Here is a 49,619-nt window from a genome sequence, read left to right on the forward strand (position 1 = left end):
TATCCACCCACACACTCAGTTCGAATCTGAAGTGTATATCCTGAGCAAAGATGAAGGTGGTCGTCATACGCCATTCTTCAAAGGTTACCGTCCACAGTTCTACTTCCGTACGACTGACGTAACCGGTACTATCGAACTGCCAGAAGGCGTAGAGATGGTAATGCCAGGTGACAACATCAACATGAAAGTGACTCTGATTGCGCCAATCGCAATGGACGACGGTCTGCGTTTCGCCATCCGTGAAGGCGGCCGTACTGTAGGCGCTGGTGTTGTTGCTAAAGTGATCGCATAATTTTTTTAATGTGTTCATTTTGGAAGGGCATCGATAGATGCCCTTTTTATACGTTGTCTTAAGAAGAACCTATCTCATCAATAGTTGTTCATTATTGGCCAATTAAGGCAGATAAATTGCTATTTGATTGCTATTCTTAATTATTGGTGAGATAGGCTCTGATACAACGGATAGGCTTAAATATCATTAAGATATAAAAGTCCTGCTGAATTAAGGTGCCGAGTCAGATACAATTACAATTATCTTTGGGTTCGGTCTGATTTGTTTTGCTCTTGCGAGGCAAGCTGGCTATCTATTTACATCATAGTTACTTACATATAGTTACAGGTTGGTTTATGAGTGCGAATAGCGATGCTCAAGAAAGCGGGCGTGGTCTTGATATAGCAAAATGGCTATTAGTGGCAGTGCTACTGGTGGTTGCTATTGTGGGTAATTACTATTACCGAGAGTATAACCTGCCTCTGCGCGCGATAGCCGTGGTTGCTATTGTTGCCCTTGCAGGAGCAGTTGCATTGTGGACTGTAAAAGGTAAAGCTGCATTAGCCTTTGCCCGTGAAGCCCGCATTGAAATGCGTAAAGTCATTTGGCCAACTCGCCAGGAAGCACTGCATACGACTTTAATTGTTGCAGCTGTGACGGCTGTCATGTCTCTTATTTTGTGGGGGCTTGATGGTATTCTGGTGCGTTTAGTTTCATTTATTACAGGCCTGAGGTTTTAAAAAATGTCTGAGTCCCCAAAAAAGCGTTGGTATGTCATCCAGGCATTTTCTGGGTTTGAAGGTCGCGTCGCTCAATCTCTGCGTGAACATATCAAATTACAAGAGATGGAAGATTTTTTTGGCGAAGTGATGGTGCCGACAGAAGAAGTTGTTGAGATCCGCAGTGGTCAGCGCCGTAAAAGCGAGCGTAAATTCTTCCCTGGCTATGTCTTGGTACAGATGGTAATGAACGATGCGACTTGGCATTTGGTTCGTAGTGTACCTCGCGTAATGGGTTTTATCGGTGGCACCTCTGACCGCCCAGCACCAATCAGCGATAAAGAAGTTGATGCGATCATGAATCGTCTTCAACAGGTTGGTGATAAACCACGGCCAAAAACTCTGTTCGAACCAGGCGAAATGGTTCGAGTCAGCGATGGCCCGTTTGCAGACTTCAATGGTGTGGTAGAAGAAGTCGATTACGAGAAGAGCCGCTTGAAAGTATCGGTTTCTATCTTTGGTCGTGCTACGCCTGTTGAGCTGGATTTCAGCCAGGTAGAGAAAGTCTAATCTGGTGATTAAGTAAGCGTTTATGCTTGCAAAGGGTGTGAAATTAGCATACAATTTCGCGCCTTTTGTTTTTTATCCAAGCATCATTTTTAGATGATACTTAGATAATTATTAGGTTAGTTAAAGTTTTTAGTGACCTGGTCTTTAATAGACGGGGTTCGAATCGTCAGGGGAGCCTCATTTTGAGGCGATAAGACCCGCATAGAGGAAAAATAAATGGCTAAGAAAGTACAAGCCTACGTTAAGCTGCAAGTTGCAGCGGGTATGGCTAACCCAAGCCCACCAGTTGGTCCAGCTCTGGGTCAGCAGGGTGTTAACATCATGGAATTCTGTAAAGCATTCAATGCTAAAACTGAAAGCATTGAGAAAGGCTTGCCAATTCCAGTTGTTATTACTGTTTACGCAGACCGTTCTTTCACTTTCGTTACCAAAACCCCACCAGCGGCTGTTCTGCTGAAAAAAGCAGCAGGCATTAAATCTGGTTCTGGCAAACCGAACAAAGATAAAGTTGGTAAAGTAACCAGCGCTCAGATTCGTGAAATTGCTGAAACTAAAGCTGCGGACATGACTGGTGCTGACGTTGACGCGATGATGCGTTCAATCGAAGGTACTGCTCGTTCCATGGGCCTGGTAGTGGAGGGTTAATCAATGGCTAAACTGACCAAGCGCATGCGCACTATCCGTGAAAAAGTTGATGCAACTAAACAATATGACATCAACGAAGCTGTTACTCTGCTGAAAGAACTGGCGACTGCCAAATTCGTAGAAAGCGTTGACGTAGCTGTTAATCTTGGCATTGATGCTCGTAAATCTGACCAGAACGTTCGTGGTGCAACTGTACTGCCACACGGTACTGGCCGTTCAGTACGTGTTGCTGTATTTACTCAGGGTGCAAACGCTGAAGCGGCTAAAGCTGCTGGCGCAGAACTGGTAGGTATGGAAGATCTGGCTGAACTGGTTAAGAAAGGCGAGATGGACTTCGACGTTGTTATCGCATCTCCAGATGCAATGCGCGTTGTTGGCCAACTGGGTCAAATCCTGGGCCCACGCGGTCTGATGCCAAACCCGAAAGTAGGTACTGTAACTCCTAACGTTGCTGAAGCTGTACAGAACGCTAAAGCGGGTCAGGTTCGTTACCGTAACGACAAGAACGGTATCATCCACACCACTATCGGTAAAGTTGACTTCGACGCTGACAAACTGAAAGAAAACCTGGAAGCTCTGCTGGTTGCGCTGAAAAAAGCAAAACCATCTTCTGCTAAAGGCGTTTACGTTAAGAAAGTTAGCCTGTCTACTACCATGGGTGCAGGTGTTGCGATCGACCAGTCTAGTCTGAACGCATCAGCAGCTTAATGATTTAAGCTGAGAATAACGCTTTACCTTAGCGTCAGATTTGTCTAAAATCTGACGCTTCAAATTTGCCTGATCAGTGTGTTTTATAACACACAGCTTTCGAAAAATAAGGCAGTATCGGCAAATAACAAGTTTTCGGTTGGAGCTTGGCCTCATCCAAGCCCCGTCCAAGACCGCAGGCGTAAGTAATTACTTAATATCCTGCGTAGACGGTGACAGAGCCAAATGAAATTTATTTTCTGGATTCTGCTCACCGTGTTTCAGCGCTCAGGCACATTTGGTGTTTTGAGTGAAGTGAGTCCCGGGTTTGCCCGGTTAATCCAGGAGCAAGAAGCTAATGGCACTAAATCTTCAAGACAAACAAGCGATTGTTGCTGAAGTCAGCGAAGTAGCCAAAGGCGCGCTGTCTGCGGTTGTTGCGGATTCTCGCGGCGTTACCGTAGATAAAATGACTGAACTGCGTAAAGCAGGTCGCGAAGCTGGCGTTTATATGCGTGTTGTTCGTAACACTCTGATGCGCCGTGCTGTTGAAGGTACTGAGTTTGAGTGCCTGAAAGAAGCGTTTGTTGGTCCAACCTTGATTGCTTTTTCTAACGAACATCCGGGCGCAGCTGCTCGTCTGTTCAAAGATTTCGCGAAAGCGAACCCAGCATTCGAGATTAAAGCAGCAGCCTTTGAAGGTGAGTTTATCCCAGCGAGCAACATCGATCGCCTGGCAACACTCCCAACTTACGAAGAAGCAATCGCACGCCTGATGTCAACCATGAAAGAAGCCGCTGCAGGCAAACTGGTTCGCACTCTGGCTGCGCTACGCGATCAGAAAGAAGCTGCTTAATTGCTTATTTCCTTCGTTGCTTTTTAACGTATAAATTTTTTCTGAATTTTAGGAACACTTGTTATGTCTATCACTAAAGAACAAATTCTGGACGCAGTTGCAGAAATGTCTGTAATGGACGTTGTTGAACTGATCAGCATGATGGAAGAAAAATTCGGCGTTTCTGCTGCTGCAGCTGTAGCTGTAGTTGGTGGTGCTGCTGAAGCCGTTGAAGAAAAAACTGAATTCGACGTAATCCTGACTGGCGCTGGCGCTAACAAAGTTGCTGTAATCAAAGCAGTACGTGGCGCAACTGGCCTGGGTCTGAAAGAAGCGAAAGACCTGGTTGAAAGCGCACCAGCAGCTCTGAAAGAAGGCATCAGCAAAGAAGACGCTGAAGCTCTGAAAAAATCTCTGGAAGAAGCAGGTGCTTCTGTTGAGATCAAGTAAGATCTGTTTGAAGTTCGCAGCCTGATTTTTTAAGGCTGGCGGCTGGCGGTTTTTTAATCGCCAGCCTTTTTGCGCTGTAAGGGCATTATCTGAAAACCAGATTTGCCTGAAAGGCATTAATAGGGAGTTAGTAGCATTTCACACTGTTTGGCTGCTAATAAACCCAAGATACTTCTTCCTATTGACGACTTAATATACTGCGTTCTCAGCTACGATCCACTCGGGTAGCTCGGTAGTAAAGGTAACGCAATGAAATGATTTAAGAGTAATAGTAATGGGTATTACGGAAAATATTCTGTTTTCTGTTCGAAAAAATAGTGTTGCAGAGTGCTGTCCTTAAGGGCGGACAGAGTGGGTCACTTATCAGCGAGCTGAGGAACCCTATGGTTTACTCCTATACCGAGAAAAAACGTATTCGTAAGGATTTTGGTAAACGTCCACAAGTTTTGGATGTTCCATACCTTCTTTCTATCCAACTTGACTCGTTCCAGAAGTTTATCGAGCAAGATCCTGAAGGCCAAAATGGACTGGAAGCGGCCTTCCGTTCAGTGTTTCCAATTCAGAGCTACAGCGGCAATTCAGAGCTGCAATATGTAAGCTATCGTCTTGGCGAACCTGTCTTTGATGTCAAAGAGTGTCAGATCCGTGGCGTGACTTTTTCCGCACCTCTGCGTGTTAAGTTGCGTCTGGTGATCTATGAGCGCGAAGCGCCAGAAGGCACAGTTAAGGACATCAAAGAACAAGAAGTCTACATGGGTGAAATTCCACTCATGACTGATAACGGGACTTTCGTTATCAACGGTACTGAGCGCGTTATCGTATCTCAGTTGCATCGTAGCCCAGGCGTTTTCTTTGACAGCGATAAGGGTAAAACCCATTCATCCGGTAAGGTACTGTATAATGCACGTATCATTCCTTACCGCGGTTCGTGGTTAGATTTCGAATTTGATCCAAAAGATAACCTGTTTGTGCGTATCGACCGCCGCCGTAAGTTGCCGGCTTCGATTATTCTGCGTGCGATGGATTATTCTTCTGAAGACATCCTGAATCTGTTCTTCAAAAAAACCGTTTTCGAAATTCGCGACAATAAATTGCAGATGATCCTGATTCCAGAACGTCTGCGTGGCGAGACAGCTTCATTTGATATTGAAGCAAACGGCAAGGTTTATGTTGAAAAAGGCCGCCGTATCACCGCTCGTCATATCCGCCAGTTAGAAAAAGAGCAGGTAGACCGTATTGAGGTGCCTGTTGAATATATCGCGGGTAAAGTTGTAGCAAAAGATTACATCGACCAGAACACAGGTGAAATCATCTGTGCGGCTAACATGGAACTCTCTTTGGATCTGCTGGCGCGTTTAAGCCAGGCTGGTTACAAATCTATCGAGACCCTGTTCACCAATGATCTGGACCACGGTGCTTATATTTCCGAAACTCTGCGTGTTGACCCAACCAATGATCGCCTGAGCGCACTGGTTGAAATCTATCGCATGATGCGTCCGGGTGAACCACCAACACGTGAAGCCGCAGAAAACCTGTTTGAGAACTTGTTCTTCTCTGAAGATCGTTATGATCTGTCTGCGGTTGGTCGTATGAAGTTCAACCGTTCACTGGATCGTGAAGAGGTTGAAGGTTCCGGTATCCTGAGCAAAGAAGACATCATTGACGTGATGAAGAAGCTCATCGATATCCGTAACGGTAAAGGTGAAGTCGACGATATCGACCACTTGGGCAACCGTCGTATCCGTTCCGTTGGTGAAATGGCTGAAAACCAGTTCCGTGTCGGCTTGGTTCGTGTAGAACGTGCAGTGAAAGAGCGTTTGTCTCTGGGCGATCTGGATACCCTGATGCCACAGGACATGATCAACGCCAAACCAATTTCTGCGGCGGTGAAAGAGTTCTTTGGTTCGAGCCAGTTATCTCAGTTCATGGACCAGAACAACCCACTGTCTGAAATCACCCATAAACGCCGTATTTCTGCGTTGGGTCCAGGCGGTTTGACCCGTGAGCGTGCAGGCTTTGAAGTTCGAGACGTACACCCAACTCACTACGGCCGTGTATGTCCAATCGAAACACCTGAAGGTCCAAACATCGGTTTGATTAACTCATTGTCCGTTTATGCGCGTACCAATGAGTATGGTTTCCTGGAAACACCTTACCGCTTAGTTCGTGACGGCGTGGTGACTGATGAAATTCACTACCTGTCTGCAATCGAAGAAGGTAACTACGTTATTGCTCAGGCGAACACCGTATTGGATGAAGGAGGCCATTTCGTTGAAGAATTGGTTACTTGCCGTCATTACGATGAATCCAGCTTGTTCAACCGTGATCAGGTTCAGTACATGGACGTTTCGACACAACAGATCGTGTCCGTCGGTGCTTCTCTGATCCCATTCCTTGAACACGATGACGCCAACCGTGCATTGATGGGTGCGAACATGCAACGTCAGGCGGTTCCAACTCTGCGCGCTGATAAGCCGCTGGTCGGAACAGGTATGGAGCGTGCGGTAGCGGTTGACTCCGGTGTAACCTCTGTGGCTAAACGCGGCGGTGTGGTTCAATACGTTGACGCATCTCGTATCGTTATCAAGGTTAACGAAGATGAAATGTACGCGGGTGAAGCGGGCATTGATATCTATAACCTGACCAAGTATACCCGTTCAAACCAAAACACCTGTATCAACCAGACACCATGTGTTTCTTTGGGTGAACTGGTAGAACGCGGTGACGTGCTGGCTGATGGTCCATCCACTGACTTGGGTGAACTGGCTCTGGGCCAGAACATGCGTGTGGCGTTCATGCCGTGGAATGGTTATAACTTCGAGGACTCCATCCTCGTCTCTGAGCGTGTTGTTCAGGAAGACCGTTTCACCACTATTCACATTCAAGAACTGGCTTGTGTGTCTCGTGACACTAAACTGGGGCCTGAAGAGATTACGGCTGACATCCCTAACGTAGGTGAAGCTGCGCTGTCTAAACTGGACGAATCCGGTATCGTTTATATCGGTGCGGAAGTGAAAGGTGGCGACATTCTGGTTGGTAAAGTGACACCGAAAGGTGAAACTCAGCTGACTCCAGAAGAAAAACTGTTGCGTGCGATCTTCGGTGAGAAAGCGTCTGATGTGAAAGATTCCTCACTGCGCGTACCAAACGGTGTTTCTGGTACTGTTATCGACGTACAAGTCTTTACCCGTGATGGCGTAGAAAAAGACAAGCGTGCGTTGGAAATCGAAGAGATGCAGTTGCGTGAGGCTAAGAAAGACCTGACCGAAGAACTGCAAATTTTCGAAGCTGGCCTGTTTGCGCGTATTCACTCTGTATTGGTTGCCGGTGGTGTTGAAGCGGAAAAACTCAGCAAACTTCCTCGTGCGCGTTGGTTGGAGCTGGGCCTGGCTGATGAAGAAAAACAAAATCAGCTGGAGCAGTTGGCAGAACAGTATGACGAACTGAAAGTAGAGTTCGAGAAAAAACTGGATGCTAAACGCCGTAAGATCACTCAGGGTGACGATCTGGCACCAGGTGTGCTGAAAATTGTCAAAGTGTATCTGGCGGTGAAACGTCAGATCCAGCCTGGTGACAAGATGGCAGGTCGTCACGGTAACAAAGGTGTTATCTCCAAGATTAACCCGATCGAAGACATGCCTTACGATGAAAACGGCACACCAGTGGACATCGTCTTGAACCCGCTGGGCGTACCATCACGTATGAACATCGGTCAGATTCTGGAAACTCACTTAGGTATGGCGGCGAAAGGCATTGGTGACAAGATCAATGCAATGCTGAAACAGCAACAAGAAGTTGCCAAGCTGCGTGAATTTATCCAGAAAGCGTATGATCTGGGTGATGATACCCGTCAGAAAGTTGACTTGAGTACCTTCACCGATGAAGAAGTGATGCGTCTGGCAGAAAACTTGAGAAAGGGTATGCCGATCGCAACACCTGTCTTTGACGGTGCAAAAGAGACCGAAATCAAAGAGTTGTTGAAACTGGGTGGCTTGCCGACTTCCGGTCAGATCACGCTGTTCGATGGCCGTACAGGTGAACAATTCGAGCGTCAGGTAACCGTTGGTTACATGTACATGCTGAAATTGAACCACTTGGTTGATGACAAGATGCACGCCCGTTCTACCGGCTCTTACAGCCTGGTGACTCAGCAACCGCTGGGTGGTAAGGCACAGTTCGGTGGACAGCGTTTCGGTGAGATGGAAGTGTGGGCATTGGAAGCATACGGTGCGGCGTACACCCTGCAAGAAATGCTCACCGTTAAATCCGACGATGTTAACGGTCGAACCAAGATGTATAAAAACATCGTGGATGGTAACCACCAGATGGAACCTGGCATGCCGGAATCTTTCAACGTATTGCTGAAAGAAATCCGTTCGTTGGGTATCAACATCGAGCTGGAAGACGAATAAATTCGTTTTTCCGCTGGTACTGCCCGATATAAGAATGTCGGGTGGCTTACCAGCCAGTGGTTATACTGGTTATAGAGGGGAGTGGCATGGGCCACTCACCTAACAGGTCTAACTCCGACAGGAGCCATTTCGTGAAAGACTTATTGAAGTTTCTGAAAGCGCAAACCAAGACCGAAGAGTTTGATGCGATCAAAATTGCTCTGGCCTCTCCAGATATGATCCGTTCGTGGTCATTCGGGGAAGTAAAAAAGCCGGAAACTATTAACTACCGTACGTTCAAGCCTGAGCGTGACGGTCTTTTCTGTGCGCGTATTTTCGGGCCAGTAAAAGATTACGAATGCTTGTGTGGTAAATACAAGCGTTTGAAACACCGTGGTGTGATTTGTGAGAAATGTGGCGTTGAAGTAACCCAGACTAAAGTTCGTCGTGATCGTATGGGTCACATTGAACTGGCATCTCCAACCGCTCACATTTGGTTCCTGAAATCTCTGCCATCCCGCATCGGCTTATTGCTGGATATGCCTCTGCGCGATATTGAACGCGTACTGTACTTCGAATCCTATGTGGTTGTTGAAGGGGGTATGACCAGCCTTGAGCGTGGACAAATCCTGACTGAAGAACAGTATCTGGATGCACTGGAAGAGTTCGGTGATGAATTTGACGCAAAAATGGGTGCAGAAGCAATCCAGGCTTTGCTGAAAAGCATCGATCTGGAAAACGAATGTGAAACCTTGCGCGAAGAACTGAACGAAACCAACTCTGAAACCAAGCGTAAGAAGCTGACCAAGCGTATTAAACTGCTGGAAGCGTTCATTCAGTCTGGCAACAAACCAGAGTGGATGGTTCTGACCGTTCTGCCAGTTCTGCCACCGGATTTGCGTCCACTGGTTCCACTGGATGGCGGCCGTTTCGCAACTTCAGACCTGAACGATCTGTATCGTCGCGTTATTAACCGTAACAACCGTTTGAAGCGCCTGTTGGATCTGGCAGCACCAGATATCATCGTACGTAACGAAAAACGTATGTTGCAGGAAGCGGTTGATGCGCTGCTGGACAACGGCCGTCGCGGTCGGGCAATTACCGGTTCCAATAAGCGCCCTCTGAAATCCCTGGCAGACATGATCAAGGGTAAACAGGGGCGTTTCCGTCAGAACTTGCTGGGTAAACGTGTTGACTACTCAGGTCGTTCTGTTATTACCGTAGGTCCATACCTGCGCCTGCATCAGTGTGGTCTGCCTAAGAAGATGGCACTGGAGCTGTTTAAGCCATTTATTTACGGCAAACTGGAACTGCGTGGCCTGGCGACGACTATTAAAGCCGCCAAGAAAATGGTTGAGCGTGAAGAAGCGGTGGTATGGGATATCCTGGATGAAGTCATCCGTGAGCACCCTGTTCTGCTGAACCGTGCACCTACCCTCCACCGTTTGGGTATTCAGGCATTTGAACCCGTTCTGATCGAGGGTAAAGCTATTCAGTTGCACCCACTCGTGTGTGCGGCATATAACGCCGACTTCGACGGTGACCAGATGGCTGTTCACGTACCGTTGACACTGGAAGCTCAGTTGGAAGCGCGTGCGTTGATGATGTCTACCAACAACATCCTGTCTCCAGCGAGCGGTGAACCTATCATCGTTCCATCTCAGGACGTTGTATTGGGTTTGTACTACATGACCCGTGACTGTGTTAACGCGAAAGGCGAAGGCATGGTTCTGACTGGTCCTAAAGAAGCAGAACGCGTATACCGCGCAGGTCTGGCTTCTCTGCACGCCCGTGTCAAAGTTCGTATCACAGAAGAAGTGAAAGACGGTGAAGGTAATGTCACTGTCAATACGGGATTGGTTGATACGACCATTGGCCGTGCCATCCTGTGGATGATTGTACCGCGTGGCTTGCCATACTCATTGATTAACCAGCCACTGGGTAAAAAAGCTATCTCCAAGATGCTAAATACCTGTTACCGCATACTGGGTTTGAAGCCAACCGTTATTTTGGCTGACCAGACCATGTATACCGGTTTTGCTTACGCTGCTCGTTCAGGGGTATCCGTAGGTATTGACGACATGGTTATTCCTGAGAAGAAAGAAGGCATCATCGCTGAAGCTGAAGCGGAAGTGGCCGAAATTCAGGAACAGTTCCAGTCAGGTCTGGTAACTGCTGGCGAACGTTATAACAAAGTTATCGATATCTGGGCTGCGGCGAACGAACGTGTTGCTAAGGCGATGATGGAAAACCTGTCTTCTGAAACAGTGATTAACCGTAACGGTGAAGAAGAACAACAGGTTTCCTTCAACAACATCTTTATGATGGCCGACTCCGGTGCGCGTGGTTCTGCTGCTCAGATCCGTCAGTTGGCGGGTATGCGTGGTCTGATGGCAACGCCAGATGGCTCCATTATCGAAACCCCAATTACCGCGAACTTCCGTGAAGGTCTGAACGTACTCCAGTACTTCATCTCAACCCACGGTGCTCGTAAAGGTCTTGCTGATACCGCATTGAAAACGGCGAACTCCGGTTACCTGACCCGTCGTCTGGTTGACGTTGCCCAAGACTTGGTTGTAACTGAAGATGACTGTGGTACTCACGACGGTATCCTGATGACCCCAGTTATCGAAGGTGGTGATGTTAAAGAACCACTGCGTGAACGTGTATTGGGACGTGTAGCGGCGGAAGACATCCTGAAGCCAGGCACAGCGGACATTCTGGTTCCACGTAACACGTTGCTGAACGAAAAATGGTGTGATCTGTTAGAAGAGAACTCTGTTGACAGCGTGAAAGTACGCTCCGTAGTAAGTTGTGAAACTGACTTTGGTGTTTGTGCGAACTGTTACGGCCGTGACCTTGCTCGTGGTCACCTGATCAACAAAGGTGAAGCGATCGGTGTTATCGCAGCACAGTCAATCGGTGAACCAGGTACACAGTTGACGATGCGTACGTTCCACATCGGTGGTGCGGCATCTCGTGCGGCAGCAGAATCCAGCATTCAGGTACGTAACAAAGGTCATTTGAAACTGATCAACGCGAAATTCGTTACGAACTCAGCAAGCAAACTGGTTATTACCTCTCGTAATACCGAATTGCGCCTGATCGACGATTTCGGTCGTACCAAAGAGAGCTATAAAGTTCCTTACGGCTCGGTATTGACGAAAGGTGATGGTGAGACAGTAGCTGGCGGTGAAACCGTTGCAAACTGGGATCCACACACCATGCCAATCGTGAGTGAAGTATCCGGTATTATCCAGTTCTACGACATGGTTGATGGTCAAACCATTACCCGTCAGACGGATGAACTGACCGGCCTGTCTTCACTGGTGGTTCTGGATAGTGCAGAGCGTACTGGTAGTGGTAAAGACCTGCGTCCGGCACTGAAAATCGTAGACGCTCAGGGTAACGACGTTCTGATCCCAGGTACAGATATGCCTGCTCAGTACTTCCTGCCGGGTAAAGCGATTGTTCAGCTGGAAGATGGTATGTCCATCTCTGCGGGTGATACATTGGCGCGTATTCCTCAGGAATCTGGCGGTACTAAAGATATCACCGGTGGTCTGCCACGCGTTGCGGACTTGTTCGAAGCTCGTCGTCCGAAAGAGCCTGCTATCCTGGCAGAAATCAGCGGTATTGTTTCCTTCGGTAAAGAAACCAAAGGCAAGCGCCGTCTGGTCATTACTCCGCTGGATGGTGGTGAACCTTACGAAGAGATGATCCCTAAATGGCGTCAGCTCAACGTGTTCGAAGGTGAGGTTGTTGAACGTGGTGACGTGATCTCCGATGGTCCAGAATCTCCACATGACATTCTGCGCCTGCGTGGTGTTCATGCTGTTGCTCGTTATATCACTAACGAAGTACAGGAAGTTTACCGTCTGCAAGGCGTTAAGATTAACGATAAACACATTGAAGTTATCGTTCGTCAGATGCTGCGTAAAGCAACCATTGCGAATGCGGGTAGTTCCGAATTCCTTGAGGGCGAGCAGGTTGAATACGCCCGCGTTAAGGTTTCGAACCGCAAACTGGAGCAGGATGGCAAAGTACCAGCTCTTTTCCAGCGTGACCTGTTGGGTATCACCAAGGCATCACTGGCAACAGAATCCTTCATCTCTGCGGCATCGTTCCAGGAAACAACCCGCGTTCTGACTGAAGCTGCTGTTGCTGGTAAACGTGATGAACTGCGTGGCCTGAAAGAGAACGTCATCGTTGGTCGCTTGATCCCTGCGGGTACAGGTTATGCTTACCATCAGGATCGCATTCGTCGTCGTCAAGAAAATGAAGTGGTTGAAGCGCCACAGTTTAGCGTTGACGAAGCCACTGCAAACCTTGCTGAATTGTTGAATGCAGGTTTTGGTAGCAGCAGCGATAACGAGTAATCGTGATGCATAGCATACCTTATATAGTATAGCTAATCGTGAAATGCCCTCTCCTGGTAGAGGGCATTTTTTATTGGATGGAAAATTAAAATGAGACGAATTATTTATGTTCTTACAAAGAGTTTCTTAGCACTTTTGATATGTTTTTCTAATCCGGCTTTATCGCAATACCACGATTTCCCACATTATCATTACATGGAAGTGACTAAAGAGAGTGAAATCTATTCTTGGGTAGGTGAGCATATCATTAAGGTTGGTTTATTCAAGAAAGGGCAAGTCCTTAAAGTTGCTGAAGAAGAAGGGGAAGAAAATGGTCACTATGTGCTTCATTTCGGAAATGGAAGCGGTTATATAGATAAAGAAAATTTAAAGGAAATTAAGCAATCTGCATTCCCCAGTGATCCCTTTAGCATTGATCCCTTTCACAAAAAAGCAGCCCAAAACTTGATGATAATTAAGGCAGCTCAAGTTTATAGCACACCTGATACGGATAGCCAACCAATTGCCGTTTTGCGGGAAAATCTCCGCTATCCGGTTTTAGATAAATTACAAGATCCTTTCCATCATACTTGGTACGAAATTAATTTGGGTGATCGATTAGGTTACATAAGTGATCGGGATGCTAAACTGGATAATGGTATTCCTTTATTAACCTATCATCATATTCTTAAAGATGTTAAACGTTTTTTACATAGCTCAACAACAACATCCTTGACTGCTTTTCGTGAGCAGATGGCGTATTTGAAGCGAGCGGGTTATATCACAATTTCATTATATGAATTAGAAGGTTACCTAAATGGCTCTATTAACTTGCCAGCAAAAGTGGTTGGCTTAACCTTTGATGATGGGTTGAAATCCGTTTATCGTTATGCCTATCCCATTTTGAAAGAAAATGGTCAGAAAGCTACACTCTTTATTATTTCATCCAGAATTAAACGCCACCCGCAGAAATGGGAGCCGGATACCCTGCAATTCTTGAGTCTTCCAGAATTGTATGCCATGCAAGATGTATTTGATTTTCAATCTCATACCCATTTCTTGCATCGTTTTAGCAAGAAGAATCAACAACCCATACTATTAAGTCGGTCGTATCATAATATCCTGTATGATTTCAAACGTTCCAAACGGGTATTATCGCAATTAAATCCGCATGTGTTTTATCTCTCTTATCCTTTTGGTAGATATAATTTAAAGGCAATGAAAGCGGCTAAACAAGCTGGATTTCATTTGGCCGTTACCACGGTAAAGGGAAAAGTTAAATTGGGAGATAATCCCTTTTCTTTAAAACGGTTATATATATTGCGCACAGATCCGATTGAGAAAATGGCAAAAATGATTGCTAATAAACCTATTTAACGCCTTCACTATCGCTCAATAATTGAATGTATACCAATCTAACTTCAAGATGCGTGTGATTTCTCCCCGCAACGCGAGGAGAAATCACATTTGATATAGTGTTGTAAATTGCAACTTGAAGTTTAATTCCTATAGGAAGGATTGTAAGATCATGTAATTGCTAAATAGCAAGAGAATGTTTTAATATGATATTTTTCATTGAGGATAGAAATGATGGATTTCTTGGGATTAATATTGGAAATATTTTATAGGATCATAAAGTGCACTATTAAGTTTTTTGCATGGATATTTAAGATTACCATGAAGGAAAGAGTAATTTCATTACTTTCCATAGGGATTTTATTTTGTATTATATTTTCATTCATAATCCCTAGATTTATTTTTGGTATTTTACTGTTACTCATGTTTATCTATTTGATTTATAAATTTCGTGGGAAAATAAATAATTATCTGAGTAAGAAAGGGATTATGGGTTACTTTAAGTAAATATGATGTTGGTAATACTATGTAATGAAAATTTATCCAATAAGGATAATGAACGTATCTTTTAAGAGCCTATTCCTTTAGGCTCTTAAGTTTAATATCTCGCTATAATGATTTGATGAATTTATTTTTTGTTTTTTATCGCCTTAATAAAAGTTTCCCGCGCAGTTGGAGAACCAAGTCGTTCTGCTTCATCTAATAGTTTCAATGCTTTGTCAACATCACCACTGTTAATAGCTCTTTTGATAGCGTCATTGAAATACCGTTCGGTATCGTTCAGTACAGGTTTAACTACTGGGGCATCAGCCGGGGTTGTTCTTATCGGCGATGCAGATACTGTTTGTGTGGAACCAACTGTGACGGATTTAGGCGAAGGTGAAGAAAATACCTGGCCTATCAGGATATTGCCTGCATTGCTTTCTGATTGCACTTTCAGCGTCAGTATACCTGTTGCTGTATGGCGAGCGATCGGATCTGGAATATCCGGCACAGAATTACCGACACCTTTGGCATAAGCCTTAGCAGGATCAACCATTTGTGTCGAAGCTTGTACATCAGAACGAGTGGTGTAAATCAGCAAATAGATGCGTTGTTGTCCCAATGCTGGTGTCAGCTTTAACACTCCTTCAAGCCTATCGGTGGACATAATACTGGGTTGTTGATAGCGGAAGTAGTGGCTTGGATAGAAAGCCGCAGGGTGGAGTTGTTCATCAAGAACTAAAACATTCGGTGAATATACCTGCTTATCTTTTATCAGACTGTTCAGAGTAATTTCCAATGAACCCTGATTGGCAGGTAAAGCAAATGTAGCTACCGCACCCTGAATATGGCCATCATTAAGCTGCTGTGATGTGCTATCAAGAATAATAGTCTGTGTGCTATGAGTATTAATAGGCTGCCACTGTAATTTCTGCAAGGTTGGCAAGGACAACGTTGGGGCAGAATTGGTTGTCTCTATGCCAGATTTAGCTGTGTCAGACAGTGCAGCATCTGATGATGTAGCATAACCCGCCGGAATTAAGTTGCAGAGCAGGGCACTGAGACAAAGTGAGAGTAATTGCTTTTTCATTACCACCAAGCCTCAAATTGGGCACCAAAGGTAAACTCATCGCTGTTCCCACGACTGAATTGATGGGCTGCTGTATCTTTGGCGGCAATGCCACCGTCGTAACCCCATTTTTCATTCCATTTGGAGTAGGAAGTAAATAAACGGATAGCCGGACGTGACCAGATGCTATCACCCGCTTGCCACTGTTGAGCCAAAGTAATCTTGAACTGATCGTTATTTGCTTTGGTTCGTTGTGACTTCACATGGTCATAACCGACTTCCATTAAGGTACTCATTATTGGCGTCCACTTATACATTGGGCGGACACCCACGGTGTACCATGTGTTGCCATTGTTATTGTCGAGGTCAATGTTTTGATACATGGCAGCATACATGAGATCCCATTTCTTGCTGATACTAATAGCACCATGATTCAGAACGCGCAGCATATGCCCGTCATTATTCACATTAGCACCTTCGGCACGGCCATTGCCGCTGGAAGTCATAGCGTCGGTTGCGTACTGTAAGACAAATTTGTTGAAACCACCTAACAGGCTTTGGGTATGTTCGGCAGTCAGCATCACACCGTCTTTAGGTGCTTGTTTATCAAGATGGTATCCCTTACGTGTATTCGCACGTCCATAATCAATACCAAGTTCCAGTGTACCGCCAGCATTAACTGGTAAGTTGGCTAACCGTATATCAAAAATGTCATTTGAAGTGTTTGGGGCTTCCTTGCGTTTATCATCAATCCACCCATATGAACCGCCTTCTTCTGTATTACGGGTTACGGCGAAGGAAAGCTTACCAAACCCAAGGTCAATATTTTCCAATCCTGCACCAGGACCGGAAATGTCCCAGTAATAGAAGTCGATCATATGTACATCATGACGCTGGTAGAAACGTTTACCCGCCCACAGTGTTGAACCAGGCAACCAATCAATAATATTGGTTGCTTTCACGTTGACTTCACGAAAACCAGGTTTGGTATCTTCCCAGTCTTTTTGTTGGCTGACGGAATAGGCTAAATTGGTATCAAAGTAGAAACTTTTATTCCCTTCATTCCATAACTCTTGCCCTAACTTAAGTTCGGCGTAGGTTTCACATTCGTTACCGAGACGGTATTTACTTGGCGCACCAGTGACTTTGGCACATTTCTGTTCACCACCATTACCAGTCCAGCCAATTCCTGAACGGGCATAGCCGTGGAAGTCAATAGCAATAGCTTGCGTGGATAATAAACCAGTCGTTAGCATAGCCAATGAGAGAGACAATATACGCATAATGATTCTCCTGTTATTTTTATGGCCGCGGATCTAGATTCCGGGTTCTTTATGTATACGCTGACATGCAGTTCCATCTTCACGGAAAAGATGACATCGGTGGGGAGCGAGTCCGATAGAGAAATCTGCACCTTCTTTAACGAGAACAATATCAGGTTGGCGGTAAACCAAGTTTTGGTGAATGGCTGGTATGCGGATGTGAATCTGAGTTTCGTTCCCCAGTTGTTCCACGATCTGTACTGTCCCCTCTAACGTAACATCGGCTACATCATTAGGCAAAAGATGTTCGGGGCGAATTCCCAAAGATACATTACTCCCGACAGTTAGCCCTTTGCTTTCAACAGGTAACCAAACGGGCTGACCGTTAGGCAGGATGATCTGTACCTGATCAACAGCAATCGCTGAGACTTTGACTGGCAGGAAATTCATTTTCGGTGAACCAATGAAACCTGCGACAAAGCGGTTGGCGGGATAGTGATAAATTTCAAGAGGCTTACCAACCTGAGCAATATTGCCCCCATCCAGAACCACAATTTTATCTGCCAGAGTCATGGCTTCGGTTTGGTCATGAGTGACATAGACCATCGTACGTTGTAGTCGCTTGTGTAGACGTGAAATTTCAATTCTCATCTGTACACGCAAAGCCGCATCCAGATTAGAAAGCGGTTCATCCAGCAGAAAGATATTGGGTTCAGCAACAAGTGTTCGGCCAATGGCAACTCGCTGGCGTTGACCGCCAGATAATGCCTTGGGACGGCGATCTAGTAGATGGGCAAGCTGGAGAGTTTCTGCAACTTGTTGCACTCGCTTTTGGATATCGCTTTTTTTAACGCCCGCCAGCTTCATACCGAATGACATATTGTCTGCAACAGAGAGATGGGGATATAACGCATAAGATTGAAAAACCATGCCGACACTGCGTTTGGCGGGTGGAACATCATTCATTCGCTTTCCGTCTATCAGCAAATCACCAGACGTAACGTCTTCCAACCCCGCGATCATCCTTAGCAGCGTCGATTTCCCACATCCTGATGGGCCGACAAAAACGACGAATTCTCCTTCCTGAATATCAAGATTAAGATCTTTGGAGATGACTGTTTCACCATATGATTTAGATACATTGCGGAATGTGATGCTAGACATTTGTTCCCTCCCTCGGATTTACCGCCTCAGTTTTCTGTTCGTTTCTTATGAGTCTTCGTTTTCTATTTATCGCAGCGAGAAACTTAATGGAAAACTGATGGCTGGATTGTGTATAAAATACCAAGCGCGAAAATCCTCCATTCCATAATTTTTGATGGTGGAGGAGTCAGGAGGACGAGCTTAATGTGATTGAGAAAGGAAGAAGAAAATTGTCAGATAAGATGTGATTTAAATCGCAAAAAAGGGCACCGTCTTGGTATTAAGGTTCTGATTTCAATTGTTTTTGTAAGCAAGTTCACACTCATACAGTATGAGGCGTAGAACAGGGGAGGATGAGTCTTTTTTACATTGATTGCACACTGGTGCCATTTTATCACGATGTAACAAAGATAATTATCTTAAACTAACAAATGAAAAAGGCGGAATGATGACCAAGAAAATTTTAAAAGTAGGGACTCGTACCCTGATGCTTTCCGTTCTAACAACATGTGTATTGTCTGCTTCGGCTTTTGCAAAGCCGGAAGAAGGGAAGTTGGTCATTTGGATCAATGGTGATAAAGGTTATAACGGACTGGCACAGGTTGGTGAGAAATTTGCGAAAGAAACGGGAATTCCTGTCACTGTTGAGCATCCTGACAAGCTGGAAGAGAAATATACCCAGATTGCAGCCAATGGAGATGGGCCGGATATTATTTTCTGGGCACATGATCGTTTTGGTGGCTATGCCCAGTCAGGATTAGTTGCTGAAATCACGCCTGATAAATCATTTATTGATAAGCTATTTCCCTTTACATGGGATGCCGTTCGTTATGACGGAAAATTGGTAGGATACCCTGTCGCAGTTGAAGCTCTTTCTCTTATCTACAATAAAGACTTAATTAAATCTCCGCCCAAAACCTGGGAAGAAATCCCCGCCTTAGATAATGAGCTGAAAAAGCAAAATAAAAGCGCAATTATGTTCAATTTGCAGGAACCGTATTTTACTTGGCCGCTGATTGCTGCTGATGGTGGATATGCCTACAAGGCAGAAAACGGGACTTATAATGTTAAAGACAGTGGAGTGAATAATGCTGGCTCTAAAGCGGGGCTGAAATTTCTGGTTGATTTAGTCAAAAATAAACACCTCAATGCTGATATCGATTACTCCATTGCTGAAGCTGCCTTTAATAAGGGCAAAGCAGCAATGACGATTAATGGTCCCTGGTCATGGGCGAATGTCGATAAAAGTAAGATCAATTACGGTGTTGCGCTATTACCAACTTTTAAAGGAAAGCCCTCTAAACCTTTTGTTGGCATTTTAACGGCGGGAATTAATGCGGCCAGTCCTAATAAAGAGTTAGCGAAAGAATTTTTGGAAAATTACCTGCTTACCAATGAAGGATTGGCAACGATGGATAAAGATAAGCCGTTGGGAGCAGTGGCTTTGAAATCCTATCAAGAGATCCTGGCGAAAGATCCGCGTATTGCTGCCACGATGGCAAATGCCCAAAACGGCGAAATTATGCCGAATATCTCCCAAATGAGTAGTTTCTGGTACGCAATGCGTAGTGCTGTGCTTAACACAGTCAGTGGGCGCCAGACAGTAGATGCTGCTCTCAATGATGCTGAAGCGAGAATGACAAAATAAACGAATGACAGGCTCCTGAGTTTAAGGAGCCTTCGCCCTTATTGTGATAGGTGTTGGATAATCACAATTGTTGGTAACAGGAAGTGCAAGATGTCAGCGACATTAGAAAAAACAGTATGGTGGCAGCATCCTGCCCTGAAATGGTTTGCTGTAGGTTTTTGCCTATTTTTTACAGGTTATTTGGTTGTGCTGATGTATGCACAAGGAGAATACCTGTTTGCTATGGTGACACTGGTATTATTGGGAAGCGGTATCTATGTTTTTTCCAACCGGAAGGCGCATGTTTGGCGTTATACCTACCCTGGAATTGCTGGAATAGGGATATTTATACTGTTTCCGCTTATTTGTACGATTGCTATTGCTTTTACAAATTATAGCAGTACCAACCAATTGACGTTTGAACGTGCCCAAACGGTATTAATGAGCCGCCATTATCAGACAGGAGAGCCATTTAATTTCAAACTCTATCCGGTATCTGAACAGTGGGTTTTGGCGTTGAGCGTCCCCGATAGCACTCATTCATTGATCTCTGAGCCTTTTTCTCTTGCGGGAACGGAAGAAATTATTCTGCCTCTCCATGAGCAGGCGGAAAAATTTGAAGGCAATGTTGCGACATTGCGTACTATTACCCAGTATCGGCAGGCATTGAACCAACTGGTCGTTGTTCTTCCTGATGGCAGTAAACTGAGAATGAGTTCTTTACGTCAGTTCTCTGCTATAAATCCTCTTTATTCCCTTGATGAAGATGGCGTTACGCTGATCAATAACCAAACGGGTATAAGATACCAGCCGAATATGGAGACGGGGTTCTACCAATCCATTAATGCTAAAGGAGAATGGGAGAAGGAAACGTTAAGCCCTGGATTTACTGTTTCTATTGGTTGGAAAAACTTCTTACGGGTGATACAGGATGAAGGTATCCAAAAACCTTTCCTGTCCATTTTTGTCTGGACAGTGGTTTTTTCCCTACTGACAGTGGTATTGACGGTAACATTGGGGATGATTCTCGCTTGTATTGTACAGTGGGAAGCGCTTAAAGGACGAGCAATTTACCGTGTACTGCTTATTTTGCCCTATGCTGTTCCCTCGTTTATTTCCATTCTGATTTTTAAGGGATTATTTAACCAGAGTTTTGGTGAAATTAATTTGGTGCTAAACGGATTGTTTGGTCTTAAACCGGACTGGTTCACAGATCCGACACTAGCTCGAACTATGTTGATTATTGTAAACATGTGGTTGGGCTATCCCTATATGATGATTCTTTGCATGGGATTGCTGAAATCTATCCCTGATGATCTTTATGAGGCATCGGCGCTTGATGGTGCAGGGCCATGGCAGAATTTCACCAAAATTACCTTTCCATTATTGATTAAGCCATTGACTCCGTTAATGATTGCCAGCTTTGCTTTTAACTTTAATAACTTTGTTCTGGTTCAACTGCTAACCACTGGTAAACCTGATCATATTGGTACATCGACCCCGGCGGGTTATACCGATCTTTTGGTGAATTACACCTACCGTATCGCATTTGAAGGTGGTGGTGGACAGGATTTTGGTCTGGCTGCAGCAATTGCAACATTGATCTTCTTATTGGTGGGGGCATTAGCCATCATCAATTTGAAAACTGCCCGCATGAAATTTGATTAAGGAGGAAAGAAAATGGCGATGGTACAACCCAAATCGCAACGATGGCGGGTATGGGGGACACATATATTGATGCTGGCTTTTATTGCCCTGATTTTGTTCCCCTTGCTGATGGTCATTGCAATTTCTTTACGTCCGGGTAATTTTGCTACGGGTAACCTGATTCCAGATACCATTTCATGGGAACACTGGAAGCTGGCATTTGGTTATAGTGTGGAATCTGCTGATGGACACGTCATGCTCCCGCCATTTCCGGTCATGCAATGGCTTTGGAATTCTGTCAAGGTTGCCTTGATTACTGCTACTGGTATTGTGGCATTATCAACGACGTGCGCTTATGCATTTGCTCGAATGCGCTTTCGTGGAAAAAGTACCTTACTCAAAGCGATGTTAATTTTTCAAATGTTTCCGGCGGTGCTTTCTTTGGTGGCACTATATGCCTTGTTTGATCGATTAGGGGAATATATTCCTTTCCTTGGTCTCAATACCCACGGTGGTGTGATTTTTGCCTATTTGGGTGGAATTGCTTTGCATGTATGGACGATAAAAGGTTATTTCGAAACGATAGATCGTTCTCTGGAAGAAGCCGCTATGTTGGATGGAGCGACATCGTGGCAAATTTTCCGTTTGATACTATTGCCACTTTCTGTACCTATATTGGCGGTGGTATTTATTTTGTCGTTTATTGGCGTGATCACCGAAGTACCTGTTGCATCTCTGTTATTACGTGATGTGGACAATTACACGCTGGCGGTGGGAATGCAGCAATACCTTCACCCACAGAACTATCTCTGGGGGGATTTTGCTGCGGCGGCTGTGCTTTCTGCTATCCCTATCACGGCAGTTTTCTTACTTGCCCAACGTTGGTTAGTCGGTGGATTAACGTCGGGAGGTGTGAAAGGTTGATCCTCTCCCCCAATCATATTTATCTATACCAATCTCCTTTCAAAGTGCGTCTTATATCTCCCCGCGAAGCGGGGAGATATAAACAATCACATTGATTTGCAAGCTGCAACTTGAAGTTGGATTGGTATATATATGATTGGGGGTGTTTCTTGCTACTTGGCTACATATAGCTGTGCGTTGAGTGAGTTATTAACCCTGTTTTCGGCACTCTCCAATTGTTTTTAACAAGTCATTGATATGAGCATCCGCAAACATCGTTTCCAGCGTGGAGGTCAGTTTTCGTCGCCAGTTGGGATACTCCTCTGTTGTGCCAGGGATATTAACGGGACGTTCCATATCCAGCCAATCTTCAGGTTGTAATCCTAATAAGGCACAGGCGCTATGGGCTATATAGCGGTGTATGCTTTGATTTATAGCATGTGACATCGGATGTTCAGCTGGTGCCTGTGATATCGCTCCCTGCAACGGGGAAAGGGTATCTGTTTTGGGCGATAAATAGCCGTGACGATTTAAACTGGTTAATAACGCTTGCTTGCAGCGTTTGCGTTCCAAATATAAATCAGCAAGAAGAGCTTTATCAGGGTATAAACCGATGGAGTCTCCTAAAGTGAGATCTTCATTTTGCCAGAATCCACGTAAGGTAGGTAAATCATGGGTAGTAATAGTTGCCATTGCTTGCACGGGATATTCATCGGGGGAACGGTATTCACCTTGCTCATTGCGTTCGAAATAAAATACCTTATAGGAATAAACACCTCTGTCCCGTAACTTATCGACAATTTCTGCCGGTACAATCCCCAAATCTTCGCCTATCACCAGGCAATGATTGCGCTGGCTCTCTAATGCCAATATTGCCAGCAGATCGTCAACTGGATAATGGACATAAACGCCTTTATCGGCAGTTTCTCCTTGTGGTATCCACCAGAGTCTGAGCAATGACATCACATGATCGATACGCAATGCACCACAATGACGCATATTGCTACGCAATAATTCAATGAAAGGTTGATAGGCTTGCGCTTTTAATACATGGGGATTCATTGGCGGTAGCCCCCAGTTTTGTCCCAGAGGCCCCAGAATATCGGGCGGTGCTCCGACGGATGCCTTAGTGCAATAGATGTTTCGGTTACACCAGGTTTCTGAACCGCCTTGCGCTACTCCAACGGCAAGATCACGGTAAATGCCAATTGGCATGTGGTGGGTTTGGCTGGTAGTGAAGCACTCGGCAAGCTGGGTATCAGCCAGCCATTGTAGCCAAAGGAAAAACTCTATCTCCTGTGGATATGAATGGCAGAATGCCTTAACTGCGTCATTTTCTGGTTCACGGTATTCTTCCGGCCATACAGGCCAGCCCCAATAAACATTATTTTCCCCATATAACTTATGGTGTAGGGCATCATAAGCAGCTTGATAATAAAGATTTTTGCCTCCTTTGGTTACAAACTGTTGGAAAGCGATCTGTTGGGGATCATCGCCAGAGCGGTACTTAAATTGCGGATAAGTCAGACGCAATGCAGCCATTTTTAGAGACATGACTGTGGTGTAATCAACCCATTCCGCCTGGCGGGCTTGCTGGAGTTTGGATTGTGTTTCCGTTGAATGCCACCACTTTTGTGCTTCGATGCTATAACTAAAATCTTCTACTTGGTGCACGGCAATATAGATGATATTGAGCCAGTGGCGAGAAGATGGACTGTAAGGGCTGGCATTTTCCGGCATTGCGGGATATATGGCATGAAGAGGATTTAGGCCAACAAAGGCACCACCACGCTGTGCCAGTTTTTGCAGCATATATCTCAGATCACCAAAATCACCAATTCCCCAGTTATTTTCCGATCGCAGGGTATAAAGCTGGACACAAGCACCCCAAAGTTTTTCCCCACGTGTTATGGCATCGGGTTCGTAACAACGTTCAGGGGCAACAATAAGTTGTATAACGTATTGCCGAGAGCCAGTTTCTGGTTTTTCCTCCAATATCAGGTTCAGCGTGTGGTATCCCAAAGGGAGATTGGCGGGCAACGTGAGTTGATGTTGGCAGTGGCCATGAAATATCTCCCCTTGTTCAGTGTGTATTTGCCACTGGTAATTATTTGTATCTTCCAGAGGCAGGGTTATCCTTTGTGCCTGAATAACCACCTTAACATTAGGTAGGGGAGAAGCATGTAAATGAGAAACCGGCCTCCCGACCGGTATATCTGTACTCATGGCTTCCAATATTCGATGCCTGATTTCAGCGGGGATCGCCTGGGGTTTTCCATAGGCATTAATATATTCGCTGACAATGCCGGCCTCAGTTGCCAATTCATTGAGGCAGTTTTTTTCCATACTAAGCCCTTATTTGGTTTGCCAGATACGTTGTTGATAATCCTGAATAGCGCGGTCAGAACTAAAGTTACCCATTCGAGCGGTATTGAGTACAGTACTGTACGTCCAGCCTTGGGTATCGCGATATCGAGCATCAATTTGCTTGTGGGCGTGGCAATAAGAGGCAAAATCAGCCAGAACTAAATAAGGATCACCACCGTCAGTCAGGCTATGTAACATAAGATCAAATGCGTGCGTATCTCCGTGGCTGAATTCACCCTTAGCAAGGGAACCAAGGATATCTTTCAGATGCTGATCCTGTTGAAGTATATCTTGCGGATTGTAGCCACTGTTTAGTAAAGCCTTAGCCTCTTCTACAGTCTTACCGAAAATAAAGATATGGTCGTTTCCAACTTGTTCGGCTATTTCGACATTCGCGCCGTCCAGTGTCCCAATGGTCAGTGCGCCGTTTAAGGCTAATTTCATATTACCTGTACCAGAGGCTTCTTTGCCCGCTGTAGAGATTTGTTCCGACACATCGGCTGCCGGGATCATCAATTCCGCGGCGGAAACATTGTAATCGGGGATAAAGGCAATTTTGATGCGATCACGGACAAGCGGATCATGGTTGATTTTTTCGGCGGCATGATTGATGGCCGAGATAATGTTTTTCGCCAGATAGTAACCGGGAGCTGCTTTGGCACCAAACAGGAAAACACGAGGATGGATATCCAAGGCCGGATTTTCCTGGATTTGTCGATAAAGTGACAAGATATGGAGCAGGTTCAGATGCTGACGTTTGTATTCATGCAGTCGTTTTATCTGTATATCGAAAATGGCATGGGGATCAATTTTGAGTCCCATGACCTTATTGACATAGTTGGACAGGCGAATTTTATTGTTTTGCTTAACGGTTCGATAGGTGTCACGGAAGGCAGCATCATCGGCATAAGGTTCGAGCTGTTTTAAGGCGGCAAGATTATTTACCCATTCCTGACTTAATGTTTGGTCAATTAATGAAGAGAGTGCAGGGTTGCATTGTTTTAACCAACGACGTGGAGTTACCCCATTAGTCACATTGTGGAATTTAGTTGGCCACAATTGATGATATTCAGGGAACAGATCGGTGACGATCAAAGACGAATGCAGGGCTGCGACTCCGTTAACAGCAAAGCAAGCGACAACACACAGATTAGCCATTCTGACTTGGTTGTCATAGATAACTGCCAATTTTTCCCAGACTTGTTGGTTATCAGGCCAAATTTGCTCTACGGTTGTTTTAAAGCGTCGGTTAATTTCCTGGATGATGCGATGATGGCGTGGCAGAAGCTCACTCATCAATTGTTCATCCCAACGTTCCAAGCCCTCTGGCAGCAAAGTATGGTTGGTATAGGCGAAAGTTTTTCCTGTGATTTCCCATGCGGTTTCCCAACTTAATTGGTATTCATCAAGCAGAAGACGCATCATTTCAGGGATTGCGATAGTGGGGTGGGTATCATTCAGTTGGATAACTTCGTATTGTGCTAGCGCTTCTATTTTTCTCCCTGCCTGTTGGTGGCGGCGCAGAATATCTGCCACGGCACAAGCACACTGAAAATATTGTTGCATCAGGCGCAGTCGCTTACCTGCTTGATGGTTATCATTCGGGTAGAGAACTTTGGTCAGGCTGGCGGCTTCAATGCCTTGCTGTTCGGCATGTAGGAACTGACCATCATTGAAGAGTGACAGATCAAAGGGGTTATCGTATGTGGCCTGCCACAACCGAAGTGGCTGGGTTACGCCATTGTTATACCCAATCACGGGTAAATCCCAGGCTTCACCAATGAAAGTAAATGCGGGGAGCCACTTTTCATCGCCATCGGCCGTTGTCACGATTTCGCCACCAAAATTGACGCTCACTTTTAATTGCGTGTTATGGCGAAGCCACGGATAGGAACCACGTTCCCAATCATCAGGCGTTTCAATTTGTTGCCCTTTTTTAAAGGACTGGCGGAAAAGACCATACTGATAATTAAGACCATACCCAATAGCAGGTTGGTTGAGTGTCGCCATTGAATCGAGAAAACAGGCGGCTAATCTTCCTAGTCCACCATTACCCAATGCGGGATCGGTTTCTTCTTCCAGCACGTCACTCAAAATGATGCCATATTCTGCCAGATAAGACTGAATATCGTCATACCAACCAAGATTCAATAAGTTGTTGGCTGTCAGTCGACCTATCAGAAATTCCATCGAGATATAGTTCACGTGGCGTTGGTTGTCACAGGATGGATTAGCATGGCCTTGCTGAGTGGATAGGGGGAGTAATTCAGATACGGCGGCACTGATAGCCTGCCACCACTGATGTGGCGTCATTTCCTGAGCTGAGTTGAGACCGAAATATTGCCACTGGCGTGTGAGCGCGGCCTGAAATAAGGCTTTATCGAGTTTCGGGTTTTTATCTAATGTAGGTTCTTGATTTAATGCAGATGTTTTCAATGTAGATAGTTGCATGGCGTTGCATCCTGTCACTAACTGAGGAAAGTTTGGCGAATTATTTACAGGGATATGCTGAAGGTTAGTGGCTTGGGAAACATCATCCCGTGAAAATATTCGCGGGGGAGGAGCGCAAGGGCGTAGCTATTTCTTTCGAGCTTTTTCGCAATTTCATAGAAAAATAGCAAGGTTGCAAGCAAAGAATGTGACAAGGTGCAATTTAACACAATGAAATTAATCAACTTGTTTGCAAAAGATGGGCGTTTCTCTACATTTGTTGGTCGTAAAGGAATGTTAATGTGTAAGTGACTTAATAGTGTCAAACAGAATTCAGGTATCAGTTTTATTCGTTGCTTTTATGCGTTACGTATGAGGGGAGAAATTTAATGCTTATCCCATCGAAACTCAGTCGCCCTCTTCGACTCAATAATATGGTTATGCGGGAGCGCCTGTTGGAAAAGTTCAATGAAATTCAGGATCATCGACTGGTATTGATAACCAGTCCCGCAGGGTATGGCAAAACGACCTTGATGTCACAATGGGCTGCCGGACAGGAACATCTCGGGTGGTATTCTCTTGATGATAGTGACAACCAGCCAGAACGTTTTGCTAGCTATCTGATTGCAGCCATTCAGCAGGCAACGCAGGGACACTGTGTGAAAAGTGAGATATTGGCCCAGAAACATCAATATGCCAGTTTATCTGCACTGTTTGCGCAATTATTTATTGAACTTAGCGAATGGCAGCAACCGACTTTTCTGGTGATCGATGATTATCATCTGATCGTGAATGGGATTATTCATGAAGCAATGCGCTTTTTTCTCCGCCACCAACCCGAAAATTTAACATTAGTGGTTCTGTCACGCCATTTGCCCTCGTTGGGAATTGCCAACTTACGCGTGCGTGAACAGTTATTGGAGATTGATAGCCAGCAGTTGGCTTTTGATTATCAGGAAACCCAGCAATTTTTTGCCAAGCGGTTAGCCAATCCATTGGCGCCTGAACACTGCGAACAGTTATGTAATGACGTTGCTGGGTGGGCAACGGCCTTGCAACTGATTGCCCTTTCTGCCCGTCAATCCGGTAATACGACTGAAAGTTCAGCCAAGCGCCTTGCGGGAATTAATGCCAGTCATCTTGCTGATTACCTTGTGGATGAAGTGTTAAACCGAGTGGATCAGAAGACACGGAATTTCTTGTTGCATAGTTCTATTCTGCGTTCCATGAATGATGGGCTGATTAATTGCCTGACGGGAGAAGAAAACGGTCAACAACGTCTGGAAGACATTGAACGGCAGGGGTTATTTATTCAGCGAATGGATGATTCTGGTGAGTGGTTTTGTTTTCATCCCTTGTTTGCTTCATTTTTGCGCCAACGTTGCCAATGGGAAATGGCAGCAAAATTGCCCGAATTACATAGAGCAGCGGTGCAAGGATGGCTGATGCAGGGATATCCAGGGGAGGCGATTCATCACGCTCTGGCAGCAGGAGATACTATCTTGTTACGGGATATTTTGTTGCAACATGCCTGGGAGTTATTTAACCACAGTAAACTTTCCCTATTGGGGGAGTGTATGAATGCACTGCCGTATGAACAATTACTGGAAAGCCCTCGCCTGGTACTATTGCAAGCGTGGCTGGCGCAAAGCCAGCATCGTTACTATGAGGTAAATGCATTATTGAATCAGGCAGAGCAATCACTAAGGCAGAAGCAAATCGCCATAGAGCCGGAATTACTGGCAGAGTTTGATGCTCTGAGAGCGCAAGTGGCGATGAATGATGGGCGCCCCGCAGATGCCGATGTTTTGGCCGAAAAGGCGTTAGCGAACTTACTTCCAAATAATCAATATGGCCGTATTGTGGCGATGTCAGTAAAAGGAGAGGTATTGCATTGCCATGGTCAGTTGGTCAGCGCATTGGCATTAATGAAGCAAACCGAGCAGCTTGCCCGCCTTTGTCATGTTTATCATTATGCTTTATGGGCGTTATTGCAACAAAGTGAAATTTTACTGGCACAAGGTTATTTGCAAGCGGCTTATGATACCCAGTCCCATGCTTTTGATTTAATCCGTGAACAGCATCTGGAGCAGTTGCCGATGCATGAGTTTCTATTGAGGATCCGTTCACAACTTTTATGGTGTTGGGCTCGTATTGATGACTCAGAAGAGGCCGCGCGTCAAGGGTTGGAAGTGTTGGCCAATTACCAGCCACAGCAGCAATTACAATGTCTTACCCAACTGGCGAAATGCTCTTTAGTTCGGGGTGATATTGATAACGCTCGCCGTTACTTAACCCGTTGTGAAAATTTACTGAGTAATGGACAGTATCACCGCGATTGGCGAACAAATACTGACGAGTTGCGTGTCATTATTTGGCAGATTCTGGAAGATAGTGATTCCTTGACTCAATGGTTGTTACAGGCAGAACGACCAGAGAGCTTTTGTAACCATTTCAATCAAAATCAATGGCGCAACATTGCACGGGCTAAAATCTTACTGGATCAGCATGAGGAAGCTGAATCTATTCTGGTGAAACTGAATGAATATGCCAGAAAATTGGCATTGGTCAGCGATTTGAATCGTAATCTGCTGTTGTGTAATTTGCTTTATTGGCAGCTTGGACGTAAGGCAGAGGCTCAGGATGTTTTGATGGAAGCCTTGAATTTGGCTAACTGTACAGGCTTCATCAGCCATTTTGTTATTGAAGGTGAGTTGATGGCGTTGCAATTGCGCCAGCTTATTCAACTGAATATCTTGCCTGAAATGGAACAACATAGAGCACAGCGTATTCTTCGGGAAATCAATCGACAGCATCGGCATAAATTTGCCCATTTTGATGAAACGTTTGTAGAACAATTGCTCACTCATCCTGACGTACCTGAGCTTATCCGTAATAGTCCACTGACTCAGCGTGAATGGCAGGTGCTAGGGTTAATTTATTCTGGTTACAGCAATGATCAAATTGCTACAGAACTGGATGTCGCAGCGACCACGATAAAAACGCATATACGTAATTTATATCAAAAAATGGGAGTTGCTCATCGACAAGAGGCGATTCAGCAGGCCCAGAAATTAATGCGAATGATGGGATTAGGGGTTTAATTATTAATTTCTAAATGTAATTTGTCCTGCATTTAATATAATTAATAGATATTAATGAATAACTATATGATTTTTAAAATTTAAATTAAATTTTAAATTTGCTTAATATTTTTTATGGTATTTTCGTGATCGAAATAAAATTTGGATGTGCTTAATCTAGTCTCATCACAGTAGGTAGGGTTTTTCGTTGTTTTATATAACGAATCGTTTAATGTAACTAATAGTGGTGAGGCATTATGGAAAATAAAAACCATCTTGAAAGCATGCTTTCTCGTTTTATCGGTCATGGCCCTTATTTGATCATTGATGGTGAAAAATATATTGACGCGGCATCGGGAACTTTTAATTTGCCGCTCGGCTATACAAATCATCGGATTGCAGAAAAACTGAAACAACAGATTGATAGATGTACACATTTAAGCTCGGCTTATACACGTGAAATGTCACAATATATTTTAAGTAAATTAATTAAATATACACCTGAAGGCGTCGATCGCATCTGGCTGCGAGATGTTTCTGGATCGGGGGCAGTTGAATGTGCTATCCGCATAGCGCAAAAATCAACGGGACGCTCAGGCGTTATTTCACTTTTCCTTGCTCATCATGGGCAATCTCTTGCTACAGCTCAAATTTCTGGCAATGCATTCAGAATTAAAGACTTCCATATAAATATTGATGGTTCAATAAAAATTCCTGCGCCAGCCAGTGTCCTGGCAGGGCAATCGCAGCCGAGCGAAGAACAATTTGTCGATTTAGAACAGTTTATTCAATTAGGCTCTAATGACAATATTGCATGTCTGATTATTGAACCGATTCAGGGGAATGGTGGCAACATGGTTTTCCCTGTGGCTTTCTACCGGAAGCTTAGAGAAATCTGTCACCAGCATGGCATTATCATTATTGCGGATGAAGTACAAACAGGTTTTGGCCGTACAGGTACGTTCTTCGCATCGACAGGTTATGCCAAAGAATTGGAGCCAGATATCATCGTCTTTGCCAAAGGTGCAGGGGGTGTCGGTATTCCAACAGGGGGGGTATTGATGCGTCATTCACTGGATATCCTGGAATCATTCGAACATTCCAGTACCTCTGGTGCTAATCCGCTCTCTTTAGTTGCCCTCAATGAAATCATCGACATTATTGAAGATGATCACGTTTTGGAAAATGTGCAACAAAATGAAGCCTATCTGCGTGATGGTTTATTGAAATTACAGGAGCAATATCCCGAAATCACGGGAGTAAGAGGTGTGGGATATATGTATGGTTTTGACACACCAAACCCAGATTTTGCAGCGCAGGTGATTGCTACTGCTAACCGTCATCACTTGATCTTGCGTGGCTCTCGTTATGGTAAAGGCCGGGCAATCAAAGTTCGCCCACCACTGATTTGTACACAGGAACATTTGGCAGAAATTCTCCATAAACTGGAACTGACTTTCTCAGAATTAACCACTCTCGCACAGATACATAAGGAGGCGGTATCATGTTAGCACTTAAATATCATCAAACCTGGGATGTTGAAATTCAGCAAGTTGAACCTTTATCTTGCACTGAACCCGATGATGTTGTCGTTGATATTGCAGTGTGTGGTATTTGTGGCACGGATGTGGGCATTATCACGGGTGCTTATCCTGTTGCAATTTCAGGAACTACTTTGGGGCATGAAACCACTGGTGTGGTATCCCAAATTGGCAGTGGTGTTACTCAATTTCAGGTGGGTGATCGTGTTGTTGTTAACCCAACTTATTTTTGTGGGCATTGCCGCATGTGTCAGACAGGTAGTCCTAACCATTGTGAGAGAAAACTGGGAACAGAAGCCGGGGTTTCTTATGATGGCGCGTTCGCAGAGCAATATTTGGCAAAAGAAAATTTGCTTATCAAGCTGGATGATCATGTCAGTATGGAGGAAGCCTCACTGACTGAACCACTAAGCTGCACAATAACGGGCGTGGATAAACTGGGGATCTCTCATACTAATATTCGTGCGGCAGTGGCAGGTGCTGGCCCGATGGGGATGCTGTACATTTGGGCGTTGCATGAGCGGGGTGTAAAAGCCTTTATGGTCGAAAAGAATGAAAACCGAATCCAGTTTGCAAGAAATAATTTGCCGCCGGAATGCCAGTTGTATTCTGACTTTAATGAAGCATTAATGCAGGAATATGGTGATACGTCAGCCCTGATTGATTTATGTGTGGATACGACGGGGCAGTTGACTGAATATATTTTTGATCATCTGGCACCGGGTGGAAAATTATTAAATGTTGCGTTGAAAGATAAACATGCCAATTTGGATATTATGAGAATTGCAGATAAAAGCCTTTCAGTAATAGGTTCCATTGATTCCCTGAATAATAGTTTTGAACGTGCCTATGCCATGATCCGGGATGGTGTAATCCCTGTTAAGCGTTTTATCAGCCAGATTTTTGATTTCAAAGATTACCAGCAAGCTTTTCTGACTGTCGGCTGTGATATTGCATTGAAAACGCAAGTTCCTCTCAGTGCACCAAACTGCAAGGTATTAATTCGTATTTCTGATCTAAAATAATGGATTATTTTGAAGGACGACTTCGATGAATAGATGCAATGTTATTTTTGATATCGACGGAGTTATTGTCGATAGTGAACAACTGCATTTTGATGTATTGCTTGATGTCTTAAGTAATGAATTAGGAGAACAGGCACCTACTCAAATAAGTAATATCCAACCTCAGCAATTAATTGGACTAAGTTTGGTGGAAACCTTAGATAAAGTTGGTGTTCCTCCCACAATGCATCAAGATATTACCGAGAAAATTATTTCGCGTTACCAGGAAAAATTGTCTGTACGCTATTTGCGTCCCGGAGTTACTGATTTAATTGCTGCCTTACAACAAGATGGCACTAAATTTGGATTTGTTTCTACCGCGCCACGTAATGTGTGTCTGGCCAATCTTAGTTTGTTGGATCTACATGAACCACCGGCTTTGATTTCTGGCGATGATGTGGAAAGAACTAAACCCTTCCCTGATCCTTATTTGGCTATGCTGAAATTGAAAAAGATGGATGTTCAGCAAACGTTGGTGATTGAAGATACCGATTTGGGGATCGCGGCGGCAAAGCAGGCGGGTATTCCGTGGATATATGCCTGGCCCCATGCATTGTCAGTAGCAGAGCAGTATGAACAGGCTTCCTGTGTTATTGAGAAATTAATGGATATTCCCCAGTTTTCAGGAACAAATATAAAGTGATTTTTTATTGAAGACCATTATTTGGCGCTTTCCGCCAGAACGGGTGGAAAGCGTTGTTTTAAAGGGTATGGTTTGAAGGAATAGTTTGGAGGAGTCAAATTGTCTGAAGAATATGCAGTCTCTTCAATAAAGCAGCCTATCATGGCAACGCGAATTTCGTTTTTTATTGCAGGATTCAGTATTGCGAGCTGGGCGCCGTTGATCCCATTGGTGAAGGAACGACTGGGTCTGGATGATGGTTCAATGGGGCTTTTGATACTGGTGTTTGGTATTGGTTCTTTCATTATGATGCCAATAGCGGGAATGTTGGCAACTCGCTTTGGTTGCCGGAAGGTTTTTACCTTTTTTGCCTTGTTAGCTGTTTTGATATTACCCGGGCTAAGTGTGTTCTCAGCTCCGTTGACATTGGCTTGTGCTTTGTTTGTCTTTGGGATGGGAATTGGGGCGACAGATGTGGTGATCAATATCCATGCGGTCAATATTGAGAAAAGAGTACATCAACCGATTATGTCGGGTTTTCACGCATTATTCAGCCTGGGGGGAATTGCCGGAGCCGGTACTGTCAGCCTATTGTTGTTTTTGGGGATCTCACCATTTCAGGTCACCCTTGCCGTAGGGATATTCGTTATCCTGTTATTGTTGCCAACATGGAATGGCATGTTGGATAACGCCGAAACGGAGGAAACGCCATTTTTTGCCTTGCCTCGTGGCATTGTTATTCTGATTGGTTCCCTCTGTTTTGTGGTTTACTTGATGGAAGGCTCCATGCTGGATTGGAGCGGGATCTTATTAAGTAGTGTGCATAATATGAGTAGCCATCAGGCGGGTTTTGGCTATACGCTGTTTGCTATCACCATGACTGCGGGGCGATTTTTGGGTGATAAAATTATTGCAGCATGTGGATATCGGCGCGTATTTTTAGGCAGCGCGATTTTGGCGACGTCAGGTTTTGTCCTGATCTATCTGGCAACCAGCACGATTCAATTGGGAATTTCTTTCCTGATGATTGGGGCGGGATTATCCAATTTGGCGCCAATGTTTTTCACTGCTTCAGGCCAGCAGAAGGTGATGCCTGATGCGTTGGCAGTTTCTGCCGTTTCTACGATGGGATATTCAGGGATTTTGCTTGGGCCAGCAATTATTGGTGGTTTGGCACATCAGGTAACATTACATGGTGCTTTTGCCTGTATTGCTGTGCTTTCCCTTTCATTGTTAGCGGGATATGGTTTGATTAATCCCACCAGAAAATAACAGGGTAAATATTGATGAATTTGCAGCAATGCCATTGGTTGAATGAACCTGCTTTATGGCGGTGTCAGGATAATGAACTTCATGTCACGACAGACAATAAAACCGATTTCTGGCGTGATACATGGTATGGTTTTCAGCGTCATAGTGGCCATGTATTTGGTGGCTATGTTGATGATTTTAAAATTGAAGAAGGTTTTACTTTCCAGTTTTGTATCGAAGGCCAGTTTGAACAATTATATGATCAGGCTGGTGTTATGTTGTTGGTGGATGAACAACATTGGCTAAAAGCGGGCATTGAACATTCTGATGGACAGGCAACTATCGGCAGTGTATTGACAAATGGCTGTTCTGACTGGGCTATGGGGATCTTTCCCGGTAATCCAGAAAAGTTTTGGCTACGGCTGACTTACCATGATGGGGCTATCAGGTTGCAGTATTCTACAGATGGGGTGACATGGCCGTTACTGAGATTGTCTCCTTTTACCGTTGACAGTCAGCGGATTTTTGTCGGGGCGATGTGTTGCTCACCAGAACGTGAAGGATTGCAGGTGAGGTTTTCCGATTTTTGTCTCACGTCATCGTTGAAAAAGCACCTGCATGATTTAAGTTAGCTTTCTATTCGTTATAACCATAATGTGCATCTTCCTGCACATTAATGGTTCTTTTGCCTATGTATAGTCATATTTTTGCATATTATACCAATCTAACTTCAAGGTGCGTGTGATATCGTGTTGTAAATTGCAGCTTGAAGTTTAATGTGTATATAAGAAGGTATGCCGCGATTGCAGCATACCCAAATACTTAAAATTATCGGCCTAGATAATTGTCCCAGTCTTTCCAGACGGGCTGTAAACCCAATTTAATCAAAGATTCAGCAACCTGAAAAACAGAACGATTATCGTGGGGAGCGAATTGTTCCAACTCGTGGTGCTCATCGGCATAACCGCCTGGCTGGGTTTTTGAACCTGCACTGATATTGTTGATCGCGAGAGGAACAACGTGATCACGGAAAAAGGGTGATTCACGGGTGGACAGGGACAGCTCTACATCCGGTGCCAATAGGCGAAAAGCGCAAATCAGTTGTACCAGTTCAGCTTCATTCATTAAAGAAGCGGGTTCTATGCCACCTGCACAGGGGCGCAGGCGTGGAAAAGAGATGGAGTAACGGCTTTTCCAGAACTGTTTTTGCAGGAAAAAAAGGTGCTCAGCCACCATATAACAATCTGCTCGCCAATTGTGGGATAACCCAATCAAGGCGCCTAGCCCAATTTTGTCAATGCCCGCGCGACCAAGGCGTTCCGGCGTTTCTAATCGCCAATGAAAATCCTGTTTTTTGCCTTTCAAATGATGCAGTTGATAACTGGGTTGATGATAGGTTTCCTGATAGACCATCACGCCATCCAATCCCAATGTTTTCAGTTCAGCATATTCCTCTTGCGCCAATGGCTGGACCTCCATTGAGACAGAGCTGAAATGGCGGCGGATCAGGGGAAGATAGCGACGAAAATAATCCATACCGACTTTGTTTTGGTGTTCCCCTGTGACTAGCAGAATATGCTCAAATCCCCGTTTTTTCAGCGCGAGGCATTCCGTCTCAATCTCCTGTTCATTAAGTGTCTTGCGCTTAATGTGATTGCTCATAGAGAAACCACAATAAGTACAGTCGTTGGCACACAGATTAGAAAGGTAGAGTGGGATAAAAAATCCCACGGTATTACCAAAACGCTGGCGAGTCAGTTGTTGTGCACGTTGGGCGAGCGGTTCAAGATAAGGCAGTGCAGCCGGAGAGAGCAGGGCCATAAAGTCATCCAGCGTCAAGCGCACATTGTTTATTGCACGTTCAATGTCACGCGATGTTTTACTGTTGATGCGTAGGATGATGTCATCCCAATCCAGTTGCTGCCAGTGTTGGCTGAATGTTCGGTTTGTCACAGTACCTCCAGAAAATCGGTCAGTGGGCTGGAAGCCTCAGCATGGGATTTCTGGCTGGCAACGCCTGCCTGGTGTGAAAGTTCGCCGGCTTCAATGGCAGCTTTGAATGCCTGCGCCATCTTAACGGGATTGCGGGCAACAGCGATGGCGGTATTAACCAGCACAGCATCCGCCCCCATTTCGATAGCGGTTAGCGCATGGCTCGGTGCGCCGATTCCGGCATCTACAACAACGGGCACGTTAGCCTGTTCGATGATGATTTGTAAAAAATCGCGGGTCAGTAATCCCTTATTGGAGCCGATAGGGGCGCCCAATGGCATCACGGCAGCGCAGCCGACTTCTTCCAAGCGGCGGCACAGGACAGGATCAGCGCCGCAATAAGGCAGAACGATAAATCCTTCTTTAACTAGCTGCTCCGCCCCCTTTAATGTCTCAACGGGATCGGGCAGCAGGTATTTTACATCAGGGTGGATCTCCAATTTTATCCAGTGAGTTCCCAATGCTTCCCGTGCCAGGCGAGCGGCGAAAATAGCTTCCTCCGCTGTTTTGGCGCCAGAGGTATTGGGTAGCAGTTTGACACCCAACTGTTGCAATGGGGCAAGAATGCCATCGTCATTATTGCCGTGGAGATCGAGGCGTTTCATTGCCATTGTGACCAGTTGGCTGCCAGAGGCACGGATCGCGTCGATCATTAATCCTGCATTGGCAAACTTGCCTGTTCCGGTAAATAAACGGGATTGGAAGGTGGTATCTGCAATTTTTAACATAAATTAACCTCCGGCAATATCAGCCACCCGCAATGGCCTGAAACAGCAATATAGAGTCCCCGTCATTAATCTGATGGGTTTGCCATTCTGAACGCGGAATAATGGTTTGATTGATAGCCAACGCAGTACCTGATTGCGGGCGTTCTATATGTTCCAGCAATTGATGTTCCAGAAATTGATGTTCCAGAAATTGTTGCACCGTCATGGGCGCATTCAGTGTCACTGGTTGATCGTTGACGATAATGTTCATGCGACTTCTTTTCCTAACCGTTTTTTATCGGTTTGTCTGGTAGCGCCACAAATTGGGCACTGTGATGAACGGGTAAGCTGTAATGTGCTCCAGCTTTGCTGTTTGCCATCAAACAGTCGGAGTTTTCCGTTTAAGGGAGAAGAAAGGCCCGCCAGCATTTTTATGGCTTCCAGTGATTGCAAGGTGCCGATGACTCCAACAATAGGGCCTAAGATACCGGCTGTCCGACAATTTCGGTGGGGTTCTTCTTGGTTAGGATAGAGGCAGGCATAGCAACCGTGCTGGTAAGGGGGAGTCAATACCATTAATTGTCCACTAAAGCCGACGGCACTGCCGCTGATAAGTGGTTTGTTTTCTGCAATACAGGCGGCATTGATGGCATGGCGAGTTGCCATGTTGTCACAGCAATCTAATACCAGATCGACTTGACTGACAGCATTAACCAAAGATTCACGATCTTGCCGCTCAGCGAGGGCTGTGATATTGATTTGCGGGTTTAACTCAGCCAGTTGTTTTGCGGCTAATTGGGCTTTGTTGGCCGGAATATCTACAGTGCGATAGATAATCTGGCGTTGCAGGTTTGAGATATGCAATTTGTCATCATCTGCCAGATAAAGGTTTCCCACCCCTGCTGCCGCGAGATAGAGCGCAGCCGGTGATCCTAATCCACCCAAACCGACAACCAACACTTTGCTGGCTTTTAATTTCTCTTGCCCTACCGGACCAATGTCTTCCAGCAGTAATTGACGGCTGTAACGCATAAATTCTTGATCGTTTAACATAAAAGCCTCCGATCTTGCCCTTCAACTAGATGAAGTAGCCTGACTGTTGCCTGTCGCCAATCTTTCGCTTTTGTAATGGCACTGACCAGTGCCACACCACCGACTCCCGTTGCCACCACATCAGATACTCTTTCCAGAGAAATACCGCCAATGGCGACGGTAGGATATTCTGGGGTGATCTCGACCTGACGTTTGAGTGCGGCAATTCCTTGTGGTGACGAGGGCATCTCTTTCGTGGTAGTAGGAAAAATATGCCCTAGTGCGATATAAGAGGGGCGCAGGGATTTTGCCCGTGCCAGTTCTTGTTGATCGTGGGTCGAAATGCCCAGACGCAACCCAGCGTGCTGGATGGCATTGAGATCGGCGATATCAAGGTCTTCCTGTCCCAAATGAACGCCATAGGCATGATGTTTGATCGCCAGACGCCAGTAATCATTAATGAATAATCGGGCATTATATTGGTGACCGAGGGCAATGGCGGACTGAATATCTTTCTCTACCTGTTCTTCCGGCTGATCTTTGATGCGCAATTGCAGGGTTTTAACTCCGGCTTCCAGTAACCGCTCAATCCACATGAGGGAATTTACTACCGGATAAAGCCCCAAGCGGTGCACTGTGGGGGCAAAGGGGAGTTGTGGCAGCGTTGAGATATCAGGCTGATTTTTCACGCGTCACCTCCTCAGCACTGTGATAGAGTTCGCTGCCACGCGAACGGAAGGTTTCTGACATCTGTTCCATACCGGCTTCCTGTTCCAGTTTTGCTGCATAGTCGCGCACATCTTGTGTGATTTTCATTGAGCAGAACTTTGGCCCACACATGGAACAGAAGTGGGCAACTTTGCCGGATTCCTGCGGTAAAGTTTCATCGTGATAGGCGCGGGCGGTATCAGGATCAAGTGCCAGATTAAATTGATCTTCCCAGCGGAATTCAAACCGCGCCTTCGACATAGCATTGTCACGGATTTGTGCACCCGGATGGCCTTTGGCAAGATCTGCCGCATGGGCTGCGATTTTGTAAGTAATCAGGCCCTGTTTGACATCTTCCTTGTTGGGCAGGCCGAGGTGCTCTTTGGGGGTGACATAACACAGCATGGCACAGCCAAACCAGCCAATCATGGCGGCGCCAATGCCAGAGGTAAAATGGTCATAACCTGGGGCAATATCGGTCGTCAATGGCCCTAAAGTATAAAATGGGGCTTCATGGCAATGTTCCAGCTCTTCCGTCATATTACGGCGGATCAGTTGCATTGGGATATGCCCAGGACCTTCAATCATGACCTGTACATCGTATTCCCATGCGATCTTGGTTAGTTCACCAAGGGTATGCAGTTCGGCAAATTGGGCTTCGTCATTGGCATCCTGAATTGAGCCAGGACGCAATCCATCTCCCAAAGAGAGGGAGACATCATAGGCCGCGCAAATTTCACAGATTTCACGGAAGTGGGTGTAGAGGAAATTTTCTTGATGATGGGAAAGGCACCATTTCGCCATAATTGAGCCGCCACGAGAGACAATACCAGTCAGACGTTTGGCGGTCATCGGTACATAACGCAGCAGTACACCAGCATGGATAGTGAAATAATCCACCCCTTGTTCGGCCTGTTCCAGTAAGGTATCGCGGAACATTTCCCATGTCAGGTTTTCTGCGATGCCGTTGACCTTTTCCAGTGCCTGATAAATCGGCACAGTCCCAATGGGAACCGGGCTATTGCGCAAGATCCACTCGCGGGTTTCGTGAATGTAGCGTCCGGTGGAGAGATCCATCACGGTATCTGCACCCCAGCGGGTAGACCAAATCAGTTTTTCCACCTCTTCTTCAATGGAGGATGTGACGGAGGAGTTACCGATATTGGCATTGACTTTTACCAGGAAATTGCGACCAATAATCATCGGCTCAGATTCAGGATGATTAATATTGGCGGGAATAATCGCACGGCCGGCAGCAACTTCCTGGCGGACGAATTCGGGGGTGATGTTTTCCGGTAAGTTGGCATCGAAACTTTGCCCTGTATGTTGCTGGCGCAAGACTTCACTACGAATGCGTTCGCGCCCCATATTTTCACGCAATGCGATAAATTCCATTTCTGGTGTCACGATCCCCTGGCGTGCATAGTGCAATTGGGTGACTCGCTTGCCATGCCTGGCTTTCAGTGGATGCGGGCGATGGTGAAAACGCAGGTGATCTAATCCGGCATCGGCAAGGCGTTGTTGGGTAAAATCGGAACTGAGGATTGAAACAGGTTCGGTATCATTGCGTTCATCAATCCACGGTTGGCGGATCTTAGACAACCCCTTCCTTACATCCAGTATGGCAGAAGGATCGCCATAAGAGCCGGAAGTGTCATACACGGGAACAGGTTCGTTTGCCTCAAATTGAGGATTTTCTTTCGTGCCACCAATAAATGTGGGAGAAAGTTGGATCTCACGCAGAGGAACCTGAATATCTTGACGTGAGCCTTCAAGGTAAATGCGTTTTGAGTTGGGAAAAGTAACCCCTTGAATGGAATGGATAAACGCTTGTGCCGCATCTCGTTGAGCCTTACGTGGCCGTGCTGGATGGGCTGTAGGCGAGATATCAGCCGTTGGAATAACAGTATTCGAAATAACGATATCGTTGGACTTAGACATAGCAAATTCCTGACCGTGTTATCGCCTGTCTCATTGTTGATCAGGCTTAAGTTGAGAAAATTGCTTGTCTGGAGCTCGCAGGGAGTAATGGTTGGTGCTGATTAATATCTGTACATGTAATGTATAGATGTACGATTGTTGGCAGCGGGGGATTACTCTTGTTCCCTTCGCGGGTATTAGCCCGATCAGGTTCTGCGGATCCCGAATTAACGGTCTCAGCCTGTGTCCATCGTGATATACGTTGAACGCTAGGCACTCCGACAAGAAAAAAACACCCCAAAGTATAAAGGGGATTGTGAAAACTACAACCCCGTTTTTGGGAGCATGTGTTTATTACTGTGACGCCCATTTAAGAAGAGTATTCGCCAGTGCGGTTAATATAACGAGATTGAAGAAGTCATAAATCACATAACCCATGATGGAATAGATTATGCAACAAAAACTGACAGGTGGAGAACAAGGCTGGTGGATTGTCAGTCTCGAAAATCGCGTTTGGCTCCCACAAGGAGAGTTACCTTTAGGTACGGCCAGTCAATGGTCCTTGCAAGGCCATATGGCAAAACCGATTGGTGAGTGGTTGGGGGAAACGGTCTGGCTGGTGCGTCATAAAATGGCTTCAGATATGTCCTCTCCCCGTTTAATTGCTGATCGGGATGCTAAGTTATTTCAGTTGGTTGGGCGCGGTGTTCAACTGGCTGAATTTTATCGTTCGCATCATTATTGTGGTTACTGTGGTCATGAGATGCAGCATAGTCAGCGTGAATGGGCCTGTTTGTGCAACCACTGCCATGAACATTATTATCCACAAATTGCGCCCAGCATCATTGTCGGTATTCGCCGTGATGACCATATCTTGCTGGCACAACACCAGCGTCACCGTAATGGGATCCATACCGTGCTGGCCGGGTTTGTTGAAGTGGGGGAAACTCTGGAGGAAGCTGTGCATCGTGAAGTGATGGAAGAGAGCGGAATTAAGATCCGTAACTTGCGTTATGTCGCCTCCCAGCCGTGGCCTTTTCCAAATTCATTGATGGTGGGTTTTCTGGCCGATTATGAGAGCGGTGAAATCAATATTGATCCCGTCGAACTTATTAGTGCAGATTGGCACCGTTATGATCACCTTCCCTTGATTCCTCCTCCTGATACGATTGCCCGCCGTTTAATTGAAGATACAGTTGCGTTATGCCGACATCAATAATCATCACGTTATCGACGGTTATGCCAGAAGTTCAAATTTAGGCATGTTAAACTGCACCGGTTTTCTCGTGTGTTTGTCGTGCATAAATTAATCAAGGGAGCTTGTCATGAATGAGTTGAAAAACGACCGCTATCTGCGTGCCTTATTGCGTCAGCCCGTCGATATCACACCGGTATGGATGATGCGTCAGGCTGGTCGATATTTACCTGAATATAAAGCTACGCGTCAGGCGGCGGGAGATTTCATCTCGTTATGTAAAAACACCGAATTGGCTTGTGAAGTCACTCTCCAGCCCTTACGTCGCTTTCCGCTGGATGCTGCTATCCTGTTTTCTGATATTTTGACTATTCCTGATGCGATGGGATTAGGGCTGTATTTTGAAACCGGAGAAGGGCCACGTTTTCATTCTCCGATTCAAAATCATGCTGATGTAGAAAAATTGCCTGTGCCTGATCCCGAGCTGGAGTTAGGCTATGTTATGGATGCCGTGCGGGCTATTCGTAAGGCATTGGCAGGGCAAGTTCCTTTGATCGGTTTTTCTGGTAGCCCGTGGACATTGGCCACTTATATGGTTGAAGGCGGTAGCAGCAAGGCTTTCACCAAAATTAAGGCCATGATGTATACAGAGCCTGCTACCTTGCATATGTTACTGGATAAATTGGCAAACAGCGTTATTCTATATCTGAATGCGCAAATAAAAGCCGGTGCTCAATCTGTCATGATTTTCGATACCTGGGGTGGGGTTTTGTCCCATCGCGATTATCTGGCGTTTTCCCTGCAATATATGCATAAAATTGTTGATGGTTTGATCCGCGAACATGAAGGACGTCGTGTGCCTGTTACCCTGTTTACCAAAGGGGGAGGGCAGTGGCTTGAAGCGATGGCGGCGACAGGATGTGATGCGCTGGGTTTGGATTGGACAACGAATATGGCTGATGCGCGTCGGCGCGTTGGAGATAAGGTCGCTTTGCAGGGTAATATGGACCCGTCCATGCTATATGCCCCGCCAGCGCGAATTGAAGAAGAAGTTTCGACAATTTTACAGGATTTTGGTGTGGGTAGTGGGCATGTTTTCAATTTGGGACACGGTATTCATCAGGATGTTCCGCCAGAGCACGCAGGTGCATTTGTCGAAGCTGTACATAGACTTTCAGTAAAATACCACCAATGATTTTATGATTGATACAAAGGTATTACGTCAAGAACAGAGAGAGAAAGCACAGCTGGTTATCCGCCATGATGTTTTTTCCGCATCTTTTACGCCAAGGTTCATTGCGGGTGCTGATGTTGGATTTGAAAAAAGCGGTACGGTGACGCGTGCCGCTATTGCGGTATTGCAATATCCCTCTCTAGAATTGGTCGAATACCAAATTGCCAAAATTGATACAGTACTTCCCTATATCCCCGGTTTACTCTCATTTCGTGAATATCCTGCACTGATAGCTGCATGGCAAAAATTACGTTTGCGGCCTGATTTGGTCATGGTGGATGGTCAGGGCATTGCCCATCCTCGGCGTTTTGGTATCGCCAGCCATTTTGGTGTCTTAGTGGATGTTCCCACCATTGGGGTGGCAAAAAGCCGTTTGTGTGGTGAGCATATACCGGTAGGTGAGGTTCTGGGTGATCGTCAGCCATTAATAGATCACGGTGAACAGATTGGTGTCGTATTGAGAAGCAAAAAAAGATGCAATCCGCTCTATATTTCTCTTGGACATAAGATCAGTATTGATAGTGCGGTATTCTGGGTTGAGCAGTGTATAAAGGGATATAAACTGCCTGAACCCACCCGTTGGGCGGACGGGATTGCTTCAAATAGGGCGTTTTTTGAGCAAACAATGCAGAAAAATCTATAATTGTGGCGGAAAAGTGTGGATATTCTTGATTTTCAGGTAAACTTCGACGCAAATTAGGCATTATGAGTAACGACCAATGTTAAGAAACCCGATCCACCTGCGGTTGGAGAAACTCGAAAGTTGGCAACATTTGACTTTTATGGCTAGTCTATGTGAGCGGATGTATCCAAATTATCAGGCATTTTGTCTCCAAAGCGGATTTGCAGACCCTGTACAATATCGACGCATTTTGGATCTTGTGTGGGAAATTTTGGTCGTTAAAGATGTAAAAGTGAATTTTGATAATCAGCTGGAAAAATTGGAAACCATTATCCCATCATCAGAAGATTATGATATTTATGGTGTGTATCCAGCGATTGATGCGTGCATTGCATTGAGTGAAGTAATTCATTCTCGTCTGAGTGGCTCGACGTTAGAGTATGCAATAACCGTCAGTGAAACATCCGTCCGTACTGTTGCGATGCTAGAAATGACGCAGGCCGGTAGGGAAATGACTGAGGATGAGTTAAAAGTATTACCTGCCATTGAGGAAGAGTGGGACATTCAATGGGAGATTTACCGTTTGTTGGCAAATTGCGAAGAACGGGACATCGAATTGATTAAAGGATTAAAGGCTGATCTCCGTGAAGCGGGGGTTAGCAATATCGGTATAAATTTGGCGCAATAACTTATAAAACGTGACTTAGTGCTTGATTTGCCGTATTTAAAGGCTTCACATTTGCCCTCACTCTGTTCTACATTGGGGGGCGAAAAGAAGTGGCTATCGGTGCGTGTATGCAGGGGTGCTGTCAAATCGGCATATCCGTCGCACTCGATGCTTTGCAAACGATAAACACACTGTAAGGATAATCTATGAATAAGACTGAATTAGTTGATGCAATTGCAGCAGGTGCAGACCTGACCAAAACCCAGGCTAAAGCTGCTCTGGAATCAACTCTGAATGCAATCACTGAATCTCTGAAAAACGGTGATGCAGTGCAGTTGGTAGGCTTTGGTACTTTCAAAGTTAATCATCGTGCAGAGCGTACTGGTCGTAACCCACAGACTGGTAAAGAAATTAAAATCGCAGCAGCAAACGTACCTGCTTTCTCCGCTGGTAAAGCACTGAAAGACGCAGTTAAGTAATCGAATTGCAAAAAAAAATAAGAGGGGGAAATAAACCCCTTTTGTTGATTCTACAGGGGCTGTTAGCATTAGGGTTCATCTCTTTGCTCAGCGCCTGTTCGATTCAGCCAACAACCCCGCTTTTCAGCGCCAGTGGTTTTGTGACCGATAACGGCGTGATCCGTTTATGGCGTTTAAACGATCAAGACAGTAAGCCTCAGGTTATCATGAGTGTTTACAGCCCCTACCACAATAAAGCTCCCCATAATAAAGATACGATTGTGACTTTCTACGAATATCGTCATGGCAGCTTCTGGCAAATTCGTCGCAATGTGTTTGATAATCCACCCATTGTAGAGACATTACGTATTGCTCAGGATAATTCTGTCATTTTCAAGCTACGGCAATTACAAAAACGCAATGAACCGTTGTCCGATGATGATGTGGCTCGTCTGAAATTTGACGCTAAGCAGATAGAAAAAGTCAGTGACGCTTTAATTGCCGATAAGGTTAAGTTGCTGCAAGGGCATTGGCAGAATGGACGAGTGACCACCTGCTTAGGAAAACAATTATTCATTGAATTTGGGCCTCATGCGCAAAAATGGCTCGAAGAAAGGCAAAGCAATAGCTCCGGTTTACTGACTATTGCATGGTTGGATTCGCCTGAAGGTAAAAAGCTATTGTTGGTCGCCAATGATGATTTTTGTCGTTGGGAACCGACGAAAGATAAGCTGTAATTCTGTTATTTTCGTCGGTTGAGGTTGAGCTATTTCAAACGGGCAATGGCTCGGTAGCCAATATCTTTACGATAAAAGCACCCTTCCCAGTCGATTTGTCCGGCTCTCAGATAGGCTTTTTTCTGGGCCTCTGCGATATCGCAACCTAAGGCAGTAACACATAAGACACGCCCGCCAGCGGTGATAATATTTTCATCTTTAAGGGCTGTCCCAGCGTGGAAGACTTTTTCATTGGTGTCAGATTCATCGGCATCAGACTTCTCTAACCCACTGATAACGTCACCTTTGGTATAACTGGCCGGATAACCGCCCGCCGCCAGTACAACGCCCAAAGCAGGACGATCGTCCCATTCAGAGGTTTTTTCACCTAACTGACCTTTAGCTCCGGCAAGACACAGTTCGACCAAATCAGAACGTAGACGCATCATGATAGGTTGGGTTTCGGGATCACCAAATCGACAGTTAAATTCGATCACTTTCGGTTCACCTTGGTTATCAATCATCAATCCCGCATACAGAAATCCAACGTAGGTATGGCCTTCAGCCGCCATTCCTTCCACTGTAGGGTAAATGATTTTTTCCATCACTCGCTGGTGGATTTCATCTGTGACTACCGGAGCGGGGGAGTAAGCCCCCATTCCGCCGGTATTTGGCCCTGTATCACCGTCACCTACGCGCTTGTGATCTTGACTGGTTGCCATCGGAACCACGTTTTTGCCATCCACCATAACAATAAAACTGGCTTCTTCTCCTGCCAGAAATTCTTCAATGACAATACGATGCCCGGCATTGCCAAATGCATTACCTGCCAGCATATCTTTGATCGCGTTTTGTGCTTCTTCCAGAGTTGTAGCAACGACTACACCTTTACCGGCAGCTAAACCATCGGCTTTGATAACGATTGGCGCGCCTACCTTTTCCAGATAAGCCAGTGCGGGTTCAATTTCTGTGAAATTTTGGTAGGCCGCTGTAGGTATATGATGGCGGGCAAGAAAATCTTTGGTAAAGGCTTTGGAACCTTCCAATTGCGCAGCCGCTTTTGTCGGGCCGAAAATAGTCAGCCCTGCCTGTTGGAAAGCATCAACTACACCGATAACCAGTGGCGCTTCCGGCCCCACAATGGTTAGGCCAATATCATTATCTTGGGCAAATGCCAGTAACCCTTCAATATCTGTCGCGGCAATGTCCACATTTTCTAAATTAGCTTCCAACGCAGTACCTGCGTTACCTGGTGCGACATACACCTTGTTTGCCAGAGGCGATTGTGCTGCTTTCCAGGCTAATGCATGTTCTCTTCCGCCACCGCCAATAACTAATATGTTCATCTGGAGCTCCTATTAATAAGACATAAGTTGTTAATGGCGAAAATGGCGCATGCCAGTGAAAATCATGGCGATGCCGTGTTCATTGGCAGCGGCAATCACCTCATCATCACGAATGGAGCCACCAGGTTGGATAATACAGCTCACACCCACAGCGGCTGCGGCATCAATACCATCACGGAATGGAAAAAATGCATCTGAAGCCATGGCACAGCCCTGAACTTCCAATCCTTCATCTGCTGCCTTAATACCGGCGATTTTGGCAGAATAAACACGGCTCATTTGTCCGGCTCCAATACCAACGGTCATATTATCCTTGGCATAAACAATCGCATTGGATTTGACGAACTTAGCAACTTTCCAGCAAAACAGAGCATCCTGCATTTCTTGTTCCGTTGGCTGACGTTGGGAGACAACAACCAGATCATCGTTTGTCACCATACCTAAATCGCGATCTTGGACCAGTAAACCGCCGTTGACACGTTTGAAATCCAAGCCGGCAACCGGAGAATACCATTCACCACACGCCAAAACGCGGACATTTTGTTTTGTTGCCAGAATTGGCAGTGCTGCTTCACTAACAGAAGGCGCAATGATGACCTCAACAAATTGACGTTCAATAATGGCCTGAGCGGTGTTGATATCGAGTTCACGGTTAAAGGCAATAATGCCACCGAATGCGGAAGTAGGATCGGTTTTAAAGGCGCGATCGTAGGCGGTATGGATATCAGAACCAATCGCAACGCCACAAGGATTGGCATGTTTGACAATGACACAAGCTGGTTCGGAAAAGCTTTTTACACATTCCAGTGCGGCATCGGTATCGGCGATATTGTTATAAGAAAGTGCTTTACCTTGTAACTGGGTTGCCGTAGCAATTGAAGCTTCTGCGATTTGGTCTTCTATATAGAAAGCGGCATCTTGGTGGCTGTTTTCACCATAACGCATATCCTGCTTTTTAATGAAGTTGAGATTCAGCGTGCGGGGGAAGCGTCCTGATGGCTGATCAGTTTCGCCATAATACGGCGGAACCAATTTGCCAAAATAATTGGCAATCATGCTGTCATAAGCGGCGGTATGTTCAAACGCCTTGATGGCTAGATTAAAGCGAGTGGAGTGTGTCAGTGAATTTTGATTGTTGTCCATCTCCTCAATAATTTTGTCGTAATCCTGGCTATTGACAACAATCGCCACATCTTTGTGGTTTTTAGCCGCGGAGCGAACCATTGTTGGGCCGCCAATATCAATATTCTCTACTGCGTCTTCCAGAGAGCAATCGGGTTTCGCTACGGTTTGGGCAAAGGGATAAAGGTTAACAACCACCATATCAATCTGTGAAATCTGGTGTTGTCCCATCACTTCATCATCCAATCCACGCCGACCCAAAATGCCGCCATGAATTTTAGGATGGAGTGTTTTAACACGCCCATCCATCATTTCGGGGAAGCCTGTATAGTCAGAAACCTCGGTGACATTCAATCCTGCTTCGGCCAGCAGACGAGCAGTGCCTCCCGTTGAAAGCAGTTCGACACTGCGATTGGATAAGGCTTTGGCAAATTCAACAACCCCCGCTTTGTCAGAAACACTTAGCAGGGCACGGCGGATTGGACGAAGCTGTTGCATTGGTGTGATCCCTTGAATTTCATAAAACAAGAATGTGCTATTGGGGAAAATCCACTGATTGAGAGAAAAAAATGGTTTCTGCAATAACATTTCAAAACAATCTGAAAAAACACTTGGTGATTTTTCCTTCGCAGATTGTAACGAAAACGTTTGCGTGATGCTCGATAAATTTTATCAAAATATCACTTTGTGGATAAATCTGTGCATATTTAGGTATAAGGCGGTGTTTTGCTGTGTAATTCATCAAACGATAATTATTTCAAAAAAAACTATTGCCAGCGCCGAAAAACTCCCTATAATGCGCCACCACTGACCGACGCTGAGCTGAAACACGCCGCGAAGGCCGGTGAGAGAAAAGGGAAAATAATCACTTGACTCTCAAGGCGAAAAGCGTAAGATACGCAGCCTCGCAACCCGGAAGTGACTTCCGGTTGCCAACGCTCTTTAACAAGTTAATCAGACAATCTGTGTGGGCACTCGCAAGAGACTATCGAATCGCCGCAAGGCAAAAAGATTCAAGTCTTAAAGAGTGACTAAGCAGTTAATTCATTACGAACTAACAGTGAAATTCTTTGAGCATCAAACTTTTAATTGAAGAGTTTGATCATGGCTCAGATTGAACGCTGGC

Annotated in this window: 38 protein-coding genes and 1 riboswitch; of the genes, 25 read left to right on the forward strand and 13 right to left on the reverse strand. The window is 45.4% G+C overall.

From position 1 onward, the window contains the following. The 10 genes from IQ211_RS04010 to IQ211_RS04055 all read left to right on the forward strand — a co-directional run. Positions 1-292: EF-Tu C-terminal domain-related protein (locus IQ211_RS04010; RefSeq protein WP_476756471.1), on the forward strand; the 292-nt coding region annotated here is incomplete at its 5' end. Positions 293-627: 335 nt separating this feature from the next. After that, entirely contained in the window at positions 628-1,011 is a 384-nt protein-coding gene (gene secE / locus IQ211_RS04015; RefSeq protein ID WP_074020841.1) for a preprotein translocase subunit SecE, read from the forward strand. Between the two features lie 3 nt (positions 1,012-1,014). Further along, the gene (gene nusG / locus IQ211_RS04020) at positions 1,015-1,560 is read left to right on the forward strand and encodes a transcription termination/antitermination protein NusG (RefSeq protein ID WP_189759071.1); all 546 of its coding nucleotides are present in this window, start codon (positions 1,015-1,017) and stop codon (positions 1,558-1,560) included. 216 nt (positions 1,561-1,776) lie between these two features. Continuing rightward, a complete protein-coding gene (gene rplK / locus IQ211_RS04025; RefSeq protein WP_047684958.1) occupies positions 1,777-2,205 on the forward strand; it encodes a 50S ribosomal protein L11 in 429 nt (142 codons plus the stop codon). Between the two features lie 3 nt (positions 2,206-2,208). After that, entirely contained in the window at positions 2,209-2,913 is a 705-nt protein-coding gene (gene rplA / locus IQ211_RS04030) for a 50S ribosomal protein L1 (protein WP_189759072.1), read from the forward strand. Between the two features lie 337 nt (positions 2,914-3,250). Continuing rightward, a complete protein-coding gene (rplJ, locus tag IQ211_RS04035; RefSeq protein ID WP_074020846.1) occupies positions 3,251-3,748 on the forward strand; it encodes a 50S ribosomal protein L10 in 498 nt (165 codons plus the stop codon). 63 nt (positions 3,749-3,811) lie between these two features. Continuing rightward, positions 3,812-4,177: a 50S ribosomal protein L7/L12 gene (gene rplL, locus IQ211_RS04040; protein ID WP_189759073.1), complete on the forward strand. Its 366-nt coding sequence runs from the start codon at positions 3,812-3,814 to the stop codon at positions 4,175-4,177. A 383-nt stretch (positions 4,178-4,560) separates the two neighbouring features. Next, positions 4,561-8,589, forward strand: coding sequence for a DNA-directed RNA polymerase subunit beta (gene rpoB, locus IQ211_RS04045; protein WP_189759074.1), 4,029 nt, complete (start codon positions 4,561-4,563; stop codon positions 8,587-8,589). 131 nt (positions 8,590-8,720) lie between these two features. Next, a complete protein-coding gene (gene rpoC, locus IQ211_RS04050) occupies positions 8,721-12,947 on the forward strand; it encodes a DNA-directed RNA polymerase subunit beta' (protein ID WP_189759075.1) in 4,227 nt (1,408 codons plus the stop codon). Between the two features lie 90 nt (positions 12,948-13,037). Beyond that, a complete protein-coding gene (locus tag IQ211_RS04055) occupies positions 13,038-14,303 on the forward strand; it encodes a polysaccharide deacetylase family protein (protein WP_189759076.1) in 1,266 nt (421 codons plus the stop codon). A 607-nt stretch (positions 14,304-14,910) separates the two neighbouring features. On the opposite strand, the gene malM is transcribed toward IQ211_RS04055, so the two are convergent. Genes malM through malK form a run of 3 tightly spaced genes read right to left on the reverse strand, consistent with a single transcriptional unit; the run spans position 14,911 to position 18,260 of the window. Next, positions 14,911-15,855 carry a maltose operon protein MalM gene (gene malM / locus IQ211_RS04060; RefSeq protein WP_189759077.1) on the reverse strand — a complete coding sequence of 315 codons (945 nt, stop codon included), beginning with the start codon at positions 15,853-15,855 and terminating at the stop codon, positions 14,911-14,913. Continuing rightward, complete coding sequence (locus IQ211_RS04065) at positions 15,855-17,117, reverse strand: maltoporin (protein ID WP_189759078.1); 1,263 nt, start codon at positions 17,115-17,117, stop codon at positions 15,855-15,857. The genes malM and IQ211_RS04065 overlap by 1 nt, the downstream gene beginning before the upstream one ends. 33 nt (positions 17,118-17,150) lie before the next feature. Next, a complete protein-coding gene (gene malK / locus IQ211_RS04070) occupies positions 17,151-18,260 on the reverse strand; it encodes a maltose/maltodextrin ABC transporter ATP-binding protein MalK (RefSeq protein ID WP_189759079.1) in 1,110 nt (369 codons plus the stop codon). A 427-nt stretch (positions 18,261-18,687) separates the two neighbouring features. Here malK and malE point away from each other — a divergent pair, with 427 nt between their 5' ends. From malE to malG, 3 genes are all read left to right on the forward strand, one after another. Continuing rightward, a complete protein-coding gene (gene malE / locus IQ211_RS04075; protein WP_189759080.1) occupies positions 18,688-19,887 on the forward strand; it encodes a maltose/maltodextrin ABC transporter substrate-binding protein MalE in 1,200 nt (399 codons plus the stop codon). Between the two features lie 90 nt (positions 19,888-19,977). Then, positions 19,978-21,534, forward strand: a complete 1,557-nt coding sequence (malF, locus tag IQ211_RS04080; RefSeq protein WP_189759081.1) for a maltose ABC transporter permease MalF — start codon at positions 19,978-19,980, stop codon at positions 21,532-21,534. A gap of 12 nt (positions 21,535-21,546) precedes the next feature. Next, complete coding sequence (malG, locus tag IQ211_RS04085; RefSeq protein ID WP_189759082.1) at positions 21,547-22,437, forward strand: maltose ABC transporter permease MalG; 891 nt, start codon at positions 21,547-21,549, stop codon at positions 22,435-22,437. Between the two features lie 189 nt (positions 22,438-22,626). Here the strand turns inward: malG and malQ are convergent, their stop codons facing one another. Together malQ and malP are read right to left on the reverse strand one after the other, a co-directional pair. Continuing rightward, positions 22,627-24,762, reverse strand: coding sequence for a 4-alpha-glucanotransferase (malQ, locus tag IQ211_RS04090; protein ID WP_189759083.1), 2,136 nt, complete (start codon positions 24,760-24,762; stop codon positions 22,627-22,629). Positions 24,763-24,771: 9 nt separating this feature from the next. Then, positions 24,772-27,234 carry a maltodextrin phosphorylase gene (malP, locus tag IQ211_RS04095; RefSeq protein WP_189759084.1) on the reverse strand — a complete coding sequence of 821 codons (2,463 nt, stop codon included), beginning with the start codon at positions 27,232-27,234 and terminating at the stop codon, positions 24,772-24,774. 368 nt (positions 27,235-27,602) lie between these two features. Between malP and malT the strand changes: the two genes are divergently transcribed. From malT to IQ211_RS04125, 6 genes are all read left to right on the forward strand, one after another. Beyond that, positions 27,603-30,317: an HTH-type transcriptional regulator MalT gene (gene malT / locus IQ211_RS04100; RefSeq protein ID WP_189759085.1), complete on the forward strand. Its 2,715-nt coding sequence runs from the start codon at positions 27,603-27,605 to the stop codon at positions 30,315-30,317. A 236-nt stretch (positions 30,318-30,553) separates the two neighbouring features. Next, positions 30,554-31,807 (forward strand): class-III pyridoxal-phosphate-dependent aminotransferase, encoded by a 1,254-nt coding sequence (locus IQ211_RS04105; protein ID WP_189759086.1) that lies wholly within the window; start codon positions 30,554-30,556, stop codon positions 31,805-31,807. Further along, entirely contained in the window at positions 31,801-32,862 is a 1,062-nt protein-coding gene (locus IQ211_RS04110; RefSeq protein WP_189759087.1) for a zinc-dependent alcohol dehydrogenase, read from the forward strand. Before IQ211_RS04105 ends, IQ211_RS04110 begins: the two co-directional genes overlap by 7 nt. Positions 32,863-32,887: 25 nt before the next feature. Continuing rightward, a complete protein-coding gene (locus IQ211_RS04115; protein ID WP_189759088.1) occupies positions 32,888-33,544 on the forward strand; it encodes an HAD family hydrolase in 657 nt (218 codons plus the stop codon). Between the two features lie 99 nt (positions 33,545-33,643). Further along, positions 33,644-34,795, forward strand: coding sequence for an MFS transporter (locus IQ211_RS04120; RefSeq protein ID WP_223281643.1), 1,152 nt, complete (start codon positions 33,644-33,646; stop codon positions 34,793-34,795). A gap of 14 nt (positions 34,796-34,809) precedes the next feature. Further along, positions 34,810-35,406: a DUF1349 domain-containing protein gene (locus IQ211_RS04125; protein ID WP_189759089.1), complete on the forward strand. Its 597-nt coding sequence runs from the start codon at positions 34,810-34,812 to the stop codon at positions 35,404-35,406. Positions 35,407-35,602: 196 nt separating this feature from the next. Here the strand turns inward: IQ211_RS04125 and thiH are convergent, their stop codons facing one another. From thiH to thiC, 6 genes are read right to left on the reverse strand one after another with little or no spacing between them, the layout of a single operon-like run. Further along, positions 35,603-36,727 (reverse strand): 2-iminoacetate synthase ThiH, encoded by a 1,125-nt coding sequence (gene thiH, locus IQ211_RS04130; RefSeq protein WP_189759090.1) that lies wholly within the window; start codon positions 36,725-36,727, stop codon positions 35,603-35,605. Then, positions 36,724-37,494, reverse strand: a complete 771-nt coding sequence (locus IQ211_RS04135) for a thiazole synthase (protein WP_189759091.1) — start codon at positions 37,492-37,494, stop codon at positions 36,724-36,726. The genes thiH and IQ211_RS04135 overlap by 4 nt, the downstream gene beginning before the upstream one ends. Before the next feature lie 19 nt (positions 37,495-37,513). Then, positions 37,514-37,744 (reverse strand): sulfur carrier protein ThiS, encoded by a 231-nt coding sequence (thiS, locus tag IQ211_RS04140; protein WP_189759092.1) that lies wholly within the window; start codon positions 37,742-37,744, stop codon positions 37,514-37,516. Beyond that, positions 37,741-38,526 carry a HesA/MoeB/ThiF family protein gene (locus IQ211_RS04145; protein WP_189759093.1) on the reverse strand — a complete coding sequence of 262 codons (786 nt, stop codon included), beginning with the start codon at positions 38,524-38,526 and terminating at the stop codon, positions 37,741-37,743. The genes thiS and IQ211_RS04145 overlap by 4 nt, the downstream gene beginning before the upstream one ends. Next, on the reverse strand, positions 38,520-39,194 hold the full coding sequence (thiE, locus tag IQ211_RS04150) for a thiamine phosphate synthase (protein WP_399477940.1): 675 nt from the start codon (positions 39,192-39,194) through the stop codon (positions 38,520-38,522). The genes IQ211_RS04145 and thiE overlap by 7 nt, the downstream gene beginning before the upstream one ends. After that, positions 39,178-41,154 carry a phosphomethylpyrimidine synthase ThiC gene (gene thiC / locus IQ211_RS04155; protein WP_189759094.1) on the reverse strand — a complete coding sequence of 659 codons (1,977 nt, stop codon included), beginning with the start codon at positions 41,152-41,154 and terminating at the stop codon, positions 39,178-39,180. Before thiC ends, thiE begins: the two co-directional genes overlap by 17 nt. A gap of 145 nt (positions 41,155-41,299) precedes the next feature. Next, positions 41,300-41,424, reverse strand: a riboswitch (TPP riboswitch). Between the two features lie 160 nt (positions 41,425-41,584). Here thiC and nudC point away from each other — a divergent pair. From nudC to IQ211_RS04185, 6 genes are all read left to right on the forward strand, one after another. Then, positions 41,585-42,352: an NAD(+) diphosphatase gene (gene nudC, locus IQ211_RS04160; RefSeq protein WP_189759095.1), complete on the forward strand. Its 768-nt coding sequence runs from the start codon at positions 41,585-41,587 to the stop codon at positions 42,350-42,352. 106 nt (positions 42,353-42,458) lie between these two features. Next, on the forward strand, positions 42,459-43,523 hold the full coding sequence (hemE, locus tag IQ211_RS04165) for a uroporphyrinogen decarboxylase (protein ID WP_189759096.1): 1,065 nt from the start codon (positions 42,459-42,461) through the stop codon (positions 43,521-43,523). A gap of 4 nt (positions 43,524-43,527) precedes the next feature. Continuing rightward, complete coding sequence (gene nfi / locus IQ211_RS04170; protein ID WP_189759097.1) at positions 43,528-44,205, forward strand: deoxyribonuclease V; 678 nt, start codon at positions 43,528-43,530, stop codon at positions 44,203-44,205. 76 nt (positions 44,206-44,281) lie between these two features. Continuing rightward, a complete protein-coding gene (locus IQ211_RS04175) occupies positions 44,282-44,872 on the forward strand; it encodes a YjaG family protein (protein WP_189759098.1) in 591 nt (196 codons plus the stop codon). A 185-nt stretch (positions 44,873-45,057) separates the two neighbouring features. Next, positions 45,058-45,330, forward strand: a complete 273-nt coding sequence (gene hupA / locus IQ211_RS04180) for a nucleoid-associated protein HU-alpha (protein WP_010848914.1) — start codon at positions 45,058-45,060, stop codon at positions 45,328-45,330. A 41-nt stretch (positions 45,331-45,371) separates the two neighbouring features. Further along, positions 45,372-46,046, forward strand: a complete 675-nt coding sequence (locus tag IQ211_RS04185) for a DUF1481 domain-containing protein (RefSeq protein ID WP_223281644.1) — start codon at positions 45,372-45,374, stop codon at positions 46,044-46,046. A 29-nt stretch (positions 46,047-46,075) separates the two neighbouring features. On the opposite strand, the gene purD is transcribed toward IQ211_RS04185, so the two are convergent. Together purD and purH are read right to left on the reverse strand one after the other, a co-directional pair. Further along, positions 46,076-47,371: a phosphoribosylamine--glycine ligase gene (purD, locus tag IQ211_RS04190; RefSeq protein WP_189759099.1), complete on the reverse strand. Its 1,296-nt coding sequence runs from the start codon at positions 47,369-47,371 to the stop codon at positions 46,076-46,078. Between the two features lie 30 nt (positions 47,372-47,401). Beyond that, entirely contained in the window at positions 47,402-48,991 is a 1,590-nt protein-coding gene (gene purH, locus IQ211_RS04195; RefSeq protein ID WP_189759100.1) for a bifunctional phosphoribosylaminoimidazolecarboxamide formyltransferase/IMP cyclohydrolase, read from the reverse strand. Between the last annotated feature and the right edge of the window lie 628 nt (positions 48,992-49,619).

It is taken from the genome of Xenorhabdus griffiniae, assembly GCF_015163655.1.
Lineage (GTDB): Bacteria > Pseudomonadota > Gammaproteobacteria > Enterobacterales > Enterobacteriaceae > Xenorhabdus > Xenorhabdus griffiniae.

Coding starts and splice junctions, on each gene's coding strand:
- secE (WP_074020841.1), top strand. CDS start 628: ATGAGTGCGAATAGCGATGCTCAAGAAAGCGGGCGTGGTCTTGATATA.
- nusG (WP_189759071.1), top strand. CDS start 1,015: ATGTCTGAGTCCCCAAAAAAGCGTTGGTATGTCATCCAGGCATTTTCT.
- rplK (WP_047684958.1), top strand. CDS start 1,777: ATGGCTAAGAAAGTACAAGCCTACGTTAAGCTGCAAGTTGCAGCGGGT.
- rplA (WP_189759072.1), top strand. CDS start 2,209: ATGGCTAAACTGACCAAGCGCATGCGCACTATCCGTGAAAAAGTTGAT.
- rplJ (WP_074020846.1), top strand. CDS start 3,251: ATGGCACTAAATCTTCAAGACAAACAAGCGATTGTTGCTGAAGTCAGC.
- rplL (WP_189759073.1), top strand. CDS start 3,812: ATGTCTATCACTAAAGAACAAATTCTGGACGCAGTTGCAGAAATGTCT.
- rpoB (WP_189759074.1), top strand. CDS start 4,561: ATGGTTTACTCCTATACCGAGAAAAAACGTATTCGTAAGGATTTTGGT.
- IQ211_RS04055 (WP_189759076.1), top strand. CDS start 13,038: ATGAGACGAATTATTTATGTTCTTACAAAGAGTTTCTTAGCACTTTTG.
- malM (WP_189759077.1), bottom strand. CDS start 15,855: ATGAAAAAGCAATTACTCTCACTTTGTCTCAGTGCCCTGCTCTGCAAC.
- IQ211_RS04065 (WP_189759078.1), bottom strand. CDS start 17,117: ATGCGTATATTGTCTCTCTCATTGGCTATGCTAACGACTGGTTTATTA.
- malK (WP_189759079.1), bottom strand. CDS start 18,260: ATGTCTAGCATCACATTCCGCAATGTATCTAAATCATATGGTGAAACA.
- malE (WP_189759080.1), top strand. CDS start 18,688: ATGACCAAGAAAATTTTAAAAGTAGGGACTCGTACCCTGATGCTTTCC.
- malF (WP_189759081.1), top strand. CDS start 19,978: ATGTCAGCGACATTAGAAAAAACAGTATGGTGGCAGCATCCTGCCCTG.
- malG (WP_189759082.1), top strand. CDS start 21,547: ATGGCGATGGTACAACCCAAATCGCAACGATGGCGGGTATGGGGGACA.
- malQ (WP_189759083.1), bottom strand. CDS start 24,762: ATGGAAAAAAACTGCCTCAATGAATTGGCAACTGAGGCCGGCATTGTC.
- malP (WP_189759084.1), bottom strand. CDS start 27,234: ATGCAACTATCTACATTGAAAACATCTGCATTAAATCAAGAACCTACA.
- malT (WP_189759085.1), top strand. CDS start 27,603: ATGCTTATCCCATCGAAACTCAGTCGCCCTCTTCGACTCAATAATATG.
- IQ211_RS04105 (WP_189759086.1), top strand. CDS start 30,554: ATGGAAAATAAAAACCATCTTGAAAGCATGCTTTCTCGTTTTATCGGT.
- IQ211_RS04110 (WP_189759087.1), top strand. CDS start 31,801: ATGTTAGCACTTAAATATCATCAAACCTGGGATGTTGAAATTCAGCAA.
- IQ211_RS04115 (WP_189759088.1), top strand. CDS start 32,888: ATGAATAGATGCAATGTTATTTTTGATATCGACGGAGTTATTGTCGAT.
- IQ211_RS04125 (WP_189759089.1), top strand. CDS start 34,810: ATGAATTTGCAGCAATGCCATTGGTTGAATGAACCTGCTTTATGGCGG.
- IQ211_RS04135 (WP_189759091.1), bottom strand. CDS start 37,494: ATGTTAAAAATTGCAGATACCACCTTCCAATCCCGTTTATTTACCGGA.
- thiS (WP_189759092.1), bottom strand. CDS start 37,744: ATGAACATTATCGTCAACGATCAACCAGTGACACTGAATGCGCCCATG.
- IQ211_RS04145 (WP_189759093.1), bottom strand. CDS start 38,526: ATGTTAAACGATCAAGAATTTATGCGTTACAGCCGTCAATTACTGCTG.
- thiC (WP_189759094.1), bottom strand. CDS start 41,154: ATGTCTAAGTCCAACGATATCGTTATTTCGAATACTGTTATTCCAACG.
- nudC (WP_189759095.1), top strand. CDS start 41,585: ATGCAACAAAAACTGACAGGTGGAGAACAAGGCTGGTGGATTGTCAGT.
- hemE (WP_189759096.1), top strand. CDS start 42,459: ATGAATGAGTTGAAAAACGACCGCTATCTGCGTGCCTTATTGCGTCAG.
- nfi (WP_189759097.1), top strand. CDS start 43,528: ATGATTGATACAAAGGTATTACGTCAAGAACAGAGAGAGAAAGCACAG.
- IQ211_RS04175 (WP_189759098.1), top strand. CDS start 44,282: ATGTTAAGAAACCCGATCCACCTGCGGTTGGAGAAACTCGAAAGTTGG.
- hupA (WP_010848914.1), top strand. CDS start 45,058: ATGAATAAGACTGAATTAGTTGATGCAATTGCAGCAGGTGCAGACCTG.
- purD (WP_189759099.1), bottom strand. CDS start 47,371: ATGAACATATTAGTTATTGGCGGTGGCGGAAGAGAACATGCATTAGCC.
- purH (WP_189759100.1), bottom strand. CDS start 48,991: ATGCAACAGCTTCGTCCAATCCGCCGTGCCCTGCTAAGTGTTTCTGAC.